The 56845-nt window shown below is 64.7% G+C and carries 48 protein-coding genes and 3 pseudogenes (1 of these 51 running past the window's edge); 34 read left to right on the plus strand and 17 right to left on the minus strand.

Annotated elements, in window-relative coordinates:
- On the minus strand, positions 1-357 hold the 5' portion of the coding sequence (locus ACLFKU_RS08265; RefSeq protein ID WP_410848734.1) for a YceI family protein. 294 nt of this gene lie to the left of the window's left edge; 357 of the gene's 651 nt are visible here — the first part of the coding sequence; the start codon lies at positions 355-357; the stop codon falls past the left edge of the window.
- A gap of 122 nt (positions 358-479) precedes the next feature.
- On the opposite strand from ACLFKU_RS08265, the gene ACLFKU_RS08270 reads away from it, so the two are divergent.
- From ACLFKU_RS08270 to ACLFKU_RS08285, 4 genes and pseudogenes are all read left to right on the plus strand, one after another.
- Positions 480-1151 (plus strand): TetR/AcrR family transcriptional regulator, encoded by a 672-nt coding sequence (locus ACLFKU_RS08270; RefSeq protein ID WP_410848735.1) that lies wholly within the window; start codon positions 480-482, stop codon positions 1149-1151.
- Positions 1152-1160: 9 nt separating this feature from the next.
- Positions 1161-1640, plus strand: a complete 480-nt coding sequence (locus ACLFKU_RS08275; protein ID WP_410848736.1) for a DUF1348 family protein — start codon at positions 1161-1163, stop codon at positions 1638-1640.
- A 247-nt stretch (positions 1641-1887) separates the two neighbouring features.
- The gene (locus tag ACLFKU_RS08280) at positions 1888-2403 is read left to right on the plus strand and encodes a hypothetical protein (protein WP_152852699.1); all 516 of its coding nucleotides are present in this window, start codon (positions 1888-1890) and stop codon (positions 2401-2403) included.
- A 658-nt stretch (positions 2404-3061) separates the two neighbouring features.
- Positions 3062-3586 (plus strand): annotated as a pseudogene (locus ACLFKU_RS08285) (MFS transporter); the annotation flags it as partial.
- Here the strand turns inward: ACLFKU_RS08285 and ACLFKU_RS08290 are convergent.
- Positions 3586-3822 (minus strand): annotated as a pseudogene (locus ACLFKU_RS08290) (response regulator transcription factor); the annotation flags it as partial. The pseudogenes ACLFKU_RS08285 and ACLFKU_RS08290 sit on opposite strands and share 1 nt — an antisense overlap.
- A 150-nt stretch (positions 3823-3972) precedes the next feature.
- On the opposite strand from ACLFKU_RS08290, the gene hpaC reads away from it, so the two are divergent.
- Positions 3973-4509 carry a 4-hydroxyphenylacetate 3-monooxygenase, reductase component gene (gene hpaC / locus ACLFKU_RS08295; protein WP_410848737.1) on the plus strand — a complete coding sequence of 179 codons (537 nt, stop codon included), beginning with the start codon at positions 3973-3975 and terminating at the stop codon, positions 4507-4509.
- 119 nt (positions 4510-4628) lie between these two features.
- Here hpaC and ACLFKU_RS08300 read toward each other — a convergent pair whose 3' ends face one another.
- The 4 genes from ACLFKU_RS08300 to ACLFKU_RS08315 form a co-directional block, all read right to left on the minus strand.
- Positions 4629-6278 carry an NRAMP family divalent metal transporter gene (locus ACLFKU_RS08300; protein WP_410848738.1) on the minus strand — a complete coding sequence of 550 codons (1650 nt, stop codon included), beginning with the start codon at positions 6276-6278 and terminating at the stop codon, positions 4629-4631.
- 875 nt (positions 6279-7153) lie between these two features.
- The gene (locus tag ACLFKU_RS08305) at positions 7154-7534 is read right to left on the minus strand and encodes a BON domain-containing protein (RefSeq protein WP_410848739.1); all 381 of its coding nucleotides are present in this window, start codon (positions 7532-7534) and stop codon (positions 7154-7156) included.
- 910 nt (positions 7535-8444) lie between these two features.
- Positions 8445-9203, minus strand: coding sequence for an SDR family oxidoreductase (locus ACLFKU_RS08310; RefSeq protein WP_410848740.1), 759 nt, complete (start codon positions 9201-9203; stop codon positions 8445-8447).
- A 53-nt stretch (positions 9204-9256) separates the two neighbouring features.
- Positions 9257-10219: a GlxA family transcriptional regulator gene (locus ACLFKU_RS08315; RefSeq protein WP_410848741.1), complete on the minus strand. Its 963-nt coding sequence runs from the start codon at positions 10217-10219 to the stop codon at positions 9257-9259.
- A gap of 255 nt (positions 10220-10474) precedes the next feature.
- Between ACLFKU_RS08315 and ACLFKU_RS08320 the strand changes: the two genes are divergently transcribed.
- The 6 genes from ACLFKU_RS08320 (at position 10475) to ACLFKU_RS08345 (ending at position 16126) form a co-directional block, all read left to right on the plus strand.
- Positions 10475-11116: an HD domain-containing protein gene (locus ACLFKU_RS08320; RefSeq protein WP_410848742.1), complete on the plus strand. Its 642-nt coding sequence runs from the start codon at positions 10475-10477 to the stop codon at positions 11114-11116.
- Between the two features lie 67 nt (positions 11117-11183).
- Positions 11184-11447, plus strand: coding sequence for a YlcI/YnfO family protein (locus ACLFKU_RS08325; RefSeq protein WP_368583478.1), 264 nt, complete (start codon positions 11184-11186; stop codon positions 11445-11447).
- A 21-nt stretch (positions 11448-11468) separates the two neighbouring features.
- On the plus strand, positions 11469-12458 hold the full coding sequence (locus ACLFKU_RS08330) for a LysR family transcriptional regulator (protein ID WP_410848743.1): 990 nt from the start codon (positions 11469-11471) through the stop codon (positions 12456-12458).
- Between the two features lie 104 nt (positions 12459-12562).
- Positions 12563-13756 carry a CaiB/BaiF CoA transferase family protein gene (locus ACLFKU_RS08335; protein ID WP_368583480.1) on the plus strand — a complete coding sequence of 398 codons (1194 nt, stop codon included), beginning with the start codon at positions 12563-12565 and terminating at the stop codon, positions 13754-13756.
- Positions 13753-14718, plus strand: coding sequence for a hydroxymethylglutaryl-CoA lyase (locus tag ACLFKU_RS08340; protein ID WP_368583481.1), 966 nt, complete (start codon positions 13753-13755; stop codon positions 14716-14718). The genes ACLFKU_RS08335 and ACLFKU_RS08340 overlap by 4 nt, the downstream gene beginning before the upstream one ends.
- 76 nt (positions 14719-14794) lie before the next feature.
- Positions 14795-16126, plus strand: a complete 1332-nt coding sequence (locus ACLFKU_RS08345) for an MFS transporter (RefSeq protein ID WP_410848744.1) — start codon at positions 14795-14797, stop codon at positions 16124-16126.
- A gap of 392 nt (positions 16127-16518) precedes the next feature.
- On the opposite strand, the gene ACLFKU_RS08350 is transcribed toward ACLFKU_RS08345, so the two are convergent.
- Positions 16519-17250 (minus strand): GntR family transcriptional regulator, encoded by a 732-nt coding sequence (locus ACLFKU_RS08350; protein ID WP_368583483.1) that lies wholly within the window; start codon positions 17248-17250, stop codon positions 16519-16521.
- A 170-nt stretch (positions 17251-17420) separates the two neighbouring features.
- On the opposite strand from ACLFKU_RS08350, the gene ACLFKU_RS08355 reads away from it, so the two are divergent.
- The 4 genes from ACLFKU_RS08355 to ACLFKU_RS08370 all read left to right on the plus strand — a co-directional run bounded on the left by ACLFKU_RS08355 (position 17421) and on the right by ACLFKU_RS08370 (position 23937).
- Positions 17421-18641: a pyridoxal-phosphate-dependent aminotransferase family protein gene (locus tag ACLFKU_RS08355; protein WP_410848745.1), complete on the plus strand. Its 1221-nt coding sequence runs from the start codon at positions 17421-17423 to the stop codon at positions 18639-18641.
- A 176-nt stretch (positions 18642-18817) separates the two neighbouring features.
- Positions 18818-20104: an MFS transporter gene (locus ACLFKU_RS08360; protein WP_410848746.1), complete on the plus strand. Its 1287-nt coding sequence runs from the start codon at positions 18818-18820 to the stop codon at positions 20102-20104.
- A 3-nt stretch (positions 20105-20107) separates the two neighbouring features.
- On the plus strand, positions 20108-20857 hold the full coding sequence (locus ACLFKU_RS08365) for a 2-keto-4-pentenoate hydratase (protein WP_410848747.1): 750 nt from the start codon (positions 20108-20110) through the stop codon (positions 20855-20857).
- 47 nt (positions 20858-20904) lie between these two features.
- On the plus strand, positions 20905-23937 hold the full coding sequence (locus tag ACLFKU_RS08370) for an FAD-binding and (Fe-S)-binding domain-containing protein (RefSeq protein WP_410848748.1): 3033 nt from the start codon (positions 20905-20907) through the stop codon (positions 23935-23937).
- Between the two features lie 36 nt (positions 23938-23973).
- Here the strand turns inward: ACLFKU_RS08370 and ACLFKU_RS08375 are convergent, their stop codons facing one another.
- Positions 23974-24849 carry a helix-turn-helix domain-containing protein gene (locus tag ACLFKU_RS08375; RefSeq protein WP_410848749.1) on the minus strand — a complete coding sequence of 292 codons (876 nt, stop codon included), beginning with the start codon at positions 24847-24849 and terminating at the stop codon, positions 23974-23976.
- Positions 24850-25084: 235 nt separating this feature from the next.
- On the opposite strand from ACLFKU_RS08375, the gene ACLFKU_RS08380 reads away from it, so the two are divergent.
- From ACLFKU_RS08380 to ACLFKU_RS08395, 4 genes are all read left to right on the plus strand, one after another.
- Positions 25085-25987: a DMT family transporter gene (locus ACLFKU_RS08380; RefSeq protein ID WP_410848750.1), complete on the plus strand. Its 903-nt coding sequence runs from the start codon at positions 25085-25087 to the stop codon at positions 25985-25987.
- Between the two features lie 334 nt (positions 25988-26321).
- On the plus strand, positions 26322-28505 hold the full coding sequence (locus ACLFKU_RS08385; protein ID WP_410848751.1) for a hypothetical protein: 2184 nt from the start codon (positions 26322-26324) through the stop codon (positions 28503-28505).
- A gap of 94 nt (positions 28506-28599) precedes the next feature.
- The gene (locus ACLFKU_RS08390; protein WP_176107130.1) at positions 28600-28857 is read left to right on the plus strand and encodes a hypothetical protein; all 258 of its coding nucleotides are present in this window, start codon (positions 28600-28602) and stop codon (positions 28855-28857) included.
- A 104-nt stretch (positions 28858-28961) separates the two neighbouring features.
- On the plus strand, positions 28962-29561 hold the full coding sequence (locus ACLFKU_RS08395) for a LysE family translocator (protein ID WP_410848752.1): 600 nt from the start codon (positions 28962-28964) through the stop codon (positions 29559-29561).
- A gap of 44 nt (positions 29562-29605) precedes the next feature.
- Here the strand turns inward: ACLFKU_RS08395 and ACLFKU_RS08400 are convergent, their stop codons facing one another.
- The 4 genes from ACLFKU_RS08400 to ACLFKU_RS08415 form a co-directional block, all read right to left on the minus strand.
- On the minus strand, positions 29606-31336 hold the full coding sequence (locus ACLFKU_RS08400; RefSeq protein ID WP_410848753.1) for an FAD-dependent oxidoreductase: 1731 nt from the start codon (positions 31334-31336) through the stop codon (positions 29606-29608).
- 117 nt (positions 31337-31453) lie between these two features.
- The gene (locus ACLFKU_RS08405) at positions 31454-32446 is read right to left on the minus strand and encodes a DedA family protein/thiosulfate sulfurtransferase GlpE (RefSeq protein WP_368583492.1); all 993 of its coding nucleotides are present in this window, start codon (positions 32444-32446) and stop codon (positions 31454-31456) included.
- 407 nt (positions 32447-32853) lie between these two features.
- Positions 32854-33105 (minus strand): hypothetical protein, encoded by a 252-nt coding sequence (locus ACLFKU_RS08410; RefSeq protein ID WP_008921056.1) that lies wholly within the window; start codon positions 33103-33105, stop codon positions 32854-32856.
- A 501-nt stretch (positions 33106-33606) separates the two neighbouring features.
- The gene (locus tag ACLFKU_RS08415; protein WP_368583493.1) at positions 33607-35007 is read right to left on the minus strand and encodes a GntP family permease; all 1401 of its coding nucleotides are present in this window, start codon (positions 35005-35007) and stop codon (positions 33607-33609) included.
- Between the two features lie 329 nt (positions 35008-35336).
- On the opposite strand from ACLFKU_RS08415, the gene ACLFKU_RS08420 reads away from it, so the two are divergent.
- From ACLFKU_RS08420 to ACLFKU_RS08450, 7 genes are all read left to right on the plus strand, one after another.
- Complete coding sequence (locus ACLFKU_RS08420) at positions 35337-36803, plus strand: sigma-54 interaction domain-containing protein (protein WP_410848754.1); 1467 nt, start codon at positions 35337-35339, stop codon at positions 36801-36803.
- A gap of 99 nt (positions 36804-36902) precedes the next feature.
- The gene (locus tag ACLFKU_RS08425; protein ID WP_368583495.1) at positions 36903-37166 is read left to right on the plus strand and encodes a hypothetical protein; all 264 of its coding nucleotides are present in this window, start codon (positions 36903-36905) and stop codon (positions 37164-37166) included.
- Positions 37167-37682: 516 nt separating this feature from the next.
- Positions 37683-37886 (plus strand): hypothetical protein, encoded by a 204-nt coding sequence (locus ACLFKU_RS08430; RefSeq protein WP_018438439.1) that lies wholly within the window; start codon positions 37683-37685, stop codon positions 37884-37886.
- Positions 37887-38029: 143 nt separating this feature from the next.
- Positions 38030-39229 (plus strand): serine hydrolase domain-containing protein, encoded by a 1200-nt coding sequence (locus ACLFKU_RS08435; protein ID WP_410848755.1) that lies wholly within the window; start codon positions 38030-38032, stop codon positions 39227-39229.
- Positions 39230-39354: 125 nt separating this feature from the next.
- Positions 39355-39654 carry an H-NS family nucleoid-associated regulatory protein gene (locus ACLFKU_RS08440; protein WP_410848756.1) on the plus strand — a complete coding sequence of 100 codons (300 nt, stop codon included), beginning with the start codon at positions 39355-39357 and terminating at the stop codon, positions 39652-39654.
- Positions 39655-40364: 710 nt separating this feature from the next.
- Positions 40365-41966 carry a peptide chain release factor 3 gene (locus ACLFKU_RS08445; RefSeq protein ID WP_176107139.1) on the plus strand — a complete coding sequence of 534 codons (1602 nt, stop codon included), beginning with the start codon at positions 40365-40367 and terminating at the stop codon, positions 41964-41966.
- 169 nt (positions 41967-42135) lie between these two features.
- Positions 42136-44571: a GNAT family N-acetyltransferase gene (locus ACLFKU_RS08450; RefSeq protein ID WP_410848757.1), complete on the plus strand. Its 2436-nt coding sequence runs from the start codon at positions 42136-42138 to the stop codon at positions 44569-44571.
- Positions 44572-44613: 42 nt separating this feature from the next.
- Here the strand turns inward: ACLFKU_RS08450 and ACLFKU_RS08455 are convergent, their stop codons facing one another.
- Positions 44614-45159: a hypothetical protein gene (locus ACLFKU_RS08455; RefSeq protein ID WP_410848758.1), complete on the minus strand. Its 546-nt coding sequence runs from the start codon at positions 45157-45159 to the stop codon at positions 44614-44616.
- A gap of 129 nt (positions 45160-45288) precedes the next feature.
- Entirely contained in the window at positions 45289-46074 is a 786-nt protein-coding gene (locus ACLFKU_RS08460) for an IclR family transcriptional regulator (protein WP_176366385.1), read from the minus strand.
- A gap of 250 nt (positions 46075-46324) precedes the next feature.
- Between ACLFKU_RS08460 and ACLFKU_RS08465 the strand changes: the two genes are divergently transcribed.
- The 4 genes from ACLFKU_RS08465 to ACLFKU_RS08480 are packed head-to-tail and all read left to right on the plus strand — an operon-like array spanning position 46325 to position 49881.
- Positions 46325-47365: an aldo/keto reductase gene (locus ACLFKU_RS08465; protein ID WP_410848759.1), complete on the plus strand. Its 1041-nt coding sequence runs from the start codon at positions 46325-46327 to the stop codon at positions 47363-47365.
- A gap of 7 nt (positions 47366-47372) precedes the next feature.
- Positions 47373-48203 (plus strand): amidohydrolase family protein, encoded by an 831-nt coding sequence (locus tag ACLFKU_RS08470; protein WP_368583502.1) that lies wholly within the window; start codon positions 47373-47375, stop codon positions 48201-48203.
- Positions 48204-48236: 33 nt separating this feature from the next.
- Complete coding sequence (locus ACLFKU_RS08475; RefSeq protein WP_176107144.1) at positions 48237-48980, plus strand: SDR family oxidoreductase; 744 nt, start codon at positions 48237-48239, stop codon at positions 48978-48980.
- 52 nt (positions 48981-49032) lie between these two features.
- Entirely contained in the window at positions 49033-49881 is an 849-nt protein-coding gene (locus ACLFKU_RS08480; RefSeq protein WP_368583504.1) for an ureidoglycolate lyase, read from the plus strand.
- A gap of 86 nt (positions 49882-49967) precedes the next feature.
- On the opposite strand, the gene ACLFKU_RS08485 is transcribed toward ACLFKU_RS08480, so the two are convergent.
- Complete coding sequence (locus tag ACLFKU_RS08485) at positions 49968-50402, minus strand: PaaI family thioesterase (RefSeq protein WP_176120798.1); 435 nt, start codon at positions 50400-50402, stop codon at positions 49968-49970.
- Positions 50403-50685: 283 nt separating this feature from the next.
- On the opposite strand from ACLFKU_RS08485, the gene ACLFKU_RS08490 reads away from it, so the two are divergent.
- Positions 50686-52308: a methyl-accepting chemotaxis protein gene (locus tag ACLFKU_RS08490; RefSeq protein WP_410848760.1), complete on the plus strand. Its 1623-nt coding sequence runs from the start codon at positions 50686-50688 to the stop codon at positions 52306-52308.
- A 131-nt stretch (positions 52309-52439) separates the two neighbouring features.
- Here ACLFKU_RS08490 and ACLFKU_RS08495 read toward each other — a convergent pair whose 3' ends face one another.
- Positions 52440-52643, minus strand: a complete 204-nt coding sequence (locus tag ACLFKU_RS08495; RefSeq protein WP_013092907.1) for a cold-shock protein — start codon at positions 52641-52643, stop codon at positions 52440-52442.
- 298 nt (positions 52644-52941) lie between these two features.
- The gene (locus tag ACLFKU_RS08500) at positions 52942-54075 is read right to left on the minus strand and encodes an AGE family epimerase/isomerase (RefSeq protein ID WP_410848761.1); all 1134 of its coding nucleotides are present in this window, start codon (positions 54073-54075) and stop codon (positions 52942-52944) included.
- Positions 54076-54297: 222 nt separating this feature from the next.
- Between ACLFKU_RS08500 and ACLFKU_RS08505 the strand changes: the two are divergent.
- The 3 genes and pseudogenes from ACLFKU_RS08505 to ACLFKU_RS08515 all read left to right on the plus strand — a co-directional run bounded on the left by ACLFKU_RS08505 (position 54298) and on the right by ACLFKU_RS08515 (position 56675).
- A pseudogene (locus tag ACLFKU_RS08505) lies at positions 54298-54831 on the plus strand (MgtC/SapB family protein).
- A 151-nt stretch (positions 54832-54982) separates the two neighbouring features.
- Positions 54983-56353: a hypothetical protein gene (locus ACLFKU_RS08510; protein WP_410848762.1), complete on the plus strand. Its 1371-nt coding sequence runs from the start codon at positions 54983-54985 to the stop codon at positions 56351-56353.
- A gap of 163 nt (positions 56354-56516) precedes the next feature.
- Positions 56517-56675: a hypothetical protein gene (locus ACLFKU_RS08515; RefSeq protein WP_176107149.1), complete on the plus strand. Its 159-nt coding sequence runs from the start codon at positions 56517-56519 to the stop codon at positions 56673-56675.
- Positions 56676-56845 lie beyond the last annotated feature (170 nt).

Consider the following 56845-nt stretch of genomic DNA (forward strand, 5'->3'; position numbering starts at 1 on the left):
GACGTCGAGCATGCTGTCGCTTTTCACCATCTTGTCGAGCAGCGGCACGTTCGTGTCGATGCTCGCGGCGTCGATCGCGACCGACGCCGTACTGCGGTCGAGGCCGCCGTCGTTCCAGTCGAGTTCCCCCTGCTTGCGATTGAAACGCATCGTAAAGCGCGTGTATTTGAAGTGGTCGATATCGAACGTGATGCTCGTATGGTCCTGATCGATGTCGTAGCGCCCTGGCGGCACGCGCGCCTCGTTCTGACTAACCGAATGCGTGAGGACCTGGATCGGCGTGCAGGCCATCGCGCCCAGCAGCGTTGCGCCGAGAAGCGCGCGTAGCCATGCGGTGCGAACGGAGGATGGTTTCATCGAAGCGCTTCCGGTTGAGCAGTGGTCAAGCGATCTCCATCAAGATAGCAGCAAGCGTACCCTTCGCGCGGAAGCGCGAAGAAAAACTTGACGACGGAGAATGATCGTTCTACCTTTTGCCGATGACACACGATACGAATCCGACTGCCCAAAACGACGCGGCCCAGCCCGGCACGGCGCGCGAACGCCTGCTCGATGCGGCCGAGGCGCTCATTTACGCCGGCGGCATCCATGCGACAGGCGTCGATGCGATCGTGCGGCAGTCCGGCACCGCGCGCAAAAGCTTCTACACGCATTTCGAATCGAAAGACGCGCTGATCACGGCCGCGCTCGAACGGCGCGACGAACGCTGGATGAACTGGTTCATCGCCGGCACGCAACAGCGCGGCAAGGGTGCGCGCAAACGCCTGCTCGGCATGTTCGACGTGCTGCGCGAGTGGTTCGCATCGGCTGATTTTCATGGCTGCGCGTTTCTGAACGCGGCCGGCGAAATCGAATCGGCTGACGATCCGATCCGCGTCGTCGCGCGCAAACACAAAGCACGTCTGCTCGATTTCGTGCGCGCCGAATGCGACGAGTTCGCGGCGCAAGCGCAAATCGACGCGCGTCGCGCAGCACCCCTCGCGCGGCAATGGCTCGTGCTGCTCGACGGCGCGATCGCGGTGGCGCTCGTCAGCGGCGAAGCCGCTGCGGCGCTCGACGCGCAGGCGATCGGCAAGACCTTGCTCGACGCGGCAGCCAAATCCGCCGCATTCAAGCGGCCGCCATCCCGGCGCACCGCACAACCTGACTGAGGAACCATCATGGCCGATACGATCGAAACCCGCCCGCCGCTGCCGCCGTTCACGCGCGACACCGCGATCCAGAAAGTGCGCGCCGCGGAAGACGCGTGGAACACGCGCGAACCCGAGCGCGTCTCGCTCGCATACACGACGGATAGCGTGTGGCGTAACCGCGCCGAATTCGTGCATGGCCGCGTGGAGATCGTCGGCTTTCTGCGCCGCAAGTGGGCGAAGGAGCTCGACTATCGGCTGATCAAGGAACTGTGGTCGTTCACCGACAACCGCATCGCGGTGCGCTTCGCGTACGAATGGCATGACGATTCGAACAACTGGTTCCGCTCATACGGCAACGAGAACTGGGAGTTCAACGAGCATGGTCTGATGGCGCGTCGTCACGCAAGCATCAATGACCTGCCGATCCGCGAAGCCGACCGGTTGTATCGCTGGCCGCTCGGCCGGCGGCCCGACGATCACCCCAGCCTGTCCGATCTCGGTCTGTAGAGGTTCCGAGCACGTTCATCGCCGACGGCGCGCGCGCTGCGCGCCGCGAACTTCTTCACCGCGTGTTCATCAGGACGCCATCGGTTCTCCGTTATCGTGGCGGTTCCTGCTGCGGGGCACGTCGCGTGCCCGGCCGGGCCGAGCGAGTCCTAAACATTGGGCGCGCCTTCAGGTACAGTGCGCGTCGGGCGGCACGCGGATCGCCAGAACACGATGACACCGGCGCTCGACCGGTGACGGAGAAGAAATGCACTTCAGGCAGATGAACAAGAATATCCGGCGCGCCGCGGTGGCGCTTTTCGCAAGCTTCGCGGCGGTCTCCACGGCACACGCGAGCTGGTGTGACGGCGGTGTATGGGTCGACGCAATGCTCGGCTCGTATCACATCAATCCCGATCCCGATACGCACTTCGAGCAGTTCAACCCCGGGCTTGGCGTCGAATGCTGGCTGAACAACCAGTGGGCGCTCACGGCCGGGGGCTTTCGCAACTCGCTGCGTCGGCCGTCCTACTATGGCGGCGCCGTGTGGGCGCCGGAGTTCGCGCATTGGGGCATTGTGCGGATCGCGGCGATCGGCGGGATCATCTCCGGCTATAACTACGGCAACTGGGGTCTCGGCAGCAATCACACGATCGGCCCGGTGGTCGCGCCGATCGTGATGCTCGAATACAAGCGCGTCGGTGCAAACTTCATCGTCGTTCCACCGATCCCCTCTGATAATCTGCCCTTTACGATTGGTTTTCAGGTGAAGGTGAAGTTCTGACGGAGTGGTAAGCAATGAGGGCGATGGCTCTAAGGTGAGGTTTTTCGGGAGCCAAACGCTCCCGCTTCATCCGGATCGAGCCACTGCGGCGGGCGCGAGGCCTGGAATGCAGCGACGATCTCCTGGAATTCCTCACCTTTGCGAACCCGCGTCGTTCTCCTGACTCCTGGAAATCCTCACCATCCTGGAAGATCTCACCTTGGCAGGCTCGCTTCGACTTTTTGCCCTGCATTCCAGCCTACATTTCTCGCACTGGACGCTGACGCACTCCGCGCTGGCTGCTCCGAAACGCCGTTATTCGCCACAACGCTGAAGCCAGCGAAGCACGTTGTGCGCGCTTCGACGCCCCTCTTCCCCATCGCCGTTCCGACGCACACCGCGTGAGCTGTCGCACATCCCGCCCGTCGTTCCCGTAAATCCTCACCGTTGTGCGACCTCCTGGAACTCCTCACCGGTCGCGCGACCGCGTTTATCGCCGCTCAAATCGTGCAGCCATGTCGTCCCGACGTGATGCCGGGACACGCCGGGCAAATTAGCTGCACTGATACCTGCCCTGCTTTTCGGCTAATTTGACGCGACCATCTGCCGCCTTGACACTGCATAGCGTGCGAAGCCTTTTCTGAAAGGCCGCAACCCCCCAATTCAGATGCGAGCAGACATGTCTTCCGTTCAATCCCCGATCGCGGCCGGGCGCGCCACGGCAGAGTCGGATCGCGCACTCAGGAAAATCATCATTGCGTCGGTGGCCGGCAACGCGATGGAGTGGTACGACTTTTTCGTGTACGGCACCGCGGCCGCGCTCGTACTTGGGCAACTGTTCTTTCCCGCCCACGCGGACCCGCTGATCGGCACGATCGGGGCGTTTGCCGCATTTGCGATCGGTTTCGTCGCGCGTCCGCTGGGCGGCATCGTGTTTGGGCATATCGGCGATCGCTATGGACGCCGTGCGTCGCTCGTCTGGACGCTGCTGATCATGGGCTTTGCGACCTTCGGCATCGGGCTGTTGCCGACCTATGAGCACATCGGCCTGGCCGCTCCCGCGGCGCTCGCGGGATTGCGCCTGCTGCAAGGCATTGCATCGGGCGGCGAATGGGGCGGTGGCGTGCTGATGATCAGCGAGAACGCTCCGCCCGAAAAACGCGGCTATTTCGCGGCGTGGAGCCAACTCGGCGTGGGCGGCGGCAGTTTTTCCTGCACGTCGAAGCCGCTCACCTCCGGCATGCGGACGTCGAGCACGAGACAGCCGGGCACGTTGACGTCGAAGGCGCGCAGGAAATCCGCCGCGCTGACGAAGCCCTGCGACTGGATGCCGACCGATTCGAGCAGCCACGCGAGCGAGGTGCGCATGCCGTTGTCGTCGTCGACGATATAGACGATGGGGGCGGCATCGGTGACGGGAGGGCGGTCGCTTCGCGGCATTGGAATGGGCAGGCGTGTGCGTGGAAATCGCACGCGGGAATGATCGTCAGAGGGCTTTCATGATAGCGGGCCGACAAGCGGCCGCAAAACCTCGCCAACACTACCGATTCATCCTGCGATGACTGGCAAACGAACACAGGTGACTTCAACATGTCGAGCCAAGCAATACAGGCTGATGCCGGGATCGATCAAAACCGCCAGCAGTTCAGACAGGCGATGGCGCACCTCGGCGCAGCGGTCAACGTGATTACCACGGCGGGTGCTCACGGCTGCTGCGGCATCCCGGCGAGCGCGGTGTGCTCGGTCACCGATACGCCGCCGACGCTGCTGATCTGCCTGAACCGCTCGAGCGCGATGCACGCGGTGTTCGTCGGAAACCCTGATGTGTGTATCAACGTGCTGCCCGCGAGCCTCGAAAGTATCGCGCGTCACTTTGCGGGCGTGACCAGTCTTTCGATGGAGGATCGCTTCAAGCTTCCCGTCTGGGATCAGGGCGAAAACGACGTGCCGGTGCTGCGCGGCGCGCTCGCGAGCTTGCAGGGGAAGATCGTCGAAGCGAAGGAAGTCGGCTCGCACTCGGTGATGTTCGTGGAGACCACGCAGATCCGCGTGAGTGCCGATGGCGACAGTCTGATTTACTTCGACCGGAATTTTCACCGGGTGCCGAGGGCGTGGAAGGGGCAATGATTTTTCCGAAGAGCTGCCGGACCGCTCAGGCTCCGGCAGCTCTTGCGTTGTCGCTCCGGACGTGGCTCCCGTAAAACCTCACCATTGCCCGGACCTCCTGGAACTACTCACCATTCGCACTACTTCAGCAACGCCATCTGCACGACCTTGACGATCACGAGCGCGATCGCGAGCAACAGATAGCCGCGCAGAACGCCCATCCATACGCGTTTGGCGAGCGTCAGACGCGGCGGCGGCAGTTCGTCGAGCGGCGGCATACGCCATGTGTTGCGCGCTTCTTTCGTATAGCCCGGAGTCGGCTCGGCTGCGGCGGATTCGCCGCGGAGTTTGCGAAGCCCGATGCTCGCCGCATACCCGACGACAGCGAGCAACGTGCCGCCCACCAGTACTTCGATGATCGTTTCCGCCGCGATGTCCGGATATATTACCGACGCGGTCAGGATGATCGACAGCATCACGAGCACCCAGATCACCGAGCCGGTAAACAGGTTGAGCTTCTTCGAGTTGGCCCACGGACCGAGCACCGCGCGGTCGTTGCACAGCAGCAGCAGGAACACGGTCGCGCTCGGCAGCAGCACGCCGGCGAGCGTTTGCACCGCTTCGGTCAGGAGACCGAGCGGACTGCCCGGAATCAGCACCAATGCCGCGGCGGCTGCGACGATCGCGAAATACACGACGTAGAAGCCCTTCGCGTCCGACACGCTACGGTGCAGCGAATGGCGGATCTTGAACACGTCGCCGATCGCATAGGCGGTCGATAGCGACACGGCCGCCGCGCCGATCACGCACGCGTCGAACAGCGCGATCGCGAACAGCACCGCCGAGGTCCGTCCCGCGTATCTCTCGAGACCGGCGATCACACCGCCCGCGTCCGTGAAGTTGCCGAACCCGGGGCGGCCTTCGAACAGCGCGGCGCAGAACGAGATCATCGCGACCGCGCCGATCAGCACGAACACGATGCCGATCCACAGGTCGGCTTTCTCATAGTTCATGAAGCGCGGGGTGATGCGCTTGTCGACCACGTAGCTCTGCTGAAAGAACAGCTGCCACGGAGCGACCGTCGTTCCGACGATGCCGATCACGAGCAGCATCACGTCGGACAGCTTCGAATGCGCGGGCCAGTTCGGAATGAAGAAGTCGCGCGCGATCTGGCCGACCGGCGGATGAATCGACACGAGCACCGGCACCAGCAGCAGGCTCAACACGCACAGCGCGACCGCGAAACGTTCGAAGCGGCGGAAGTCGCCGGTGCTGACGGCGGCCATCGTCAGCGCCGCGGCGATGCACACGCCCGCGATCTTCGAGACGCCGAAGAAGTCGAGCACGAACGTGATGCCGATGAATTCCGTCACGATGGTGAGCGCGTTCAGCAGGAACAGATCGACGACGCTGAACGCGCCCCAGAACTTGCCGAAGCGCTCGAAAATAAGCCGCGCGTGGCCCACGCCCGTGACCGCGCCGAGCCGTAGCACCATCTCCTGATTGACGAACAGCACTGGAACCAGCAACAGCATGGTCCACAGCAACGTGGTCCCGTAGTTCTGGCCTGCCTGCGTGTAGATGCCGAATGCGCCCGCGTCGTTGTCGCCGACCATCACGATCAGACCGGGGCCGAGGATCGCGAGCAGCGTGCGCAGGCGCGCCCACCAACTGGTGCGCGGCGCGATGTCATGGTGAGCGATCGTGCCGAGCGCGCCCTTGATATCGCCTACGTGTGCCGAATCGAGCACGGCGCTGCGCGCGGAGGAAAAGTTCGTCGGAGTAGACATGTCGTTCTCTCCTGGTTGTATTTGTCGGAGGCCGGATCGCGAAACGCTATGCCACGCGCGACATCACGCGACGGCAGAAGGCGATAAACGGACGCGATTCGCGCGGGTGCAACACGAGCAGAGCGTCGTAAAACGCGCGCGATTCCTGTACGCGCGGGAACTTCGAAAGAAGCAGGCCGAATTGCATTGGGTATCTCCGTGCGCCGGTTTCGACGCGCTGGTGGAAAGCCAGCAGACACGGAGGCCGCGTATGTCCGGGCGCGGCGGTGGAGGTCTACTTGCTTTCCTCAGTTAATAGAACAGGGAAGCGGCATAAGGGATAACTGTCACTGCCGGGCATGGCGACTCCTTGTTGGTGTGAGGCGTGTATGAGCGATTGATACGTTCGCTACGCACGTTGCACCACACGTGTTTATCCACGCGTTCACGCGCACTGCGTTGACGCGCGCGCAAACGCGACCGCAAGCACGAGGCTCGCGATGCGGCGCCGTACCAACGCAGGGACGCGTTTGAACGCGGCGTTCCTGTCATGCGGATACGACGTTACGTTAGGTGCACGGGAAGAGACTGCGGCGCGCACCGTCTGCCTGCTGGCAAGACGGCGGCTGATGAAGAGAGCGCGGACGTCCTGCCGGTCAGGCAGCGAAACTGTTCGAAAGTCGGCTACTGCAGGTGTCCAAGGCGTGAGCCCCATTGATGATGATTCTTGAATTCTAGGGTTCGCTTTCCGCCGAGGTCAACCTGTTTCTTAAGCAGAGCGGAGAAAATGTGCGGCACGCAACGCCGCGCGCCGTGAACGACGTGCGGGTCGAGGCCGATAGAGGGAAGGTCGAACAGGCGGCATCGATCCATCCGGCCGATGCCGCTACACATGCTTACTGATTGGCGCGCCGTCGCACGGTCAGCCGGTTATGCACGCTTCTGACGCCGCGAACCGATCGCGCCGCGTTGCCGGCTTGCCCGATTTGCGATTGCCGCGGCACGGTGCCGCTCAGCGTGACGATGCCGTGTCGCGATTCGACACGGATGTTCGCCGAATTGAGATTCGTGGTGCGCGTGAACGCGCGGCGGACGTCGCGGACGATCGCGCTGTCGGACCGGTTAGCGTTCCGGTTCGAAGCCGCTGGGGCCGGCTGGCTTTGCATCGACGCATTGTTCGGCATCTCGCGCGTCTGAGCGTTCGCATAAGTCGCGCAAGTCGCGATGGCCACCGCGAACATTGCGCCGAGGATTTTTCTCGCGCCGTTTGTTTTCATCCTTCCTCCTTTGCCGGTTTGTCAGGAACTGCCGTTCGAGCCGCGTGTTGCCAGCGTGGAAGAGGCGACGCAACGCACTGGCGCCTCGCGACGAGTAATCGACCGTCGGCTCCGATTATATTCTGCGGCGCCGCGTCGATATCGATAGGTGAGAAGATTCGGGAGCGGCCGAGGTGAGAATATGCGCACCTGTACGCGCACTTCAAAACTAAAGGTGAGGGTATTCGGGAGTCGCCTCGACGGTCCGGCAAGTTGCGAATGGTTTCTTTGGAAACATGGTTCCCGTCAGACGCGCAATGCGGTGAGGCCGTATCGCAGGAAGCCGGCGAGGGCGCCCGTCGGTTACTGGTTGCGCCTGATCGAATGATGGCGGCGCGTGCGGCACGCGAAAGGTGAGAACTTTCGGGAGTGGCCCGCGGGCGGGTCTTTTGCAACTAACCGGCCGTGCCAGAAGCGAAATAAACCGCGCGGCAAGCGGCGTGCGGCAATGCGCGCGTTTTGCCTGTCAGCGATAGGTGAGGATATTCGGGACCCGTCGATGCCGTATCTGTCGGCCCCATGCCTTATCGGCGTGCAAAACCCGCTTCATGCAGTCGCCAATCATTGCATCCATCGCGTCGACCGCTCGCCGGCTGTGTAACGTAAGTCGTTGAATGTCCAGGCGATCTGCCGCTTACGCGGCCCGCATCGGCGACGCGAACCGGCTGCGTTCGATTAAAGGTGAGGATTTTCGGGAGCGGCGTGCAAGAGCCGCTCCGCGCGCGCTGAAATGCCTCCTCGAGCCCTCTTTTCACCGCGAAGGTGAGGCTTTTCGGGAGCACTGGCGACGCTACCTGACGCCGATTCACCGCCATTTCGTGCCAAAGGTGAGGCTTTTCGGGAGCGGCAGCACTCGCCAGCGATCACCCGTTCAGGCCGATTTCGCGATATCGCGGATGTCCGCGACCGGCGTCTGCCCGAAAGCATCGCTAAGCGCGTAGTCGATCAACCGCGCCGCGGATTGCTCGGGCGTCGACAGTTGGCCGTTGCGCTTCAGGTCTTCGAAGCGCTGGCGCATCGGGAATTGCTCTTCGCCGCTCCCGCGAATTTGCGCCTGCATGTCCGTATCGATCACGCCCGGCGCGAGGCTGCAGATGCGCAGCGCGCGAGTCGCGTCGAGCGCAACGGCGCGCGCGTGATGATCGAGCGCAGCCTTGGTCGCGCAGTAGATGCTCCAGCCCGGATACGCGTTGCGCGCCGCGCCGCTCGAAATGTGCACGATGCGCCGATCTGTTGCGTCGGCGGCCGCGGCGGCGAGCGCGCTCGCGAGCATCAGCGGCGTCGCGACGTTCAGGCTCACCGCGTCCGCGACGTCCGCCGCGTTCTGCCCTTCGATGGGCCCAATCGGTTCCACCGTGCCCGCATTGTTGATCAGCAGCACCGTCTGCGCGCCGCGCACGAAGTTGCTCAGCGCGTCGGTGGCGATCCATTGCGCGACTCGCGCAGGTTCGGCGAGCGGCAGCTCGATCTCTTCGAGCTGCGCGGCAAAGCGCGCCTTTAGCGCCGCATTGCGCGAGCGCGACAGACCCAGCACCGTGACGTCGCGGGCGAGCAGTTGTTCAGCGAGCGCCGCGCCCAGGCCGCGCGTATGGCCAGTGACGATCGCGCGAATTGGAGAAGAGGAGGTCATGTCGTTCCTTGTGAGCGTTGTCTTGCAGAATCGACGATTTTCTCACGCCGTATTCAGGCCGACCGAAAGCGCTCGCGATACTGCATCGGCGTCACGCCAAGCCGCTTCGTAAACACGATGCGCATGCGGTCGGCGGTGCTGAAGCCGCAATCGTAGGCGATCGTCTTCAGCGCCGCGGCGCTGCTTTCGAGCAGCTTGCGCGCCGCATCGACGCGCGCGCGTTCGACGAATTCATGCGGCGTTACGCCGGTTTCCTGCACGAACACGCGCGCGAAGTTACGCGCGCTCATGCCCGCGACGCTGGCGAGTTGCTTGACGGTGAAGCTGTCATGGATTCGCGCCATCACGTGCGCCTGGACTTTCGCGGCGGGCGAGGTGTCGTCGGCGGGCGCGGTCAGATAGGGGCTGAATTGCGACTGGCCGCCTTGCCGCTGCGCGAACACGACGAGCCGTTTGGCGACCGCGAGCGCGGCATGCGGACCATGATCCTCGGCCACTAGCGCGAGCGACAGATCGATGCCGGCCGTCACCCCCGCCGACGTGACCAGCGGCCCGTCGCGCAGATAAATGCGATCGAACTCGACCCGCGCGCGAGGAAACTGCGCGGCGAGTTGCGCCGCGTGCTGCCAGTGCGTGGTCACATGCCGTCCATCGAGCAGGCCCGCGTGACCGAGCGCGAATGCGCCGGTGCAGATCGAGCCGTAGCGGTCGCAACGCGTCGCGACGTCAGCGAGCCAGTCGAGCAGGCGCGCGTCGGGCACTTCGTTGTGCGGCAGAGCGGGGCCGCCGGCGACGAGCGCGAGATCGAACGGTTCGCGCGCCTGCTCGAAGGTCGCGTCCGCCACCAGCGTCATGCCGTTCGACGCGCGCAACGGCGCCGCGTCGGCGGCCAGCAGCTTGACCTCGTAGTGCTGCGCGGGCGCGACGAAGCCGTTCGCTTCGGAGAACACGTCGACGGGACCGGCGACGTCGAGTGCCTGCACACCTGGAAAGATCGCGATCGCGACGGTGGGCATCGAATGACTTCCTTTGACGGGGAATGTGAAGGACATGCCGCGGCAGTCAACGCTGTGCGTTTGGCAGTGTTCAACGGCTCGCGGCGATTGTTCGCGGCGTCGCGCTAGCCAATACTGGGTTGGTCGGACGCGCGGTCTCACACCCAGGCGACAGGCATCCACATCACGGCGCGGACCAGCATACCAAAACGCGCTTTGAAGCCGCGCCGCGTCCCGTTGATCACTTTCACTTTCGCATTCGAAGGAGTACGTCGCATGGCTACGACGATCGCAGGTATCCGGATTCCCGACAGCATGATGGCGCGCGAAGCCACCGAACTCGTGCGCGACACGGAAACGGAGCTTCTCTATCACCATTCGCGGCGCGTGTTTCTATTCGGCGCGCTGGCCGGGCAGCGCAAGCAGTTGAAGTACGACCCCGAGCTGCTGTACATCGGCGCAATGTTTCACGACATGGGGCTCGTCGCGCCGCATAGCAGCAAGCACGAGCGCTTCGAAGTGGACGGCGCGAACGCGGCGCGCGATTTCCTGCGGCGGCATCGGATCGGCGAAGACGATATCGAGCAGGTATGGACCGCGATTGCGCTACACACGACGCCAGGCATCCCGCAGCATATGAAGCCGGTGATCGCGCTCGTCACCGCGGGCGTCGAAATGGATGTGCTTGGCCTCGCCTACGACGAATTCAGCGAGCAGCAGCGCGAGGAAGTCACGCACGCGCATCCTCGCGGCCCGCACTTCAAGGAAGGCATCATCGATGCGTTCACGCACGGCACGATCCACAAGCCGCACACGACGTTCGGCAACGTGAAGGCCGACGTGCTCTCGCTGAAAGACCCGCATTATCATCGCGAGAATTTCTGCACGATGATTCTGGGTTCGGCGTGGAAGTCGTGAACGCCTGCTTGCGGCAGAAATGAGGTAGCGCAATGATGCATCGCAGATGCGATGCATGGAGTGAACGGTGAAAAGCGCTACTTTCCCGTCGGTGCGGGTCGAGCCCGAACTGCGGGCCGCGGCCGAGGACGTGCTGCAGGAAGGCGAAAGCCTGGCCAGTTCGCCTGCTGAAGCGAAGCAAACCGGAGACTACGTGTCGGCCGACGACGTGCTCGCCGGCCTCGAAAGGCGGCTCGGCGAAGCAAAAGCCCAGGTCCCGCGCGAAGGCGACGACAGCCAAACCGTGACCGTGCTGGCGGTGCGCCATCAGCTAGAGGATCATTATCACTGATCGAACTTCCGTCGCCGCCCCATGGTCATCAAAAACCTTCTTCGCAAACTCGACCTCACCACGCTGCAGCTCTTTCTCGCCGTGTTCGAAGAGGGCACGCTAACGCGTGCCGCTGAGCGCGAGGCGATCGCAGTGTCCGCCGCCAGCAAGCGGCTGGTCGAACTCGAACAGGCGGTCGGCGCGTCGCTGTTCCAGCGCAACGCGCGCGGCATGACGCTGACGCCGGCCGGCGAAACGCTGCTGCATCACGCGCGCCGGGTGCTGCGCGACATCGAGAGCATCGGCATCGAACTGGCCGGCCATGCTAGCGGCGTGCTCGGCTATGTGCGGATGATGGCGAACCTGTCGGCGATCGTCGAATTTCTGCCCGAAGATCTGCGCGCGTTCCAGTCGCTGCACGAGCGCGTGAAGGTCGATCTTGAGGAGCGGCCGAGCGGCGGCGTCGTCAAGGCCGTCGACGAAAGCCTCGCCGATCTCGGCATCTGTTCCGGTGACGCCGATACGCGCGAGCTGCACGTCGAACACTACCGGCGCGATTCGCTCGTGATCGTGATGCGCGACGATCATCCGCTCGCGGCACGCGCGAGCATCGCGTTCGCCGAAACGCTCGATGGCGATCACGTCGGCCTGCATTCGGCGAGCTCGATCAACGCGCGTACGCACCTCGCCGCGCGTCAGGCCGGCAAGCCGCTACGGCTGCGCATCCACGTGCCGGGTTTCGATGCGGTCTGTCGGATGGTGCAAGCCGGCATGGGCGTCGGTGTGCTGCCGCAGAAGGTGTATCAGCTGATGGGCCGCCCGCTCGGCCTCGTCGGCACGGCGCTCGACGACGATTGGGCCGAGCGCGGCCTCGTGCTCGTCGTGCGTGACGTCGATGCGTTGTCGCCGGTGAGCCGGCTGCTGTTCGATCATCTGCGCATGGTCGAAGCGCGCGAAACGGCAGCGGACGCTCAACCCGAACCCGCTCCGATCGCCACCGAACCACCGCGCCGCTCCCGCAGCCGCCGCTGAGCGTTCGCCGTTCGCGAACGGTCGTTGGCGAATTGCGGTTGGACGTCGCCACCACGCCGCTTCTAAGCTGTCTCCCAATACGAAACGAGTTCGGAGACAGCAACATGGGTGGACCACTGCAGGGTATTCGCGTCGTCGAGATCGGCACGCTCATTGCCGCGCCGTTCGCCGCGCGACTGATGGCCGAGTTCGGCGCCGACGTGATCAAGATCGAAGCGCCCGAAACCGGCGATCCCCTTCGCAAATGGCGCAAGCTGCATGAAGGCACGTCGCTGTGGTGGTATCTGCAGTCGCGCAACAAGAAGTCCGTCTGCGTGAATCTGAAATCGGCCGATGGCGTCGAGATCGTCAAGCGCCTTGCCGCCGATGCCGACGTCGTCATCGAAAATCTGCGTCCCGGTGCGCTCGAAAAGCTCGGCCTCGGCTGGGACGTGCTGCACGCGCTGAACCCGAAACTGACGATGGTGCGCATTTCCGGCTACGGCCAGTCCGGCCCGTATCGCGACCGGCCAGGCTTCGGTGCGATCGGCGAAGCGATGGGCGGCATCCGTTACACGACCGGTGAAGTGGACGGCGCACCGGCGCGCGTCGGCGTGAGTCTCGGCGATTCACTCGCGTCGCTGCACGGCGTGATCGGCGCGCTGATGTCGCTGCTGCGCGTGAAGACGGGGCAGGGCGAAGGCCAGGTGGTCGACGTGTCGCTGGTCGAGAGCGTGTTCAATCTGATGGAAAGCCTCGTGCCCGAATACGACCTGCTCGGCCATGTGCGCGAGCGCAGCGGCGGCGCGCTGCCGGGCATCGCCCCTTCGAACACCTATCGCACTGAGGACGACGGCTATGTCGTGATCGCGGGCAACAGCGATCCGATCTTCAAGCGGCTGATGCATCTGATCGGCCGCGCCGATCTCGCGGACGATCCCGCGCTCGCGCACAACGACGGCCGCGTGAAGCAGGTCGCGATGCTCGATCAGGCGATCACCGAGTGGACCTCGCATCACGCGACCGAAGACGTGCTGGCCGCGCTCGAACGCGCCGCAGTGCCGGCGGGCCGCATCTATTCGGTGGCCGACATCGTCGCCGATCCGCATTACCAGGCGCGCGACATGTTGCTGCAGGCGCAATTGCCGGGCGGCGCGTCGGTGAAGATGCCGGGCATCGTGCCGAAGCTGTCGGACACGCCGGGCGAAGTGCGCTGGCAAGGACCGACGCTCGGTGAACACACCAGCAGCGTGCTCAGCGAGCTTGGATTCGCGAGCGAAGACATCGAGCGGCTTCGTCGCGAGGGAGCGGTGCAATGAATTCCATGATCTTTTCCACGCGCGAGGGCGCGTCATTCGACCGACTGATCGTGCAGGAAGTCGCCCCGCGCGATGGCCTGCAGATCGAACCCACCTGGGTCGAAACCGCCGACAAGATCGCGCTGATCAACGGGCTATCCACATGCGGATTCACGCGTATCGAAGCGGGCTCGTTCGTGTCGCCGAAGGCGATTCCGGCGTTGCGCGACGGCGAGGCGGTGTTCCAGCAGATCGAGCGGCAACCCGGCGTGATCTACGTCGCGCTGGTGCCGAACCTGAGGGGCGCCGAGCGCGCGTTGTCCGCGCGCGCCGACGAACTGAACCTCGTGATGTCGGCGAGCCAGACGCATAACCGCGCGAACATGCGCATGAGCTGCGAGTCGTCGCTCGCGGCGTTCGACGATATCGTGCGTCGCGCGCTGGCCGCGGGCGTGCGGCTCAATGCGACAGTGGCGACCGCGTTCGGCTGTCCGTTCGAAGGCCGCATCGACGAAGACCGCGTGATCGGCATCGTCGACGCATATCGCGAGATGGGCATCGAAGGCATCACGCTCGCCGATACGACCGGCATGGCGAATCCGCGTCAGGTCGCGCGGCTCGTCGCGCGCGTGCTCGAAACCCTGCCGGCCACGGCGCTCACGCTGCACTTCCATAACACGCGCGGTCTCGGTCTCGCCAACGTGCTTGCCGCGTATGAATCCGGCGCGCGCCGCTTCGATGCGGCGCTCGGCGGCCTCGGCGGCTGCCCGTTCGCGCCGGGCGCCTCAGGCAACATCTGCACCGAAGACCTCGTGAACCTGTGCGACGAAATGGGCATTCCGACCGGGATCGATCTGCCGAAGCTGCTCGCGCTGTCGCGCGGCTTGCCTGCGTTGCTCGGCCACGACGTGCCGGGGCAAGTCGCCAAGGCAGGCCGCAATTGCGATTTGCATCCGGCGCCCGACTACGTTCGGCAGATCTGAACCGAACCCCGACAAACAACCCCTCAACCGATCAAACGACCGGACGGCACCGCCGAATCCGGCATTGGAGACAAGCATGAGTGACCTGGGCGCAGTGGCGGGCAGTACCCGCGAACATGGCGCGGACGATCTCGCGGCGATCGTCCGCAAAGTCGCGTGGCGGCTGATGCCGCTCATCATGATCTGCTATCTGTTCGCGTTCTTCGACCGCATCAATATCAGCTTCGCGAAGTTCCAGTTGCAAAGCGATCTGGGCTTGTCCGATACCGCGTACGGTCTCGGCGCGAGTCTGTTCGTGATCGGCTACGTGCTGTTCGAGGTGCCCAGCAATCTGTTCCTGTACAAGGTCGGCGCGCGACGCTGGATCGCGCGGATCATGATCTCGTGGGGACTCGCGACCGCGGCGATGGTGTTCGTCAACAACGAATGGCAGTTCTACGGGCTGCGCTTCGTGATCGGCGCGATGGAGGCGGGCTTCGCGCCCGGCGTGCTGTACTACCTGACGCTGTGGTTTCCGACCGAATATCGCGGCCGCATCACGTCGATGCTGTTTCTCGCGTCGGCGTTCTCGGGACTGGTCGGTGCGCCGCTCGCTGGGCTCGTGATCGGCCATATGGACGGCGTGCTCGGCATGCCAGGCTGGCACTGGCTGTTCCTGCTCGGCGGCTTGCCGTGTGTGGCGCTCGGCCTGCTGGTGCTGAAGCTGCTGAAGGATCGCATCGACGATGCGGGCTGGCTGTCGTCGGCGGAGAAGAGCTTGCTCGCCGGGCAGATCGCGCAGCAAAGCCGCCCGGCGCCGACCGGCCATTCGCTGCTGGGCGCGCTGAAAACGCCGGGCTTCCTGACCCTCGGGCTCGTGTACTTCCTGATTCAGATCGCGTCGTACGGTCTGAATTTCTGGGCTCCGCATCTGATTCACGTGGCGGGTACGAAGAATCCCACCGTGGTCGGCCTGCTGACGGCGGTGCCTTATGTGTGCGGCGCGATCTGCATGGTGGTGGTCGGGCGCCTGTCGGACGCGACCGGCGAGCGGCGCAAGTTCGTGTTCGGGCTGCTGTTGATGTCGGCGCTCGGCTTCTTCGCCGCGGGCTACTTCGACAAACAGACCGCCTTGCTGGTGGTCGCGCTTGCGGTGATGGGCGCGGGCGTGGTCGCATCGATTCCGGCATTCTGGGCGCTGCCGCCCAAGCTGCTGACGGGCGCGGGCGCCGCGGGCGGTATCGCGTTGATCAACACGCTCGGACAACTCGGCGGGATCGTGAGCCCGGTGATGGTGGGCCGTGTGAAGGATCTGACCGGCAGCACGACGCCGGCGCTGTATGTGATCGGTGCGATGAGCGTGGTGTGCGCGTTGATCGTGCTGTATGGGCTGCCGGAGTCGCTGCGCAGCCGTGAAACGACGCAGTAAATCTATGTGCAGGGCGCGGTCGTTCGCTTGCATCAGGCGACCTGCCGCGCCGCTGCCCGCTCCCGCATCCGCGAACGATAGGCCTGCCGCATCAATCACTTGGCAGGCCTGTGCGCAGGTTGTCCACAAGCTTGTTCCCAAATTATGTGGACAACTGGTCTTCGAGGTTGGTCCGACTGATACGGCATCCTTGCCAAGCGCGCTCGCCGCTATCACGGACTCCGTAGCGACGCTCGCTGCCTACGCGTGCACCGCGCGCGGATAGTTCTCACGCTTCAAGCACTTAGGCTCGCTGTGCGAAGGTTGTCCACAGGCTTGCCAACAATTTAGGTGGACAAGTTTTGTTTGCCGACAGGGTGCCGTGAAGCGTGACTCGGCATCAGTCGTCCGCATCACGCCTTCAACACGGAGGCCGAAGCGACCACTTCATCCTGCACCGGCACCTGCAAAACCGCATCCCGCTTATCGAGCAGATGCTGCCGCAAAATCGCGCTGAGCTTCTTGCCGTCGCGAGCCTCGAGCGCCTTCAGCATTTCATCGTGGTCGTGAATCGCGCGGTCCCACTTCGGCGTCTGATAGTTCGAGCGAAAGCGCAGCGCCTGCAGCCGCCGGTTGATCGACACATACGTCTGCCGCAGCGCTGAATTTCTCGCCGCTTCGTTGATCTTGTCGTGAATCGCCTGGTTGCGGCTGTAGTAGCCCGGCAGATCGTTCTGCGCGCGGCACGCGAGCATCGCGTAATGCAGTGCCTTGATCTCGGCGAGTTCGGCCGCCGTGATGCGCTCCGCTGCGAGTTCGCCCGAGAACGCTTCGAGGCCGCTCATCAATTCGAAGGTTTCGCGCACTTCCGCCTCCGACATTTTCGACACCGACGCGCCCCGGTTCGGCGAAATTTCGATCAAGCCCTCGGCGGCCAGCACCTTCAGCGCTTCGCGCAGCGGCGTGCGGGAAATGCCGAGCGTTTCGCACAACTCGCGCTCGTTCAGTTTCTTGCCGGGCGCCAGCACGCCCTCGACGATAAAGCGGCGGATGTGCTCTACCACCGTGTCATGCAGGCGCTGACGCTCGACCTTCGGCATCAGCGGGGCTGCGGTCACTCCCGCGTCGACATCCGAATTTTGCATACAAAAACCCTCAGCTCACATGATGTGGGATTTTATCGGAACCATATCGATTAGTTAATCGAGCGCAAACGCGGGTAAACACGGGCCTCAACGAGCATATTTCGCCTTGGGAGCGTCACGATTCTTCTGATACAGTTTTTTGAATGCAAAATTCAAATTGGAGGAACCCGATGCTGAAGCTAGATTTTCATCCCGCTGGCCGTCACTTCCTGCAGATTCCGGGGCCGAGTCCGGTGCCCGATCGCATCCTCCGCGCGATGAGCTATCCGACCATCGACCACCGCGGCCCCGAGTTCGGCGAACTGGGTCTGAAGGTGCTCGACGGCATCAAGAAGATCTTCAAGACGCAGCAGCCGGTCGTCATCTATCCGGCGTCCGGCACGGGCGCATGGGAAGCCGCGTTGTCGAATACGCTGAGCCCCGGCGATCACGTGCTGATGTTCGAGACCGGCCACTTCGCGACGCTATGGAAAAAGATGGCCGAGAAGCTCGGCCTGAAGCCCGAGTTCCTGGGTCTGCCAGGCATCGAAGGCTGGCGGCGCGGCGTGCAGCCGCAAATGATCGAAGAACGTCTGCGCGCCGACCCGCAGCATGCGATCAAGGCGGTCTGCGTCGTGCACAACGAAACTTCGACCGGCGTCACGTCCGACATCGCCGCCGTGCGCCGAGCGATCGACGCCGCGGGCCATCCGGCGCTGCTGCTCGTCGATACGATCTCCGGTCTCGCGTGCGCTGACTACCGCCACGACGAATGGGGTATCGACGTGACCGTGTCGGGCTCGCAAAAGGGCTTGATGCTGCCGCCGGGCATCAGCTTCAACGCGATCTCGCCGAAGGCGATGGCCGCCAACCAGCACGCGAAGCTGCCGCGCAGCTTCTGGGACTGGTCGGAAATCGTCGAAATGAACAAGACCGGCTACTGGCCCTACACACCGAACACGAACCTGCTGTATGGCCTGCACGAAGCGATCGAGATGATTCTCGGCGAAGGGCTCGACAACGTGTTCGCGCGTCACGAGCGGCTTGCCGAAGCGACGCGCCGCGCGGTGCGTGCGTGGGGGCTCGAAATCCAGTGCGCCGATCCCGCCGTGTATAGCCCGGTGCTCACGGGCGTGATGATGCCCGACGGCGTCGATGCCGACGCTGTGCGCAAGCTGATCTACGAGCGCTTCGATATGTCGCTCGGCACGGGCCTCGGCAAGATGAAGGGCCGCATGTTCCGTATCGGCCATCTAGGCGATTGCAACGATCTGACGCTGCTCGCGACCCTGGCCGGCTGCGAAATGGGTCTGCGGCTTGCTGGCATACCCCTTAAGGAAAGCGGCATGCCTGCCGCTATGGAGTGGTTGAGCCACGCACCGAAGACGCCGGGGTTGAAGGCCGCGGCATAAGCGCCACCAGCAGGAAACAACCCGCAACACCAGGGAGCGCATTTCTCATCGGGCCGCGCGCAGAACGCTGCCATCACAACATGCAATGCGTCCATAACGGCTGTCGCGGCCGACGGGCGACGACGCAGCGCGCCACTTCAAGCGCGCCGTCGACACATGCCACGGAGAGAGAGAGGATGAAACGGTTTCGTTTGACCAGTGCGACCAGTATCGTTCTAGTGATGCTCTGCATCATGTACTTCATCACGTACCTCGATCGCGTGAACGTCAGCACCGCGGCCGCGGGTTTCGGCAAGGAATTCAATCTCACGCATACGCAGGTCGGCCTCGTGTTCTCGGCTTTCGCGTATCCGTATCTGCTGTTTCAGGTGATCGGCGGCTGGGTCAGCGATCGCTTCGGCGCGCGGCGCACGCTGCTGTTTTGCGGTGCAATCTGGGGTCTCGCGACGGTGTTCACGGGCCTCGCGGGCGGGCTCGCTTCGTTGCTTGCCGCGCGGCTCGTGCTCGGTTTCGGTGAAGGCGCGACGTTCCCGGCGGCAACATCGGCGATGTCGCGCTGGGTCGCGAAAGAAAAACGCGGCTTCGCGCAGGGCATCACGCACGCGGCGTCGCGAGTCGGCAATGCGGTCGCGCCGGCCCTCATCGTGCTGGTAATGACCACCTGGGGCTGGCGCGAATCGTTCTATATCTGCGGCGCGCTGAGCCTGGTGTGGGTCGCCCTGTGGGCGATCACGTTCACCGAGCATCCGAAAGATCATCCGCGCATCACGCCGGAGGAACTCGCGGTGCTGCCCGCGGTGAAGCCGAAAGTCGCAGGCCTGCCGTGGGGCAAGCTGTTTCGCCGCATGGCGCCGGTCACGATCGTCTACTTCTGCTACGGCTGGACGCTGTGGCTGTTCCTGAGCTGGATTCCGCTGTACTTCCTGCACAACCATCATCTGCAATTGCAGAAGTCGGCGATCTTCGCGTCGGTCGTGTTCTTTGCCGGCGTGATCGGCGATACGCTCGGCGGCCTCGTCACCGATGCGATCTTCAAGCGCACCGGCAGCCTCAAGCGCGCGCGCAGCTGGATGGTGTCGGGGTGCATGCTGTTCTGTCTGCTGTCGCTGATTCCGTTGATGTTCACGCATGACCTGACGCTGTCGATCGCCTGTCTCGCGTCGGGCTTCTTCTTCGCCGAGATGACGATCGGCCCGATGTGGGCGATTCCGATGGATATCGCGCCGGAATTCTCCGGCACCGCCAGCGGCATGATGAACACGGGCTCGGCGCTGGCCGCGATCATCTCGCCGGTGATGGGCGGCTTTCTGATCGACCACTTCGGCAACTGGGATCTGCCGTTCGTCGGCAGCATGTTGCTGATGGGCATCGGCGTCGTGCTCGCGTTCCGCATGCAGCCGGAGAGCCGCTTCGAACTCAGCGCGTCGGAGAAGGCGCAGGTTTCCAGCCGGATGGGCGCGTAAAACATGACTTCATCACTCAGCCAGCTTCTTGCCGATGCGCGTCGCAGTCGTACGGTGCTCGACACGTTGCCGCCGGAACAGTTGCCGTCCGATGCCGACGCGGCCTACGCAATCCAGCGCGAAATCCTGAGCGCGTGCGGCGCGCGAATCGGCGGCTGGAAGATCGGCGCGAAGTCGGCGAGCGGGCCGATTCAAGGAGCGCCATTGCCCGACATCGATCTGCATGCCGACGGTGCGCGTCTGTCGCGCGAAGGTTTCGCTCCGCTCGGGCTCGAACTCGAAGTCGCGTTCCGTTTCGGCCGGCGTTTCGAGCCTTCCGCGACGCCGTACGGCGAAGACGAAGTGCTCGCGGGTATCGGCTCGATCGGCGCGACCATCGAGATCGTCGCGAGCCGCTATGCCGCGTGGCCCGCCATCGACAAACTAGCGCAGCTCGCGGACCTGCAGAATCACGGTGCGCTGATCGTCGGCGAATTCACGCGGTATCGCGAGGATTTCCCGTACTTGGCGCCGTCGCTGCAATTTGAGTTCAACGGACGCAATGTCGTCGCAACGACGCCCGCGAATCCAGCCGGCGATCCGCGGCGGCTGTTGACGTGGCTCGTCAATCACGCGAGTGCGCGCGGTATCGCGGTGACTCCGGAGATGGTGATCACCGCCGGTTCGTACACCGGCATGTTCTTTCCGCGCGAGGCGGGCAACGTGAGCGGGCATATCGAAGGGCTCGCGCCGGTGCATCTGACGCTGTACTAGGTAATTCGAGCCGCGCGGCTCACGCGCGCTCCTCACAGGCCGACGAAATGACGAATCCCACTGCGGGCTTGCTCGTCAAGCCGATCCATCTGGTCCCTTCCGCCGCGCGTGCCACGAGTCCGCTCGCGCAGCATCTGCGCAAAGCGCTGCGCGGCGATGTGCTGTTCGATCTCGCGAGCCGCGGCCGCTACGCGACCGATGCGTCGATCTATCAGATCACCCCGGTCGGCGTCGTAGTGCCGCGCGATCAGGACGATCTGCGCATCGCGCTCGAGATCGCGCGCAGCGAGAAAGTACCGGTGCTCGCGCGCGGTGCGGGCACGAGCCAGTGCGGGCAAACGGTCGGCGAAGCGCTGGTGGTCGATACGAGCAAGTGGCTCAACAACATCGTCGCGTTCGATGCCGACGCGCGCACCGTGACGGTCGAGCCCGGCGTCGTGCTCGATCATCTGAACGCGTGGCTAAAGCCGCATGGACTGTGGTTCCCGGTCGATGTATCGACTTCTGCGCAATGCACGATCGGCGGCATGGCCGGCAACAACTCGTGCGGCTCGCGCTCGATCGAGTACGGCAATATGGTGCACAACGTCGACGCGATCGACGCGATTCTCGCCGACGGCAGCGAAGCGCGCTTCGCGTCGCTGCGCGAGGCGCCGCAAGGCGAGCGCTTGCAGCAGATCGTCGCGGGCGTCACGCGGATCGCGCAGCGCGAGCGTGATGAAATCGTTGGGCGCGTGCCGAAGGTGCTACGACGCGTGGCGGGCTACAACATCGATCTGTTCGACTGCCAGAATCCGCGCGCCTATACCGATGACGGCAGCGCGAACCTCGCACATCTGCTGGTCGGCTCCGAGGGCACGCTCGCATTCAGCCGGCAGATCACGCTGAAGCTCGCGCCGCTGCCCGCGCACAAGGCGCTCGGCGTGGTCAACTTTCCGACCTTCCGGCAGTCGATGGCGCTCACGCAGCACATCGTCAAACTTAAGCCGGTCGCGGTCGAACTGGTCGATCGCACGATGATCGATCTCGCGTTGAGCAATCCCGCGTTTCGTCCGGTGATCGAGAAGGCGCTGGTCGGTGAGCCGCAGGCGATTTTGCTCGTCGAGTTCGCGGGCGAGGATCGGGACGCGCAGCTCGCGTCGCTGAAGCAGTTGACCGAGTTGATGGGCGAGCTGGGCTTGCCCGATGCGGTCGTCGAGATGCCGGACGCGAATGCGCAAAAAGCGCTGTGGGAAGTGCGCAAGGCCGGTCTCAACATCATGATGAGCATGAAGGGCGATGGCAAGCCGGTGTCCTTCATCGAGGACTGCGCGGTGCCGCTCGAACATCTGGCCGACTATACGAGCCGCCTCACCGATGTGTTTCATCGCCACGGCACCGAGGGCACCTGGTACGCGCATGCGAGCGTCGGCACGCTGCACGTACGGCCGATTCTCGACATGCGCCGCGACGGCGCAACGAAGATGCGGGCGATCGCCGAGGAAGCGGCGGCGCTGGTGCGCGAGTACAAGGGCGCGTATTCCGGCGAGCATGGCGACGGTCTGTGCCGCGGCGAATGGGTCGCGTGGCAATACGGGCCGCGGCTTAACGAGGCGTTCAGCGAGATCAAGGCGCTGTTCGATCCGGACAATCGCTTCAATCCAGACAAGATCGTGCGTCCGCCGAAGATGGACGACGCGCGCAATTTCCGCTTTGCGCCGGGCTATCGCGAACAGCGTATCGAAACAGTGCTCGACTGGTCGATGTGGAACGTGAAGCGCGATCCGCTGACGGGAGAAGAAAGCGCGCCGGGCAGCGGTGACGACCTGAGCGGCGGTCTCGCGAAAGCGATCGAGATGTGCAACAACAACGGCCACTGTCGCAAGTTCGACGCGGGCACGATGTGCCCGAGTTATCGCGTGACGAAGGACGAGCAGCATCTGACGCGCGGGCGAGCCAACACGTTGCGGCTCGCGATTTCGGGCCAGCTCGGCGAAAGCGGACTCGCGAGCGATGACGTCAAGGAAACGCTCGACCTGTGCGTATCGTGCAAGGGCTGCAAGCGCGATTGCCCGACCGGCGTCGATATGGCGAAGTTCAAGCTCGAGGCGCGGGCGGCGCGGGCGAGGACGCATGGCGTGCGGCTGCGCGATAGGCTCGTCGCGTTCATGCCCCGCTATGCGGGCGCTGCGAGCCGCATGCCGGGACTGGTGGCGCTCGCGGACAACGTGCCGGTGCTGTCGGCGTGGTTCAAGCGCGCGGTCGGGTTCGCTGCCGAGCGGAGTTTGCCGCGGTTCAAGAAGGCGTTTCTGGCCGATGCGGTGTCCGCGAGGCCTGCACGCGAGGCCGCGCAGCCGTCCACGCTGAAAGAAGTGCTGCTGTTCGTCGATACCTTCAACAACCACATTGAGCCCGACAACGCACGTGCCGCGCAACAGGTGCTCGAAGCGGCGGGCTACACGGTTCACTTCAATGCACGCCCGGGCGAGCGTCCTGTGTGTTGCGGCCGCACGTTTCTCGCGGCGGGTCTCGTCGATGAAGCGAAACAGGAAGCGCGGCGCATGCTCGATCTGTTCCGGCCGTACATCGAACGCGGCGTGCCGGTGGTAGGGCTGGAGCCATCGTGTCTGCTGTCGTTGCGCGATGAATTTCTGCAGTACGGTTTCGGCGACGAAGCGCGGCGCCTCGCGCAGCACGCGTTTCTATTCGAGGAATTCCTCGTGCGCGAAGAAAACGCTGGGCGCTTGCAGCTCAAATTGAAACCGCTGCCGATGCAGCAGGCGCTCGTGCACGGCCACTGCCATCAGAAGGCGTTCGACGCGTTCACGCCGGTGCAGACCGTGCTGAAGTGGATTCCCGAATTGAAGGTATCGACGGTCGAATCGTCGTGCTGCGGTATGGCCGGCAGCTTCGGCTATGAAGCCGAGCACTACGCGACTTCGCAGGCGATGGCGGAGCTGTCGCTGCTGCCCGCGGTCCGCAAGCTCGACGCCGCCACGGTGATGGTCGCCGATGGCACCAGCTGCCGGCATCAGATTCACGATGGAGCGGGCGTGGACGCGATTCACGTCGCGCGCATGCTGGCGATGGCGCTGCAATGACGCGGAGCTAACTGGAAAGCGAAACCCGAACGCGACTCAAACGCCGATAGCCTGCCGAAACCCGCTCGGCGTCACACCGACAGCCTCGCGAAACCGGTGGCTAAAGTGACTCGCGTTCGCATAGCCGCATTGCTCGGCGATTTGCGCGAGCGGCAACGTCGTCGTGCGCAGCAGCGTGCGCGCGCGATCGAGCCGTTGCCGCGCGATCCACGCGGCCGGCGGCAACCCAAACGACTCCCGAAACATCCGCGCAAGATGAAACTCCGATAGCGCCGCGACACCCGACAGCTCACCGAGCGTCAACGGCTGCGCGAGACGACTGTCGATATAGTCGCGCAGGCGGCGCCGCGTCGCGGCCGACAGCCCGCCCTTCAGCGCCACGTTCGCGCGCCGCACGCCTTGTCCGCGCAACAGCAGGCTCAGCACTTCGTGCGCGGTTTCGTTGGTGCGCAGCAGACCGTCGGGACTTTCCCACTCCTCGTTGACGAGCGACTGGCACAGACTCGCAATGCGCGGGTCCTCGAAATAGGTCCGATCGGCGAGCGTCAATTCGCGCGGCTCGCGGTCGAGCTCCTGTACCGCGCGTCGCGTGAAGTGCTCGGGCAGGAAGTACAGGTGCATGAAGTGCATATGGCCGCGCACCCACCAGCGCGATTCGTGATCGCCGGGCAGTGCGCACAGCCGCGACGGCGCGCCGTAGTGGCCCGGCATTTTCTGGCGCTCGGTGCGATAGCCGCCGTCCAGATAGCACGACAGCGTGTGATGGCCGGGCCGCTCATAGATGGTCTCGGCTTCCTTCGTGTCGCGGGTCCAGAGTGCGATCGCGAGTCCGTCGCCGAGCCACGCGAAGCGGTCCAGATGCGCGTTCGCACTGGCGAGAGTGTGACAGACCGACTGCAGGCCAAAAGGCATGCCGGCGGTGGATATCACGGGAGCGGACGGGCTGGCGGTCACGGCGGCGAGCGGAGGATTTCCGGTGATGCGTCGGGTTGAGCGGCCAGTATACGGCGCGGCCAGTCTGGCCGCTCATTGCCACGAAAAAGTGCGCAATTTTGGACAATTGCAGGCGGCGGCGCGGCTGCATAGTCGGGGCTATTGTCAATGCTGCGCGTTATGGCAGCTTGTCATTGCAGTCCGAGGCCCGACCATGAATCTTTTGCTTTATGCCGTCACCGTGCTGATCTGGGGCACCACCTGGATCGCGATCAAATGGCAACTCGGCGCGGTGCCGCCGCCGGTATCGATTGCCTGGCGTTTCTGGATCGCCGCGCTGCTGCTGTTCGCGCTGCTGCGCATCATGCGCCGGCCGATCTGGCCGCCGCGCGACGCCTGGCGCTACCTCGCCGCGCAGGGCCTCGCGTTGTTCTGCCTCAATTTCCTGTGCTTCTACTACGCCGAACAGATCGTGCCGAGCGGGCTCGTCGCGGTGGTGTTCTCGACCGCGCCGCTGCTGAACTCGATCAACGGGCGGCTGTTCATGGGCCGGCCGCTGCAGCCGAGCGCGATTGCGGGCGCATTGCTCGGACTCCTCGGCATCGTCTGTTTGTTCGTGCAGCAGATGGCGGGGCATCTCGGCGATCACACCGCGTGGCTCGGGCTCGGCGTCGCGTTTCTCGGCACGCTGTGCTTCTCGGCCGGCAACCTGCTGTCGAGCCGCATGCAGTCGATGGGCCTGCATCCGTTCGCGACCAATAGTTGGGCGATGCTGATCGGCGCGGCCGTCCTGACGCTCGGCAGTCTGTTCGCCGGCTATTCGTTCACGGTGGAACCGTCGGCGCGCTATCTCGGCGCGCTCGCCTATCTCGCGGTGTTCGGCTCGGTGATCGGCTTTACGGCGTACCTGATGCTGGTGGGCCGCATGGGCCCGGAGCGCGCCGCCTACTGCACGGTGCTGTTTCCGATCGTCGCGCTTGCGGCGTCGACGCTGTTCGAGGGTTACCGCTGGTCAGTGCTCGCGGTGGTCGGTCTGCTGCTCGTCCTGGCCGGCAACCTGGTCGCGTTCGATCTGACGCGGCGGATCTTCGTGCGTCGCCGGGCGGCGCGAACATGATGATGTGCATCGCGCTCAAGGTGAGGATTTACAGGAGCAGAACAAGCGCCTGAATTTCTGACCGGTGAGGATTGACGGGAACCGGTTTTTACTGGGTTCGTGAACGAAAGATTTGGTTTGAATCGTAAATCGATGCAAATGGAATGAATTGGATGGGGCGGCATTCAATTATCATTTTTTTATTAATAAGCTTGCTATTTTTATATGAGAGGATAAAACGCCAACTCTGATGTGCGCGCATCGTAACGCTACCAGCAATGATGCGCGTACAGGCGAAGCACCCCGGTCAGCCTCCCTGCCGTGCATGCTTCGCGCCTAGCAAGGATCGACCACCGTGAAGCTTTTCCCCCGCCTTGGCCTGGCCGTGGTTCTAATCCATAGCCTGATCTCGCCGAATGTCTTCGCGCAATCCCAATTGAATTACACGACCTCATGGGTCGGTAATAGTTTCGGATTTGGCGACGGCAAATGGATGCAGCAGGATATTCAGGCCATTAGCGTCGACGCCAATGGCACCGTTTATACGAATGCGCCGTGGGACGAAAGCGGCAGCGAAATTGCCGCCTATCGCGCGGGGGACAAGCTCGCGGTCGCCGGTTCGACGCACGGCTGGGGCGCGGCCGGCGGCGACGCGGTGGCGGTGAATCACACGTACCTGTACGCGGCGATGTCGATCGGCAACGAGAACAATGCGCTGGTCGGCGCCGACTATCCGCCGGCCAATCAGACCTGGTACGGCATCACGCGGCGCACGCTCGCGAATCTCGCGGCCGGCGCGCCGTTTTCCGGCGGCATCGGCAATAGCGCGAACGCGACGAAGAACAGTTTCGTCGCGGTACAAACGGTGCAGACCGGCATCGACGCGGGCATTCGCGGCCTCGCCGCGAACGACAGCGAACTCTATGCGGCCGACACGTACGGCAACCGGATCGTCGTGTACGACGCGCAATCGATGCAGCCGCTGCGTTCGTGGAGCGTCGCATCGCCCGCGCGCATCGCGATCGACACCGACTCGACGCTGTGGATCATCAGCGGCTTCGGCACCGGCAGCCTGAGCGTCCTGCACTACCGCGCCGACGGCACCGCGCTCGCCGGTCCATTGGCGCTGCCCGCTGGCAGCGTGCCAACCGACCTCACGGTCACGCCATCCGGCCAGCTGCTGGTCGCCGACAACGGCGCTTCGCAGCAGATTCTCGTATTCAACAAAGGCGCGGGCGGCCAAATGCAGGCCGGCGCGTCGATTGGCACGCGCAACGGCATCTTCCATCCGGCGCGCGGCGTGCCGGGTGATACGCGCTTCAACGGCATCACCGGCATCGGCGTCGACGCGGCGGGCAATCTGTACGTCGCGCAAAACGGCGAAGGACCGCGCGCGCTGGGCTCGGCATCGGTAGGGCAAGGCGCGGTGCTGGAGAGCTACGTGTACGGCACGCGCGTGCTCAACTGGCGGCTCTACGGCCTGACTTTCGTCGATAGCGGCGCGTTCGATCCGGCCACGCCCGCTTCGATCTACACGGGCTCGAAGCGCTTCACGCTCGATTACCGGCAGCCGGCCGGCCACGAATGGTCATACGCGGCGTTCACGCTCGATCGCTTCGATTACCCCGACGACCCCGCGTTTCACCAGCCGCGCGGCGTGCGCGGCGAACCGATGGTGCGCAGATTCAATGGCCAGTGTTTTCTCTATACGCTCGATCCCGGCGCGCACTATCTGAACGTCTATCGCTTCGATGCCGCGCATGGCGAGATTGCGATTCCGTCAGGGATGCTCGCGCAGAATCCGCTGCCGGGCAGCTGGCCCGCCGCGCAACCAACTTACGGCGAATGGTTGTGGCGCGATAGCAATGGCAATGGCACCGTCGACGCGAGCGAGATCAGCGGCAATCCGTCGACCGGCAGCACGGTCGGCAACGGCTTCTGGTGGGTCGACGATTCCGGCAACGTGTGGCTCGCCACGCCATTGAGCGGCGTGCGCGAGATGCCGCTGCAAGGTCTCGACTCCACGGGCAATCCGATCTACACGTACGCAAGTGCGAAGATGTTCGCGATGCCCGCGCCGTTCACGCGGCTCGCGCGGCTCGTCTATGTCGCAGCGACCGACACGATGTATCTGTCCGGCTTCACGAGCGCGATTCCGTGGGACCCGACGCACTGGAAGGAAGCGGGCCCGGTGCTTGCGCGCTACGACAACTGGAGCAGCGGCACGCCGGCCCTGACTTACACGGTCTCGCTGCCGTGGAACACGCAAAGCGATCCGCAGACCACCACGGTCGGCGTTGCGGTGGCGGGCAACTATATCTTCGTCGCGGAGTTGTACACCGATCGCATCGACGTCTACGACGCGCGCAATGGCACGGCGGTCGGTTATATGACGCCGGGCGCGAATGTCGGCGGTACGAGCGGCTGGGTCGACGTGTATCTCGGCATCAGCGCGGTGCAGCGCGATAACGGCGAGTACGTGGTGCTGGTCGAAGACGACGCGCGCGCGAAGCTGCTGATGTATCGCTGGACGCCTTGACGTGGGTCGCCGTCGCGCCGAACACGAATAGACGGCGGCGCACGATCGGTATATAACAACTTTACCGATGCACTTAAAGGAGTGGTGTTCGATCATGACGCAAGACGTTCCTCCCAAGCCGCCCTCCGACGATCGTCCGGAGATCGAGCAGCTCGACGCGGCGCTCAGTCACGTCGATCAGCAGATGTCGTCAGGTGGCATTGCGTCGGGCGCGGCGAAAGGCATTGTGTACAGTCTGATCGAAACGCTCGGCGCGCTGGTCGGCGATCCCGATTTGCCGGAGCACGCGCGTTCGGGGTATGAAGGGCTGCTGGAGGCCGCGCGCGAGTTGCGCGCGAAGCTGGAGCGCTGAGCGATGAGCCGAGTGGACCGCTGAACCGGCGGGTTCGCTTCGGCGCAGCCATCGTGCTGTCTGTGCTACAACAGCGCACTGTGTAACTCACCGTGCGCTTTTTTATGCTCTCTGCAACCGAGATCGCGTTGCTGGCCACCGGCATCATCGTGGTACTGGTGACGCCCGGCCCCACCAACACGCTACTGGCGGCGGCCGGTTTGCGCGCCGGTTTGCGCCGCGCGCTGCCGCTGATCGCCGCCGAACTGGCGGGCTATCTGGTGTCGATCTCCGCGTGGGGGCGCTTCTTCGCGCACGCGGCGCAAGCGTGGCCGTGGCTGCCATCGCTGCTGCGCGTGGCCGCGAGCGTGTATATCGCGTGGCTTGCGCTCGATATGTGGCGCGCGGCGGTGGCACTGCCGGGCTCGACGCAACGCGCTGGCAACGTGCGCGCGCTGTTCGTCGCGACCTTGCTCAATCCGAAAGGGCTGCTGTTCGGCGGCACGATCTTTCCGGCCGCCGCGTTCATGCATCTGCCCGCTTATCTGCTCGCGATGGGGATGTTCGCGTGCCTTGCCGCGCCGATCGCGCTCGCGTGGATCGCGTTCGGCGCCGCACTCGGTAGCGGCCGGCTCCGCTGGCTCGAACCGGCGAAGGTGCAGCGCGGCGCGTCGATCGTGCTCGGCGTGTTTTCAGTGTCGCTCGCGTGGGCCGCGTTGCACTGAAAACGGATGCGGCAAAGACGATGCGCTAAAGACCGCATCGAGACTCACGCACCGAGCGCCATCTCTTCCCCGCTCATCTGCGCCAGCAGCTGGTGAATCTGCGCGACAACGGCCGCGCCTTCGCCGACCGCCGCGGCCACGCGTTTCGTCGACCCGGCGCGCGCATCGCCGATCGCATAGACCCCTTCGACCGTAGTCCCGAGATCGCACGCGGTGGCCGAGCCGTCCGCGCTGATGCCCGTCAGCACGAAGCCTTTCGCGTCGAGCTGCACGCCGCAGGTGCGCAGCCATTCGGTGTTCGGGTCCGCGCCGGTGAAGAGAAACAGATGCCGCGTGTCGAAGTGATCGACGCCGTCGGGCAGCGGCCGCTTCAGCGTGACCGACACGAGCCCGTCCTCATCGCCTTCGAGTCGGCCGACTTCCGAACCCGGATGCACGAACACGTTCGGCAGCGAGCGGATGCGGTCGATCAGATACCGTGACATCGTCGCCTCGAAACCGCTGCGGCGGATCAGCACGTGAACCTTGGCCGCGTGCGTCGCCAGATAGACGATCGCCTGGCCGGCCGAATTGCCGCCGCCCACCAGCACGACCTCCTGGCGCTTGCACAGCTTCGCCTCGACCGGCGACGCCCAGTAGTAGACGCCGCGTCCGTCGAAGCGCTCGAGCCCGTCGAGCGCCGGGCGCCGGTACACGGCGCCGCTCGCGATCACGATCGTCCGCGCGCTGATGTGGCCGCCGCATTTCGTTTCGAGCCGATAAGGCGACTGCCCGCAATGCAGCGCCTGCACGCTGACCGGAATTGCAACGTGCGCGCCGAACTTCTGCGCCTGCACGAACGCGCGGCCGGCAAGCGCCTGGCCCGAGATGCCGGTCGGAAAGCCGAGGTAGTTTTCGATGCGCGAGCTCGCGCCCGCCTGGCCGCCCGGCGCGCGGCTGTCGAGCACGATCACCGACAGCCCTTCGGAGGCTGCGTACACCGCTGCGGCAAGTCCCGCCGGTCCCGCGCCGACGATCGCGACGTCGTACACGTAGGTGTCGTCGAGATCGGGCAGCAGACCTAAGCGAGTGGCAAGCTCCGGCATGCTCGGATGACGCAGCACCGTGCCGTCCGGGCAGATCACGAGCGGCAGGTCCTCGCGCTGCGCGGCGAACTGCTCGATCAGCCGCAGCGCGTCTTCGTCGCGTTCGTCGATCACCGAATGCGGATGGCCGTTGCGCGACAGAAAGCCTTGCAACATCACGAGCCGCGGGTCATTGCTGTTGCCGACGAGGATCGGCCCGCCCGCGCCCTTTTCGATCAGCGACACGCGCCGCAGAATCAGCGCGCGCATGATGCGCTCGCCGAGTTCCGCTTCGGCGACGATCAGCGCGCGCAGCCGGTCGGGCGGAATCAGCAGCGCTTCGACGGCGCTGGTCGCGAGGCCGTTCACCAGCGAGGGCTTGCCCGACAGCTGCCCGACCTCGGCCAGGAAATGCCCGGCGCCGCGCTCGCTGATCACGTGCTCGCGGCCGATGCCGTCACGCTGATAGACCTTCACGCGTCCTTCGAGCACCACGAACATGCCGGGGCCGGTGCGGCCGGTCTCGAACAGCAACTCGCCGGACTTCCAGCGACCGATCTCGCCGAAGCGGCGCAGCCTGTCGATCTCGGCGCAAGTGAGCTCCGGAAACATCTGATGCAAACGCGTCGACAGCGACGAAAACGGCGCGTCGGCGACGACTCCCTGCTGTCCTTCCACCTCTTGAGTCGAAACGTCCTGAGTCGAAAGCATTGAACCGCTCCTTCGATGTTCATCGCACGATTGAACGCAAGGCAACGCAATGCGCGCTCGCATGGCCGGACGAGCCGTGCCGCGCGCGCAGACGGACGATGCCGTCGCGAATTCCAGCTAGACGGCTTTGGGCGCGATATCGTCGACCGTGACTTCGGGCGGCGGCATTTCGGGCAGCGAGTCCACCGGCTTGCCCGAGTCGCGCCAGGCTTCCATGCCGCCGCGCAGCGGCAGCACGTCGGAGAAACCGGCTTCGGTGAGCTGCTTGGCCATCCATGCCGCGGAAATCTCGTTCGGGCAGGAGCAGTAGATCACGAGCTTCTGATCGCGTGGATAGCTGGCGACGATGCCGTCGAGTTGCCGTTCGTCGGCGAATTGCGCGCCTGGAATCACGAACGGATCGAGCTTGCGCTTCTCCTGCGAACGGATGTCGAACACGACCGGCGCCTGATTAGCCTTGTACAGCTTCGCGAGTTCGTCGACCTCGATGCGCGCGGACGCGAGCTTCGCGATCAACTGACGGCGGCGGATCCACCGGTACGCCGCGTACAGCGCCAGCAACGCGACGACGACCACCGCCGCCGTGCGCCCAAGCCGCCCGGCGATCGCGAACAGCATATCGATCTGCCGCGCGAACAACGCACCGAGGATCAGCCCGGTGCCGGACCACAGCGCGGCGCCGACGCCGTCGTAGGTGAGGAAGGTGCGGTAGCGCGTGCCCATCGCGCCGGCCATCGGGATCGATACGATCGACAGCCCCGGCACGAATTTCGCGACCGCGAGCACGCGCACGCCCCAGCGGCCGAAGAAGCGCTCGGTCTTTTTCACGCAGGTGTCGCGCGACAGCGACAGCCGGCAGATCGTCTTCAGCGTATTACCGCCGTAGATGCGGCCCGCGACGTACCACACGCTGTCGCCGATCAGCGTCGCGAAGATCGACAGCACGAGGACCGGCAGCAACTGCGAGCCGACGGAGCCGGGGTGCATCGCGGCCATCGCGCCGAACAGCACGAGCGACGGCATGGCGGGCACCGGCAGCCCGAGCGCGGCGGCCAGCACATTTGCGAAGACGAGCGCAGGTCCATATTGCGCGACGAGGTCATGTAGCATCGGTTTAACATCCGCGGCCCTTGCGGGCGCAGCGCGGTAAGGAACGCAAAGGGGAATGCAAGGATTATGGACGTATTTTCAAGACGTGCAACCGACCTGGAAATCGGCCCGTGTTCTGGCTGCGATCAGGCCTGCATATATGGTCGCATGTCCCGCTACACAAGCGTGGCGACCGCTTGTGACAAGTGATTGAAGGCCGGGTAAGCATGCTCAACGAGACGCGCGAAAGCGCTTGCAAAAACCCGTAGGAAAGCGGGGATTGGCGGTTCGAGCGAAACAAACGGAAGCAAGGCGGCGCGCGCGGGCGCGCCCAATGCGAACAATTCTGCGCTGACGCGTCGAAGCGCGACGCCATCGGCGCAAGGAGACTGACGAGTCACGCGACAGTAATTCGCCGCGCGCCTGCTTCACTGACGATGGTTGTGCTGTTCGCCCGGCAACTCGGCGCCATGCGCGCGGATCGCGGCGATCAGTTCCGCGGGCGTGATTTCGTAGCGCACTTCACGATGTATGCCCGGCTTGCGCTCATCGACCTCGATCAGCAGGATGCCTTTGCCGTCTTCGGTCGATTCGAGGCGCAGCGAGCGGAGTTCGCGCGCCGTTGCGTCGTCGTATTCGGTGAGCAGGGCCATTGACCCGGAGGACCCGGTAATGCGCATCGAAGTTGTCCTTGTTGCGTTGGTGATGGAACCATTGTACGGGGCGGATGGCGTGCCGTCTGCCGCCTCGTCGTGCCGTGTTGCGTCTGCCTTTGTCTCTATCTCGCCCCGGTTTTAGCGCATTCGCGATTGCGGAGCGAGCAACCAGTTTAACGCGACTCCTCGTTGCGACGGCTGCATTTTTCATGCCCCTCGGCGGCGCGGCTTGGGTTCGGCTCTTGTCATGCGGGTGACGCGGGCGCGGGCTAGGCGGCGTCCGGCGACACTCTCGCTGTGGTTGGCGTCGCTCCCGGATTTCCTCACCTTTCGCGCACGAATCGCGCGCTGAAAAAAATAGCCCGTCCGGATAGGGACGGGCCGTTAAACGCCGTTGTTACTCGGGTCAGCCTGCCCTTGCAACATTGGGCGCTGACGACTCCATCCTCGTGCTTCGTCGGCGGGCTGTCGAGGTGGGACTAATGCGGATCTATCAGATCAAAGTGCTGGTTTCCGATTCGACGTTCACACGAGGCCGGTCGTGTAATACACCAGGATTACGAAGAACACCGCGAGAGTCTTGATCACCGTGACCGCGAAGATGTCGCGATACGACTGCCGGTGCGTGAGACCCGTCACCGCGAGCAGCGTAATCACCGCGCCGTTGTGCGGCAGCGTATCCATGCCGCCGCTCGCCATCGCGACCACCCGATGCAGCACTTCGAGCGGAATATTCGCGGCCTGCGCGCCCTTGATGAACGTATCGGACATCGCGGCGAGCGCAATGCTCATACCGCCCGATGCCGAACCCGTGATACCCGCCAGCGTGCTGACCGACACCGCCGCGTTGACGAGCGGATTCGGAATGCTTTTCAGCGCATTGCTGACGACGAGAAAGCCCGGCAGCGCCGCGATCACACCGCCGAAGCCGTATTCCGACGCGGTATTGAGCGACGCCAGCAGCGCGCCCGCCACCGCTGCCTTGGTGCCGACCGCAAAGCGGTGGCTCACCCGGCCGAACGCCGTCACGATGACCATGATGATGCCGAGCAGCAGCGCGCCCAGCACGGCCCAAATCCCCACCAGAGCCTTGACGCTCGTTTCGACCGGTGCATGCAGGCCCGGCAGGATCTCCGGCGTGACCGTGAAGGACGGGCCGTACCAGGTCGGAATCCAGCGCGTCAGGAAGAAGTTCGCGACGCCGACCACGATGAGCGGCGCGATCGCCAGCAGCGGATGCGGCAGCTCTTTCGATTCGACGCGCTCCGGCTCGTTGACGAGTTCGGTGCCGTAACCCTCGCCGGTCGCCATCGCGCTGCGGCGGCGCCATTCCAGATACGTCAGACCGACCACGATGATGAACAGCGAGCCGATCACGCCGAGCGTCGGCGCGGCCCACGAGGTGGTCTTGAAGAACGTCGTCGGGATGATGTTCTGGATCTGCGGCGTACCCGGAAGCGAGTCCATCGTGAATGAGAACGCGCCGAGCGCGATCGCACCGGGCATCAGCCGCTTCGGAATATTGCTCTGGCGATACAGCTCGGCCGCGAACGGATAGACCGCGAACACGACGACGAACAGCGATACGCCGCCGTAGGTGAGCAGCGCGCACACCGCGACGATCACCGCGTTCGCGCGCGAGCGGCCGATATAGCGGATTGCGGCCGCGACGATCGACTCGGAGAAGCCTGACAGCTCGATCACCTTGCCGAACACGGCGCCGAGCAGAAACACCGGGAAATACAGCTTCACGAAGCCGACCATCTTGTCCATGAAGATGCTTGTGAAGACCGGCGCGACGGCGGCGGGCTCGGTGAGCAGGACGGCGGCGAGCGCCGCGATCGGCGCGAACAGGATTACGCTGTAGCCGCGATACGCGGCCAACATCAGAAACGCCAGCGCGGCGATAACGATGAGAAAGGTCATTGAGTCTCCATAGCCTGGTTGTTCTACCTTTTTTGCCGTCCTGATCGAGCGACGGCGCGGCGCGGTCGAAATGCAGATTCCATGCCATGCCCGGCGTTTGTCCGCTGAAGCGCTGTGGCGCCTGGCGCGGGCGTGCAGCGGTGGCCCAAAGCATCGTGGGCGGATTGTACCCGGGTGTCTCCGTAACGGGACTCCAATCCGATCAAGATCACCGGAAACCAGGGTAAGTCATGATGCATAAGGCCTGTCGCCTGTCTCTATCTGGAGATAAATTTGTCTAGCAATTGAGATCGATTGCAAGCAAAACGATAAGCGGAGACAACGACAGCATGATGACCGACTGGACGGGCCTGCCCGCCACCTACGACGACGTGCTTCGTCGGGCGATGGAATCGCTGTTTCGCACGTTCGAAAACTTCAGTGAAGGCACTTTCATCGTAGACGGGCAAGCGCGCGTTGTCTGGATCAATAAACGGTATGCGGCGCGCTTCGGCTTTTCGGACCCGCAACAGGCGATCGGCCGCGATTGCGAAGCGGTGATCCCGAACAGTCTGATGCGCGAGGTCGTCAACACCGGCAAGCCGATCCTGCTCGACATCATGGAGACGGATCGCGAGCCGCTCGTCGTCACGCGTCTGCCGCTGAAGGACGATGCCGGCGCGACGATCGGCGCGGTCGGCTTCGCGCTGTTCGATGAGCTGAAAGCGCTGTCGCCGCTGTTTTCACAGTACTCGCGGCTGCAGCAGGAGCTGATCGCGACCCGCGAGTCGCTCGCGCAGGCGCGCCGCGCGCGCTATACGTTCGGCAGCTTCGTCGGCACGAGCCCGGCGTCGCTCGAAGTGAAGCGCCAGGCGCGGCGCGCGGCGCAACTCGAAGCGCCGGTGCTGCTGCTCGGCGAAACCGGCACCGGCAAGGAACTGCTCGCGCATGCGATCCACGGCGGCTCGGCGCGCGCGCATAAGCCGCTCGTCAGCGTCAACGTCGCTGCGATTCCCGACACGCTGCTCGAAGTCGAATTCTTCGGCGCCGCGCCCGGCGCATATACCGGTGCGGATCGCAAGGGGCGGGTCGGCAAGTTCGAGCTCGCCAACGGCGGCACGCTGTTTCTCGACGAAATCGGCGACATGCCGCTGCCATTGCAGGGCAAGCTGCTGCGCGTGCTGCAGGACAAGGAGTTCGAGCCGCTCGGCTCGAACCGCGTCGTGAGCGCGGATGTGCGGATCATCGCGGCGACCTCGGCCGATCTGCCCGCGCTCGTCGCGGCCGGACGTTTTCGCGCGGACCTTTACTACCGGCTCAACGTGCTGACGATCCTTGCGCCCGCGCTGCGCGAGCGTCCGTCCGACATCGAGGCGCTCGCCTACGCGATGCTCGAGGATCTGGCCGCGCAGGCGGGCGGCGGCAGCCACTTCGAATTGCACGACGACGCATTGCGTCTGCTGTGCGCGTACGACTGGCCCGGCAACGTGCGCGAGCTGCGCAACACGTTGGAGCGCGCGGTGATGCTGTCCGACAGCGAACGCATCGATGCGCGCGTGCTTGCGCCGTTCATCGGCTCGGGGCAGGGCGGCGCAGCGGCGCCGGCGCGGACCCCGTCTGTCGCGGCCGCCGGCGTGGAAGTTGCGGCCACCGCCGAACCCACTTCGTGGAGCGACGCGATGGCCGCGTTCGAAAAGCGCTTTCTGTGCGACGCGTTGCGCGCGAACGGCGGCCGCGTCATCGACACTGCGAAACAGATCGGCATGGGCCGCGCGACGCTGTACAAAAAGATCGCCGCGCACGGCATCGACGTTTGACGCGCCGCACCTGCCAGGCCGCGCGGCACGAACTGACGCAGCACGAAGGCAGCGTGGCACAATCGCGAGATCGAAAAACAAGACGTGACCGGGGTCTCCATGAAACGCCTTTTCTTCTTCGCGCGCCGCTCGAGCGTCATGCTGGCCGTGGGCGCGATCGTCGCGCTTGGCGGGTGTAGCAGCAGCGCGCCGCTGTTCCTCCCGGACGGCCGCTCAACCACGCTGGTGCAATGCCCGGTGGGTTCCGACTCGTGCTCGCAACAGGCGGCCGCCAGTTGCAATGGCGCGTTCGACGTCGTGCGGCAGTCGAGCCAGAGCGGCACGTTGAGCCTGATCTACGCGTGCCGCGCGTCCGCGAAGTAAGCACCGGAAGCCGTGCCGGTACAACACCGGCGAGCGCGGCAGTTCGATTCGGAGGTGGCATTGGTTTTTTCACCCGTTGCCGGTAATTTCCTGCCAAGTCCCGATACGCTCGCGGTTACCACATGGTTGTCATAAATTGATGCGCCTAATGTGCGTCCGATCCACGATTGGATGCGAATTGGGTTAAGTAAGCCGCGCGCGGCATTTTTACAACGTCGAGTCGCCGCACACCGATTATCCTTTGCGGCCCGATCACCATTTATCTTTAGCTTCGGGGTGTCCAACGAAGTTCAGTGCGGCAGGCAACGGAACGTGAAATTTGGCAGCAGTATTCTTTTTAAACCGTTGGGAATTTAACCCCGGCGAGAAGAAACTGCCGGTTTTTTCCGGCGCAGAAAACGAAAAGGAAGATTTTCCCGCTACTGGCGGGCATTAGTTCGGGTCGCGCGGGCCAACGCGACTTATGCTTTCGATTTTTTTGCTTCAACACTAATTCAATAGAATCCGGGGAAAGCAATGAATCATCAGCAACTCGAAAAAGATATCGAGCATCTCGAACAGATCATTTCCCATATTTCCGCAGAAGACCGCATTCCGTTGTCTTATTGGCGAAACCGCCTCCAGCACGTTTCCGGCGCGGTTATCGTGCCGGCGCAGGCAACCCGCGTCAAACGCCTCGATGCCGCGCTTTGCGCATTGGAAAAACGGCAGAAAGCCTGAGTGTCGTCACTGAGTCCGCCAATCGGAATCGGCAATCAGGAAAGCCGTCGTGTGCGTTTTCACCGGACCAGCTATATCTTTCGGTTGATCGCCAAAGTGATATGGGCGCATGCACGCTTTCTTATTACCGACACAGGACGAACATGCAGATAGCAGGGCTTGCCGCGACCCGGCTCGCGAAGTTGACCACCACGCTGCAGGGCTACGTGGAGCGCGGCGAAGTGGCGGGGGTGGTGTCGCTCGTATGGCGGCGCGGCGAAATTGGCTACTTCGAACCGATAGGCCTACGCGACGAAGCCGCGCAATTGCCGATGGAGCGCGACACGCTGTTTCGCATCGCGTCGATGACCAAGCCGGTGACGAGTGCCGCGATCATGATGCTGATCGAGGAAGACCGCCTCGCGCTCGATGCGCCCGTTTCGCAGTGGCTGCCCGAGCTTGCGGCGCCGCGCGTGCTGCGTGATCCGACCGGACCGCTCGACCAGGCCGATCCGATTCGCGCGCCGATTACGGTGCTCGACCTGCTCACGCATCGCGCGGGCTTCGCGTATCACTTCACGGCGACGGGGCACCTCGCCGAAGCCTATGCTGCCGCGTTCAACGGCTTCGAGGCGAGCGGCGGCAACAGCGCGTGGCTCGCGCGCATCGCCGCACTGCCGCTGATGTTCCAGCCGGGCTCGCGCTGGCACTACGGTGTGGCGACCGACGTGCTCGGCGTGCTGATCGAACGCGTGAGCGGCATGCCGCTCGGCGAGTTTTTCCGCACGCGCATTTTCGAGCCGCTCGGCATGCGCGACACCGCGTTCTGGGTGCCCGACACGCAGCTTGCACGCCTCGCCACCGCGTACAACATCGATCCCGGCACGCGGCGTCGCGTGGTCGAGGATCATGCGGCCGCGAGCCGCTGGGCCAATCCGCGGCGCTTTCAGAGCGGTGGCGGCGGGTTGGTCTCGACCGCCCTGGACTATCTGCAATTCGCGCAACTGCTGCTCGGGCGCGGCCGCGTCGGCGATACGCGGCTGCTGTCGCATCGCTCGGTCGATCTGATGCGCAGCAATTTCCTGAGCCGCGATCAGCGCCGCCTGCCTGCCTTCGGTCACGTGATCTGGGCGGGGCAGGGTTTCGGCCTCGGCCTGTCGATCGTCGATGATCCGGCGCAGCAATTGCCGCTCGGCTATCGCTCGCTCGGCTCGTTCGGTTGGCCCGGCGCGTACGGCACGAGCTGGTTCGCCGATCCGGTCGAAAACATGATCGGCCTGATGCTGATCCAGCGCCGCTCGATCGACCCGTTCCCGATGGCCATCGACTTCGAACGCCGCGTCTACGATGCGATCGACGATTGAGCGCGGCCGCCGCGCCTGCGCTCGGCCGCGTGATTCACTATCCTGTGATTTATTCGTCTGATAGTGTCCGCCAACCATTCATCGCAATTCATCGCAGTGCGTCTAACCGAGGGGGGAACACCGGCATGGCCTCTTACAAACAGTTGACTGCGCAACTCGAAAAACTCCACAAGGAAGTCGCAGCCGCGCGCGACAAAGAAGTCGCGCAAGCTATCGCCGATATCAAGCAGAAGATTGCCGAATACGACCTGACTGCCGAAGAACTCGGCTTCACGAGCGCCGCAGCGAAGCCGCGCCGCAAGTCGTCGGCGACGGCGGTCGCCAAGTACCGCAATCCGAGGACCGGCGAAACCTGGAGCGGCCGTGGACGCTCGCCGGGCTGGCTCGTCGGCAAGAATCGCGAGCGGTTTCTGATCGAAGGTTGAACTCCGCCTTGGATGCCGATGCGTCCGTGTTCTCTGAAGTGATGCGTCGCTTGATTGTTTCCGCACCGCTGCGGAGGTCCCGAAAACGCTCACCTTTGCGTGACGCCTGAACGTGTACAGCGAAATTCACCGATGCGTTCGGAGCTAGCGGGATGCTTCGGTGAGCCAGGCTTTGACGCGCAACGCACCGCCGCGGGTGCGAATCGCCGTGGTGTCGCGCCGCCGCGCATCGCTTGTCGCAAACCCGCGCCAGCCTTTGCTGGCGGGCGTTTCCAGGCGTCGAGCCGGAGCCTGTTCGTAGCGTTGCGACGCTTTACCGCGGTTTTTCCGCACATCGCGGTCGTGGTGCGTGCGCCGTGGCAGGTGCGCGCATGCGCTTCGCGATCCTCACCTTTGACCGCGAATCGATATTCGCCGCCGCAAGTCCCGAAAACGCTCACCTTTGGCCGCGAGCATGCGCGGCGCGCGGACGCTCGCGCCGTCGCCCGTCCGGCGCCGCAGCCCTTTCCCCCGGCCGTCGCGCCAGACGTGTATCATTCGCACCTTGCGCCGTTTTTGCGCCAGCGATTCCCGCATTGTCGAACCAGCGCCGGCCGATTCCGGCCCGCGCCCGACTCCCGCAGCTCGACGCCGCCGCGCCACGCGCGGCATACCGGCCGCCCAAAGCCGCCGGGAACCGCCCGAACCCCTTTCCGTGACCGCCAGACCCGATGTCAGTCTCCGAACTCAAACGCCGCCGCACGTTCGCGGTCATTTCCCACCCGGACGCGGGTAAAACCACGCTCACCGAAAAGCTGCTGCTGTTCTCGGGCGCGATCCAGATCGCCGGTACGGTGAAGGGCCGCAAGAGCAACCGCTATGCGACGTCCGACTGGATGGAAATCGAAAAGCAACGCGGCATTTCGGTCGCGAGCTCGGTGATGCAGTTCGAGTACGGCGATTGCGTGATCAACCTGCTCGACACCCCGGGCCACGAGGACTTTTCCGAGGACACCTACCGCGTGCTGACCGCGGTCGACGCCGCCGTGATGGTGATCGATGGCGCGAACGGCGTCGAAGCGCAGACGCTGAAGCTGCTCGAAGTCTGCCGCAGCCGGAAGACGCCGATCGTCACGTTCATCAACAAGCTCGACCGCGAAGTGCGCGAGCCGCTCGAACTACTCGACGAAATCGAGCAGCACCTCGGCGTGGCGGCGGTGCCGTTCACATGGCCGATCGGCATGGGCAAGGATTTTCAGGGCGTCTACGACGTCCAGCGCGATCAGGTGCGGGTGTTCCGCGCCGGTCAGGATACGGCCGGCGGCGCGGTCGAAACGCTGCAGGCACTGAGCGACGAGGAAGGCGAGCGCCGTTTCGGCCACGCGTGGGTGCGTGCGAAGGAAGAGATCGATCTGATCAGCGGCGCGACGCCCGAATTCGACCGTGAGCAATTCCTCGCCGGCCAGCAGTCGCCGGTGCTGTTCGGCTCGGCGATCAACAACTTCGGCGTGAAGGAGATTCTCGACGCGCTGGTCGACCTCGCGCCGCCGCCGTCGATGCGCATGACCGTGCAGCGTCCGGTGCAGCCGGAAGAGTCGAAGTTCACCGGCGTCGTGTTCAAGGTGCAGGCGAACATGGACCTCGCGCACCGCGACCGCGTCGCGTTCATCCGCGTGTGCTCGGGGCGTTTCGAGCGCGGCATGGCGGTGAAGGTCACGCGCTCGAACAAGACGTTCCGCGCGAACAACGTGGTCACGTTCCTGTCGCAGCGTCGCGAGACGGTGAGCGAGGCGTATCCGGGCGACATCATCGGTATTCCGAATCACGGTACGCTGAGTCTCGGCGATACGCTGACCGAAGGCGAGCAACTGCAGTTCGTCGGCCTGCCGTTCTTCGCACCGGAAATTTTCCAGACCGTCGAAGTGGTCGATCCGATGCGCGCGAAGCAGCTCGGCGAAGCGCTGAAGCAGCTCGGCGAGGAAGGCGCGATCCAGGTGTTCCGTCCCGAAGCGGGCGGCCTGATGATTCTCGGCGCGGTCGGGCAGCTGCAGTTCGAAGTGGTGTCGCACCGTCTGTCGACTGAATACAAGGTCGACGTGCGGATGGCGCCGGCGCGCTACCGGCTGTCGCGCTGGGTGACCTGCGACGATCCGGCCGAGCTGCGCCGCTTCACCGATTCGTACTCGGCGCGCATCGCGCTCGATGCGTCCGATGCGCCGACCTATCTGGCCTCGCACGTATCGGAGATCGAAGTCGCGCAGAAGGCGTGGCCCAAGATCGTGTTCAACGAGTTGCGCGAGCACTCGGGCGCGCCGTTCCGGAAGGCGATGTAAAGCCGCGAGTCCGCTGGTTTCGAAACTGAAAAGCCGCGTCGTTCGACGCGGCTTTTTCTTTTCCGCCGCAACAACGCCCCGCGCCGGCGCGCGACTTCGCCTATGCTGACGGAACCACCCACCCGCCGCGAAGCCGGCTCCAATTCCTGTCCAACCGCATGGAGCGCCCGTGACCGTTCGCAACCTTGACGCATTGTTTCGCCCGAAATCCGTCGCCGTGATCGGCGCGTCCGAGCGACCGGGCAGCATCGGCGCGATGGTCTGGGCGCGCGTGCTCGAAGGCGGCTTCGACGGTCCGCTTTGGCCCGTCAATCCGAAGCACGCGACGCTCGGCGTCCACCCGGTGATCCACGACGTCAGCGATTTGCCGCAGGCGCCCACCGTCGCGGTGATCTGCACGCCGCCCCCGACGTGGCCCTCGTTGATTCACAAGCTCGGCGGCATGGGCACGCGCGCCGTGATCATCGTCGGCGAGGTGCGCAGCGATGAAGACCGGCTCGAGCTGCGGCACGCGCTGTCGGCGGCGCGGCCGCATCTGTTGCGCATCGTCGGGCCGGGTAGTCTCGGTGTGGTGTCGCCGGCGCTGGGCGCGCATCTGGGCGCGCCGTCCTGCACGGTCAAGGCGGGCGGCGTCGCGTGGGTGTCGCAGTCGAACGCGCTGACCAACGCGGTGCTCGGCTGGGCGCGCGCGCGCGGGCTCGGTTTTTCGCATGCGGTGGCGCTCGGGGCGGAGGCCGACGTCGATGCCGGCGACGTGCTGGATTACCTTGCGAGCGACCCCGGCACCCGCGCGATCCTGATCGAACTAGACAGCGTGCGGGAGGCGCGTAAGTTCATGTCGGCCGCGCGCGCGGCGGCGCGCAACAAGCCGGTGCTCGCGCTGCGCTCGGGGCGCGACGATCCCGCCGACGGTCTCTATACAGCGGCGTTCCGGCGCGCGGGCCTCGTGCGCGTCGACGCGCTCGACGATCTACTCGACGAAATCGAAACGCTCGGCGTCGGCCGCGTGGCGGCGGGCGCCACCGCAACGCTGATCACCAGTGACCGCGGTCTCGCGACGCTCGCGCGCGACGCGTTCAGCGCCGCCGGCGGCCTGCTCGCGCCGTGGCCGGCCGCGGCGTCGGACGCGCTGCGCGAGGCGCTGCCGCTCGCGGTCGGCGGCAATCCGCTGCTGCTCGGCGACGGCGCGCGTCCTGAGCACTTCGGCACCGCGCTGAAGCTGCTGGGCGAGCATCGCGAGACCGGCACCGCCGTCGTGGTGCACGCATCGACGCATGGCGCACCCGTCGACGATGTCGCGCAGGCGCTGATCGAGCATCAGCGCTTTGCGTATCGCGGGCTGCTCGCTTGCTTCTTCGGCGGCGTCGATGCGGCGAGGCGCGACGCGCTGCATGCGCAGGGCATCCCGGTGCACACGACGCCGCAGCGGCTCGCGCGCGCGTTCGCCCGTCTGGTCGATTACCGGCTGGGGCGCGAATTGCTGATGCAAACGCCGGAAGGCCTGCCCGCGCAGATTCCCGAGTCGATCGACGCCGCTCAGGCGCAGGCTCGAGAAGCGTTGGCGGCGGGCAAAAGCGAACTCGCCGGGGACGCGGCGGCGCGGTTTCTGACGCGATTCGGGTTGCAGGTGGAGGGTGTGGAAGAAGGGAACGCCGCTGCGCCGGACGCCGATGCCGACAGCGCGACAAAACCCATCGTCGACGTCGCCGTCGAACTGCACGACGACGACAACTTCGGCCCCGTATTCCGCTTCGCCGCGCCGCCGATCGACGGCGTCTCCAGTGGACTGCACGTGTACGGCCTGCCGCCGCTCAATCCGATGCTCGCGCGCGATATCGTCACGCGTTCGCACTACGCGAGGCTGGTCGCGCCGGAGCCGACGCTCGCCGCGTTGACGGCATTGTCGCAAGCGGTTTGCGACGTGCGCGAGATCGTCGGCCTGTCGTTGAAGCTGAGGGTCTACCGGGACCGCGTGACGGTGGTCGATCCCGTGTTGCGGGTCGGCGGAAAGCGCAGCCGCCTCGCGATCGTGCCGTATCCGCGCCGCTTCGAGGAAACGATCGACTGGCAGGGGATGCGTATAACGGTGCGGCCGATTCGCCCGGAAGACGAAAACGCGCATCGCGAGTTCGTGAACGCGATGACGCCGGAAGACCTGCGGCTGCGTTTTTTTGGCGCGGTCGGCAGTTTCGAGCACTCGCAACTCGCGCGCATGACGCAGATCGATTACGACCGGGAAATGGCGCTGATCGCGACGGTCGACAACGAAGACGGCGTCGCGCAGACGCTCGGCGTGGTGCGCGCGGTGGCCGATCCCGACAACGAGACGGCCGAATTCGCGGTGACCGTGCGCTCGGACCAGAAGGGGCGGCGCCTCGGCCAGTTGCTGATGCAGCGGATCATCGCGTACGCGCGGGCGCGCGATACGCACTGGCTGATCGGTGAAGCGCTGCGCGAGAACACCGCGATGATCGCGCTGGCGAAGGCCAGCGGCTTCACGATCACGCGAACCGAGGACCCCGGCGTGGTCGGCTTCCGGATGGCGCTCGACGAAACCGCGGGGGCGGACCCGAAGTCCGCCGCGCAGAACCAGCCGGGGCGTTGAGCGGCTTACGTTGCGACCCGCTCAACGCACGGTTTCATCGCCTTAAGCCGCCAGCTTCTGCGCCGCCTCATCGACCTGCGCGCGCGTCACCGACAGCTCGTCGAGCCACGCCTGCGCATACACCGCGCCGGTTTCGCGCTCGAGCCGCGCGATCGTCGCCGCGCAGCGGTTCGCGTCCTTCAGCGTGGAAATGAACGATTTCACCGACTCGCCGCCCTTGAACGCGTCGAACAGCGGCACGCGAATTTCATCGGGCAGCGGGCGGGTGGTCCATTGGTACGGCTTGCCGTTGAACGTCAGCGACGGCGGCAGCACGCGCTCCTTGCGCGCGGCCGGAATCAGGCCGTAGGTGCGCGCCGCTTCGCCGATCTGTTCGGGCGAAAACAACTCGTCGGGCGTGATGTCGAATTGCTGGATGAAGGTCTCGATGCTTTGCATCGCGGCGGCGCGGTCGTCGCGGCGCCTCTGCGCGTGAGCGACGATGTCGCGCAGTTCGTCGGCTTCTGCCGCGGTGATCGTGAAGCTCGACTGCTTCTGCTGGAGTTCGGAAAAACGCTGGAATTCGGAATCGGTCAGAAGTTTGGCCATTGCTCAATCGATGCGCGCGCATGAGCCGGTCATGCGGCGTTATTTTGGAAGGGCCGCCATTCTAAACCAAGTGCGCGTGTGCGCCGCCGTGCGAACCGTCGCCGCGCAACTTACCGCGCACCTTGCCAGTCACGCGGCCTGCTCGCGGAACATCGACAGCGCCTGCACCGTGTCGCGCAGCAGGGTGGTGGCCGCTTCGAGCGTCGGCGCGACGTATTCGTCGATCCGCCGCAGATACGGACAGGTGAGCACCGCGATCGCCTGTCCCGACGGCGCGAGGATCGGGAAGGTCACGTCGGTGACGCCGAAGGTCTGCTGGCTGTCCTTCTGCCAGAAGCCCGCCGCGCGGATGCGCTCGCAGGCCTCCTCCAGCGCGTCGCGATCGAGCGTCACTTCACCCTTCACCTTGGTGTGCTCGGCAAGCATCTGCTGACGCTGCTCGACGCTCTGGAATGCGAGCATCACGCGCCCCGAGCCGGTGTCGATCAGTCCGACCCGCGAGCCGAGCCGCACCGACATGCCCCACGTGCCCGGCCCGTCGACCTGGGCGATCACCAGCAGGTTGCCGCGGTCGTAGACCACCAGGTGGCACGACTGCTCCGCCGCGTCGGCGAAGCGCTGCATTAGCGGCAGCGCTTCGGCGATCAGCCGGTTCATCGGCGGATGACGGTGCGCGAGCGCGAACAGCTTCAGGCTCAGCGAGTAGCGGTCGCCGGCCGCCGAGCGCACCACGTATTGGCGCGCGACGAGGCGTTCGAGCATCCGGTACATCTCGCTCGCATTGCGGCCCAGCTGCCGCGTGATTTCGGCGCGCGTGAGTCCTTCCTTCTGCTCGGACAGCAGCTCGAGGATGTCGAGGCCTTTGTCCAGCGCGGGGGCGCGGTAGCGGTCGTCGTCTTTGTCTTCGGCGTCCATCGTGAGGGTCGGGGATCTCGTCCGGAGTTCTTATTATCTGGCGCGCGCACAGCGTTTCGCGAACTGAATGTCTGCTGTCCAGGGAAAACCCCGGGCATCGCGTCGCGCAGTTTTCTTGACTTGGAAAAATTCGGATATGAATAATACGTTCATTGGTGAACAAATGCACCCGTGAGCGGGGCGCGCCTTTTCTGGCTGCGCATTGGGCCCGTCGCATGGTAAAAAACACCACAAATAGGGAGACACGCTCATGTCGGCATCGATCCTATCGAAGATCGGGCAACGGCGCAGGATCGGCCGCAGCTCGTTGCAGGTGAGCGGACTAGGGCTCGGCACGGCGCCGCTCGGCGGCCTGTATCGCGACCTGTCCGACGAGGAGGCCCATGCGACCATCGCCGCCGCCTGGGACGCGGGCGTGCGCTACTTCGACACCGCGCCGCACTACGGCAACACCAAGGCCGAGCATCGGCTTGGCGCGGCGCTGCGCCACTATCCGCGCGGCGAATATGTGCTGTCGACCAAGGTTGGCCGCCGCTTCGTGCCGCGCACGTCGCCATTCGACGACCGCGAAGGCTGGCAGAATCCGCTGCCGTTCGAAGCGATCTACGACTACACGCACGACGGCATTCTGCGTTCGTTCGAGGACAGCCAGCAGCGGCTCGGCATCGTCGATATCGACATCCTGCTCGTGCATGACATCGGCCGCGTCACGCATGGCGACCAGCATCCGCACTACTGGCGGCAACTGACCGAAGGCGGCGGCGTCCGCGCGCTGGAGCGCCTGCGCTCGACCGGCGCGATCAAGGCGATCGGCCTCGGCGTCAACGAAGGCGCGGTGATTCTCGACGCGATGGCCGAATGCGATATCGATTGCGCGTTGCTCGCGGGGCGTTATACGCTGCTCGAGCAGACCACCCTCGACGACCTGCTGCCCGCCTGCGAGGCGCGCGGCGTCAGCATCCTGCTCGGCGGCGCGTTCAATTCGGGCATTCTGGCGCGCGGCGTCGAAGGCGATCTGAAGTTCAATTACGGCGCGGCGCCGCCCGAGGTGATCGAGCGCGTCGCGCGTCTGGAGGCGGTGTGCCGCGCGCACAATGTGCCGCTCGCCGCCGCCGCGTTGCAGTTTCCGTATGCGCATCCGGCGGTCGCCACCGTGCTGACCGGCGCGCGCAGTGCCGACGAACTGCGCGAGAACGTCGCGTCGTTCGAGCAGCCGATCCCCGCGGCCTTGTGGTCCGCATTGCGCGACGCGGGCCTGCTCGACCCGCGCGCGCCCGCGCCCGAGGACTGAATCGACCATGCCGATCGACGCTCACCAGCACTACTGGGACCCCGCGCGGGGCGACTACGAGTGGCTGACGCCGGAGCTGAAAATCCTCTACCGGCCGTTCGGGCCTGATGATCTGAAGCCGTTGCGCGAACAGGCCGGCATCGAGCGGACCGTGGTCGTGCAGGCCGCACCGACGCTGGACGAAACCCGCTACCTGCTCGACATCGCGCGGCACGAGCCGTCGATCGCGGGCGTGGTCGGCTGGGTGCCGCTGCTGTTGCCGAACGCGCCCGATCTGATCGAGGCGCTCGCGCGCGAGCCGAAGTTCAAGGGCGTGCGGCCGATGCTGCAGGACCTGCCCGACGACGGCTGGATCGCGAACCCCGACCTCACGCCGGCGATCGACGCGCTGATCGCGCACGACCTCGCGTTCGATGCGCTGATCTACGCGCGCCACGTGCAGTACTTCGAGATATTCGCGCAGCGTTTTCCGGCGTTGCGCATGGTGGTCGATCATGGCGCGAAGCCGCCGATCCGCTTCGGCCAGGCGGGCTACGAGGTGTGGCGCGATGCGATTGCCCGGCTCGCCGCATTCCCGCAAGTGCACTGCAAGCTGTCGGGTCTCGCGACCGAGGCGTCGCCCGGCTGGACCGAGGACACGCTGCGGCCCTACGTCGAGCATCTGCTGAACACGTTCGGCCCCGCGCGGCTGATGTGGGGCAGCGACTGGCCCGTGCTCGAACTGAACGGCGACTATCTGCTGTGGCATTCGGTGGCGACCACGCTGCTCGCGTCGTTGAGCGACGCCGAGCGCGACGCCGTGTTCGGCGAGAATGCCGCCGCGTTTTACCGGCTTTGATTTCGTTAGCAGCCCATTCAACTGGAGTCGTAGATGACACAAAGACTGGCCGGCAAAACGGCCCTGATCACCGCGGCAGGACAAGGTATCGGTCTCGCCACCGCCGAACTTTTCGCGCGCGAAGGCGCCCGCGTGATCGCCACCGATATCCGCATCGACGGACTCGCCGGCAAGCCGGTCGAGGCGCGCAAGCTCGACGTGCTCGACGGCGCGGCCATCAAGGCGCTTGCCGCGGAAGTCGGCACGATCGACGTGCTGTTCAACTGCGCGGGCTACGTGCATGCGGGCAATATCCTCGAGTGCAGCGAGGAGGACTGGGATTTCGCGTTCGACCTCAACGCGAAGGCGATGTACCGTATGATTCGCGCGTTTTTGCCGGCCATGCTGGAGAAGGGCGGCGGCTCGATCATCAACATGTCGTCGGCGGCGTCGAGCGTGAAGGGCGTGCCGAACCGCTTCGCGTACGGTGCGTCGAAAGCCGCGGTGGTCGGGCTGACGAAGTCCGTCGCCGCGGATTTCGTCACGCGTGGTGTACGCTGTAACGCGATTTGCCCGGGCACGGTGTCCTCGCCGTCGCTCGAACAGCGGATCGCCGCGCAGGCGCAGGCGCAGGGCGCGTCCGTCGACGCGGTGCAGGCCGCGTTCGTCGCGCGTCAGCCGATGGGCCGCATCGGCAAGCCGGAGGAGATCGCCGCGCTCGCGCTGTATCTCGCATCCGATGAGTCGTCGTTCACGACGGGCCAGCTCCATGTGATCGACGGCGGATGGTCGAACTGATTCTGATTGATTGACGAACCGAACACTACTGAACGTAAAGGAAAGTGCAACGATGAAACTGCTTCGTTATGGGCCGAAGGGCCAGGAAAAGCCGGGCCTGCTGGACGCGCAAGGCAAGATTCGCGATCTGTCGAAGGTGGTGGGCGATATCGACGGCGCTGTGCTCGGCGACGAAAGCCTCGCGAAACTGCGCGCACTCGACCCGGCAACGCTGCCGGTCGTCGAAGGCAATCCGCGCGTGGGCCCGTGCGTCGGCAAGATCGGCAAGTTCATCTGCATCGGCCTGAACTACGCGGATCACGCGGCGGAATCGAATCTGCCGGTGCCGGCCGAACCGGTCATCTTCAACAAGTGGACGAGCGCGATCAGCGGCCCGAACGACGACATCGAAATCCCGCGCGGCTCGAAGAAGACCGACTGGGAAGTCGAACTCGGCGTCGTGATCGGCAAGGCGGCGAAGTACGTCGACGAAGCGAACGCGCTCGAGCACGTGGCCGGCTACTGCGTGATCAACGACGTGTCGGAGCGCGAATGGCAGATCGAGCGCGGCGGCACTTGGGACAAGGGCAAGGGCTTCGACACGTTCGGCCCGATCGGCCCGTGGGTCGTCACGCGCGATGAAGTCGCCGATCCGCAGAACCTGAGCATGTGGCTCGAAGTGGACGGCCATCGCTACCAGAACGGCAGCACGAAGACGATGATCTTCAGTGTCGCAAAGCTGGTGTCGTATGTGTCGCAGTGCATGAGCCTGCAGCCGGGCGACGTGATCTCGACCGGCACGCCGCCGGGCGTCGGCATGGGCGTAAAGCCGAATCCGGTATTCCTGAAGCCGGGGCAGACGGTGCGTCTGGGTATCGAAGGGCTGGGCGAGCAGACGCAGAAGACTTACGCGGCGGAGTAACGCGCTCTCTCTTCCTGTGTTGTCGCTGTGAAATGCAAGGCCGTTCCTGTTACGCGCAGGAGCGGCCTTTTCCATGCCGCGCGGCTTTAACTCCCCGCCTCCTGCTCGCCATTCTCCCCAATCCGATTCACGGTCCCCTGCGCAACCGCGACCAGCTTCTCGCGGTTCCCTTCCATCACGAACACGCTGCACTGGCAGGTCGCCTGATGCCTGCCCGCATAGACGACGCTAGCGCGCGCGATCAGCGTGCCCTTCACGGCCGGGCGCAGGTAGTTGATCTTGTATTCACCGGTCACGACTCTCGGACCCAGCGACAGCGCGCCCGCGAACGTCAACGCATTGTCGGCGAGATAGCTGATGACGCCGCCATGCACGAAACCATGCTGCTGCCGCAGTTCATCGCGAATCGGCAGACACAGGGTGAGCTCTTCGCTGCTGGCGTGCATCAACTCCGCGCCTAGCAGCATGCTGAACGGCTGGGCGTGCAGTGCGCCGCGCGCCCGGTCGAGTAGGTCGGTCATCGTGGTTCCTTCGTGCAGGGTCGGGGTGGTGCATCGGTGCAACGGAGCATCCGCGCGGCGAGCACCACGCGGTCCCTACCCACTCTAGGAAGTGCCGCTGCGCTGCGCAAGGTGAATCCTCGCGATGAGTAGCGCATTGTTGCGCAAAACAACCTCAATCGCGACGATCGACGATGAAACCGGCACGTAGAGCGCTTTTTGCGGGAATTGGCCTCAAGCCGCCAATCGGCCTGCCGTTAACCCTGGTGTAGCCTCCGTCATCCTTTGTTCCCAGGTGTCCCCGATGTTCAGCAAGATCAAGGTCGCATCCGGCCTGCTATGTGTTCTGGCCGCGTTCTGCGTCTTCCAACTCGTCACGGTAGGGTTGGGCTTCTGGTCGCTGACGCGCACGCACGACGACGTCGGCGATCTGGCGAGCATCGCGCTGAAGCAGGTCGACGCGGTCAACCAGACGACGCAGCGCCTGATGGACGCGCGCATCAACCTGTCGCGCGCCGGCACGCGCATGGTGCGCGGCGGCGCCGAGCCGACGGACATCGTGCAGCACGCTCGCGAACAGCTCGCCGCCGCCGATCAGTCTTTCGCGGGCTTCATGAGCGCCCAGAAGACCAGCGACGAAGACAGCGCGCGCGCCACCGCGCTCGCCGAACGCTACAAGGCGCTGCACGGCGCGCTCGCGGAGCTCGTGCAGTATCTCGACTCGAACAACATTCAGGCCTTCCTCGATCAACCCACGCAATCGTTTCAGGACGCCTATCTGGCGGAAGTGCACAACTTCGAGCAATTCGGCGACGCCGCGAGCCGCGCGTCGCTCGCTTCGATCGATGCGCGCGTGGCGGCGTTTCGCATCGTCAGCGTGGTGATTCTGCTCGTGCTGGTCGCCGGCACGCTCGCCGTCTATATGGCGCTGCGCCGCGGCGTCGTGGCACCGCTCGAGGAGGCGGGCCGCCACTTCGAGCGCATCGCGCAAGGCCGTCTCGATCAACCGATTGCCGCGCGCGGCAGCAACGAAATCGGCCGGCTGTTCTCGGGCCTTGCCACCATGCAGGCGAGCGTCGCACGCACCGTCAGGAGCGTGCGCGAATCGGCCGACTCGATCCATCTCGGCGCCAACGAAATCGCGACCGGCAACGCCGATCTGTCCGCGCGCACCGAAGACCAGGCGGCATCGCTCGAGGAAACGGCGTCGAGCATGGAGGAACTGACGGCGACCGTGCGCCAGAACGCCGATCACGCGCGCGAAGCCAACGCGCTCGCCGAGACCGCGCTCGATGCAACGTCGCGCGGCAGCGAAGTCGTCAGCCAGGTGGTCGACAAGATGCGCGGCATCGCGCAGAGCTCGGATAAGATCGCCGAGATCATTTCGGTGATCGACGGTATCGCGTTCCAGACCAACATCCTCGCGCTCAATGCCGCCGTCGAGGCGGCGCGTGCCGGCGAGCAGGGCCGCGGCTTCGCGGTCGTGGCCGGCGAAGTGCGCGGTCTCGCGCAACGCAGCGCGCAATCGGCGAAGGAAATCAAGACGCTGATCAGCGAATCGGTCGCGGAGATTCAGGGCGGCTCGGCGCTGGTCGAGCGCGCCGGCGAAGCGATGAGCCATGTGTCGGCGTCGATCTCGCGCGTCACGCAGATGATGGCCGAAATCAGCGCGTCGTCGCTCGAGCAGAGCACAGGTATCGAGCAGGTGAACCAGGCGGTCGTGCAGATGGACGAGATGACGCAGCAGAACGCGGCGCTCGTCGAGCAGGCTGCGGCGGCGGCGGCTTCGCTGCATCAGCAAACCGAGCAGTTGAAACAGGCCGTTTCGGTATTCGAAATTTCTGAAAGTGTGTTGCGCACGCAACAGCGCGGAGCAATCTCCGCCGCCAATGCTGAATACGCATTAACCGCGACGCATGCCCTTTAAAGCGGCGACGCTTGAAAACGACGCAGAAATAGAAAATGGCTCGCATATTGCGAGCCATTTGCATTAGACGCAAGGGCCTATGGAGGCGCCTATCGTGACGTCCAAGTCTGCCTCAAAGTACCTGAAGGTACTTAGATCGACTGGATGTTTGCAGCCTGCTTGCCCTTCGGGCCTTGCTTGACTTCGAACGACACCTTCTGGTTTTCCTGCAGGGACTTGAAGCCCGATGCCTGGATTTCCGAGAAGTGTGCAAACAGGTCTTCGCCGCCGTCGTCCGGGGTGATGAAGCCAAAGCCCTTTGCATCGTTAAACCACTTAACAGTACCTGTTGCCATTTTTAATCCAAATAAATGTTGTGTATTGCATCGCGACCGCATTGCTCGAATGCAAAGCGAGCGCGAGGGGAGAGTTGTATCACGTCTTTATGACAGACGCCAATCAACATGCATCCGGGTATTCCCGGTTTTGATGTTTTTTCGCGCCTTGAGAACGTCTGGCGAGAACTTTTTTGCGCCAGGGTTTACCAGCGGCATCAAATTTTCCTTGCGAAGCGGCAGCGGATCTCCGTCCGGGCATGCGCTCTTTATTGAGACGATCAAGCGTCCAATTTCATCTATCGATGTCCAAATTCGCCTAAGTTCCCGCTCCCGATTCGTCACCCGCGGGCAGTGCTGCATAGGCGGTGGCCAGGTGATAGGGCGTGGTTGACGGCATGTCGTCGCGCGCAACTTCCCCGCTCGACGTCTTGCATTCGAACCAGCCATGGTCATGCAAAAAGCATCGCTGAAAACGTGCGATCTGTTGCGGCAGCGCCGCACGCACGGCCGGATCGTCGTGACAGGCGAGCGCGCGCAGGTATTCAGTCTGCGCCCAGATCCGCTGCGTCGCGTCGTTGACGTTGCCAGCCTCGTCGAGCGATGCGCACACCCCGCCGTTGTTCGCGTCCACGCCATGCTGCTGCGCGAAAGCGAAGGCGCGCGCCAGCGCTTCGATTAGCCCGGTACCGTCGAACAGCGCGCCCCCCTGCCTGACCAGCCAATACCACTCGAACTGATGTCCCGGCTCAAGACGGTTGTCGCTCGCACCGATCGGCAATTCCGCGATGCAGCCGCTCGGCGCATGCACGAAGTGTCGCGCGACCGCGCCGGCGAGCCGGCGCACCGCGGCGCCGAAGACGTTGTCGCGCGTCGCCTGGCAGGCGGCGAGCCACGCTTCGGTCAGGTGCATCAGCGGATTCTGCAGCGGCGTGGCGGTGACCTTCGAAAAGTCGGCGTTCAGCGCGGCGTTGAACAGATCGCCGTCGGCCGCGAAGTTCGACTGGATCAGCGCGGTCGTGCTGTGCACGAGCTTCAGCGCGTCGAGGTTGGCGGAGCGCCGCGCGTATTCCGCGCAAGCGAACACGACGAACGCGTGCGTGTAGAGGTCCTTGGTCGTGTCGAGCGGTACGCCGAGCGCGTCGACGCTGTAAAACCATCCGCCGTGGTCGGCGTCCCGAAAGGTGCGCGTCAGCGAATCGAACAGCACGCGCGCGTGTTCCATATCGCCCGCTTGCGCAAACGTGAACAACTGCCGCGCGCACGCCATCGCCCGATAGCGTTGCGCGGGCAGCGGCTCGCCTCCGGTGGCGTCGAGCGCTTCGTAGGGCAGCTGCAGCGCGTGGTTGAAGCCGGGCCCGCGCCACATCGGCAGCACCACGTTCGCGAAGTGCTCGCGCAGCGCGTTCGCGGTGGTGGTCGTCGAAGCAGGGGGAGGGGTCGTGCTTGGCATGGTCGGTTGGTTCGGGCGCGTAACGTGCGCAGTGTATCGAGGCGGCGCTCAGGGTGGCGGCTCAGGGTTCCGCTCGGCCAGGTCGCTATGGTCTGCGGCCTAGCATAAAGCAAACGCCTCGCGCTGACACCTCGAGTCAAGCGTCCGGAATGCTCGACGACTACGAGGCGTGACGTGCGCTGTGCCCTCGCTGCAGCTCATTTCACATAAGGAGGAACAACGATACTCAGTGATCTCGAACTGATCTCCCGTCTGGTGCTGGCCGCGGTGCTCGGCAGCGTGATCGGCTACGAGCGGGAGCGGCTGTCGTGGGCGGCGGGCTTGCGCACGCGCATGCTGGTCTGCGTGGGCTCGGCGCTCGTCATGATCGTGTCCGCGTATGGCTTCGCCGCGGTGCTTGGCGAGCACGTGATCCTCGATCCGTCGCGGATGGCCGCCCTGGTCGTGTCGGGCATCGGCTTTCTTGGGGGCGGGCTCGATCCTGCTGCGCGGCGAAATCGTGCGCGGGCTCACGACCGCCGCGAGCGGGTGGTCGAGCGCGGCGCGCTGACGTTCCATTCGCTGCACGACGAACTCGGCGCCGCGAGTCCCCGCGTCAAGCAATTCGTGATGCAGCAAAGTGACGAGGCGAACGAGTGCGACGAAGTGATCATCACGCTGCACCGTGTGTCGAACGCGGAATACGAGTCGATCTGCGCGCGCCTTCGGCAATTGCCTGGCGTGCGGGAATTCCGCGGCGACGACGCGAGGTCGTGACACGCGCGAGGGGCTCGCAAGCGCGCAAATCGTCGGGGAAAGGCTTCGGCGCGGGCGGAGCGCCATGCGACAATGCTGGCTCTAAAATATTCCAACGGCAATGACGAGCGGCATCCGGCGCCCGTTCCTGGCGACGACCGCTTTTTCCTCTATGGCAGATTCCGCAGCATCCCCGCAGTCCAGGCCCCGGCGCGTCGCTTCGAAGAAGCAGCGGCAGGGCGCCGTCTCCACTGAAACCGAAAACAAACTGGCGCGCGCGGCGCGCTCGGCGCAACGCCTCGCGCAATTGAGCGGCGTCGCCCGCGACGACAGCACGCTCGACCTGTTCCCTGACGATCCAACCCGCGCGACGCTCGAGGCGATGAACATCGACGTCCGTCAGGGCACGCTGCACGGCTTCGAATTGCCGGACGTGGTGCTGCAGGCGGTCGGCGCATTCGATGAACACATTGCGCTCGACAAGACAACGCGCCGCGCACCGCGTGCGGCGAAGCTGGATGTACCGATGCCGGTGAACGAGCAGTTGAGCGGGTTTGACGTCGAGCCGTCGATGGCGGCTGCGGATGCGCCCGCCAGCAAGCTCGCGAACGGCGGCCCGGATGTAGCAACGCCGAACGCCGAAGCCAACACCGACGACAAACCCACCCCGCTTTCGCGTGAGTCATCCGCGCCGCTGAGTTCGGCGATGGCCGCCGCGACCGTCGCGCGCAGCGTGACCGCATTGCGTCAGGCGGCTGAAGCGGAGTCGGCAGCGACGGCGGGCGCGGGCAAGCCGCAGCAGCGTTTCGCCGCGACCTTTGCGAGAGCCGCGACGGCATCGCGCGATGCGACTGCGGCTGCGATTCCAGCGTCGTTCGCAACGTCCGCCACGACCGACGACAGTAGCGCGAGCCAGTCCACCATCGAGTCCGCGACGCGCACGCAGTCCGCCTCGCCAGAGGCTGTAACGGCGAAGCCGGACCACAAGCCCTCGACCAACGCGCCGTTGACGACACCGCGGCCCGCGTCCGCAGATAACCACACCGGATTCGCCACGTCATGGCGTGACGCGCGCCGCACCGACGCGGCCGCCGCCGCGCTACGCTCGGAACCGGAACTCGACCACGCGCGTGCCACCGCATTCGCCGATACGGTCGATGCGCTCTATGGCGTGATCGCCGATCAGCGCCGCGCCGCGACCGATCATTCGCGGCGCGTGAAATGGATGCTGTCGGTCGTGGTCGGTGCGCTGCTGGTGACGGTGGCGATCGGCATCGCGCAGACGCTGCTGCTGATGCGCCTCACGCACGAAACGACGGCCCAGCAACAGCGCATCGAACAGATGATGCAGAACCAGCAAGCGGCGATGGTTAGCCTGCTCGACGCGCATACGGCGATGGCCGCGACGGCGAATTCGGCGTCCGCGCCCGCCGCCGTCACGACGCCCACCGCGGCGCCCCCAAACGCGCCCGTACAGTCCAGCGCTACGCCGACGCACGCGAGACGCACTCGTGCTCAGCACGGCCACCCGCCCGGGCGATGAATCGGGGATGTTGTCGCGATGCAACACCTCCCGGCCCAATGGCATCGCGACAACCCACCCCACCGAAATTTTGCTGCATTGCACTAGCTTTTTCCTAGGGGAAACCCCTATAATCATGGCTAAGGGAAAACCCTAGCAATGCAGTCACTAACCGGGAGTCGCCATGAGCTTCATCTTTGCACTGTTCCAAAAGATCAGCGACCTCTTTGCGTCGCCTCATCTGCCGCTGGATTCGGACTATTCGTATGCGGCGCGTGCCCGCGAAGCGGAGCGTCTGCGCCGCGCGCAGTCCACGCTGTTCGGCATCAAGCTGACGGACTAGGTCCAGCCGTAACCGTCCTGAGCGCGACACGACGCGCTGGGGCGCGCACTTCGGGTGCATTATTCATCGAGCCACTATTCGCGAAATGCGGATCGTGGCTCTTTGTCTTTGGGGATTCTGTTACCGCGATGCACCATTGCGCGACGAGGCTGGCCTTGCCCGCACCAGGC

It is taken from the genome of Paraburkholderia sp. EG304, from assembly GCF_046543485.1.
Taxonomy (GTDB): domain Bacteria; phylum Pseudomonadota; class Gammaproteobacteria; order Burkholderiales; family Burkholderiaceae; genus Paraburkholderia; species Paraburkholderia youngii.

What these genes read in the sequence shown, in the direction of transcription:
- hpaC (WP_410848737.1), top strand. Translation starts at nt 3,973, where the DNA reads ATGTCGAGCCAAGCAATACAGGCTGATGCCGGGATCGATCAAAACCGC.
- ACLFKU_RS08350 (WP_368583483.1), bottom strand. Translation starts at nt 17,250, where the DNA reads ATGCAAAATTCGGATGTCGACGCGGGAGTGACCGCAGCCCCGCTGATG.
- ACLFKU_RS08270 (WP_410848735.1), top strand. Translation starts at nt 480, where the DNA reads ATGACACACGATACGAATCCGACTGCCCAAAACGACGCGGCCCAGCCC.
- ACLFKU_RS08445 (WP_176107139.1), top strand. Translation starts at nt 40,365, where the DNA reads ATGTCAGTCTCCGAACTCAAACGCCGCCGCACGTTCGCGGTCATTTCC.
- ACLFKU_RS08405 (WP_368583492.1), bottom strand. Translation starts at nt 32,446, where the DNA reads ATGCTACATGACCTCGTCGCGCAATATGGACCTGCGCTCGTCTTCGCA.
- ACLFKU_RS08410 (WP_008921056.1), bottom strand. Translation starts at nt 33,105, where the DNA reads ATGCGCATTACCGGGTCCTCCGGGTCAATGGCCCTGCTCACCGAATAC.
- ACLFKU_RS08495 (WP_013092907.1), bottom strand. Translation starts at nt 52,643, where the DNA reads ATGGCAACAGGTACTGTTAAGTGGTTTAACGATGCAAAGGGCTTTGGC.
- ACLFKU_RS08395 (WP_410848752.1), top strand. Translation starts at nt 28,962, where the DNA reads ATGCTCTCTGCAACCGAGATCGCGTTGCTGGCCACCGGCATCATCGTG.
- ACLFKU_RS08465 (WP_410848759.1), top strand. Translation starts at nt 46,325, where the DNA reads ATGTCGGCATCGATCCTATCGAAGATCGGGCAACGGCGCAGGATCGGC.
- ACLFKU_RS08415 (WP_368583493.1), bottom strand. Translation starts at nt 35,007, where the DNA reads ATGACCTTTCTCATCGTTATCGCCGCGCTGGCGTTTCTGATGTTGGCC.
- ACLFKU_RS08485 (WP_176120798.1), bottom strand. Translation starts at nt 50,402, where the DNA reads ATGACCGACCTACTCGACCGGGCGCGCGGCGCACTGCACGCCCAGCCG.
- ACLFKU_RS08470 (WP_368583502.1), top strand. Translation starts at nt 47,373, where the DNA reads ATGCCGATCGACGCTCACCAGCACTACTGGGACCCCGCGCGGGGCGAC.
- ACLFKU_RS08275 (WP_410848736.1), top strand. Translation starts at nt 1,161, where the DNA reads ATGGCCGATACGATCGAAACCCGCCCGCCGCTGCCGCCGTTCACGCGC.
- ACLFKU_RS08390 (WP_176107130.1), top strand. Translation starts at nt 28,600, where the DNA reads ATGACGCAAGACGTTCCTCCCAAGCCGCCCTCCGACGATCGTCCGGAG.
- ACLFKU_RS08425 (WP_368583495.1), top strand. Translation starts at nt 36,903, where the DNA reads ATGAAACGCCTTTTCTTCTTCGCGCGCCGCTCGAGCGTCATGCTGGCC.
- ACLFKU_RS08320 (WP_410848742.1), top strand. Translation starts at nt 10,475, where the DNA reads ATGGCTACGACGATCGCAGGTATCCGGATTCCCGACAGCATGATGGCG.
- ACLFKU_RS08335 (WP_368583480.1), top strand. Translation starts at nt 12,563, where the DNA reads ATGGGTGGACCACTGCAGGGTATTCGCGTCGTCGAGATCGGCACGCTC.
- ACLFKU_RS08455 (WP_410848758.1), bottom strand. Translation starts at nt 45,159, where the DNA reads ATGGCCAAACTTCTGACCGATTCCGAATTCCAGCGTTTTTCCGAACTC.
- ACLFKU_RS08480 (WP_368583504.1), top strand. Translation starts at nt 49,033, where the DNA reads ATGAAACTGCTTCGTTATGGGCCGAAGGGCCAGGAAAAGCCGGGCCTG.
- ACLFKU_RS08300 (WP_410848738.1), bottom strand. Translation starts at nt 6,278, where the DNA reads ATGTCTACTCCGACGAACTTTTCCTCCGCGCGCAGCGCCGTGCTCGAT.
- ACLFKU_RS08365 (WP_410848747.1), top strand. Translation starts at nt 20,108, where the DNA reads ATGACTTCATCACTCAGCCAGCTTCTTGCCGATGCGCGTCGCAGTCGT.
- ACLFKU_RS08475 (WP_176107144.1), top strand. Translation starts at nt 48,237, where the DNA reads ATGACACAAAGACTGGCCGGCAAAACGGCCCTGATCACCGCGGCAGGA.
- ACLFKU_RS08280 (WP_152852699.1), top strand. Translation starts at nt 1,888, where the DNA reads ATGCACTTCAGGCAGATGAACAAGAATATCCGGCGCGCCGCGGTGGCG.
- ACLFKU_RS08460 (WP_176366385.1), bottom strand. Translation starts at nt 46,074, where the DNA reads ATGGACGCCGAAGACAAAGACGACGACCGCTACCGCGCCCCCGCGCTG.
- ACLFKU_RS08420 (WP_410848754.1), top strand. Translation starts at nt 35,337, where the DNA reads ATGATGACCGACTGGACGGGCCTGCCCGCCACCTACGACGACGTGCTT.
- ACLFKU_RS08310 (WP_410848740.1), bottom strand. Translation starts at nt 9,203, where the DNA reads ATGACCTCCTCTTCTCCAATTCGCGCGATCGTCACTGGCCATACGCGC.
- ACLFKU_RS08345 (WP_410848744.1), top strand. Translation starts at nt 14,795, where the DNA reads ATGAGTGACCTGGGCGCAGTGGCGGGCAGTACCCGCGAACATGGCGCG.
- ACLFKU_RS08380 (WP_410848750.1), top strand. Translation starts at nt 25,085, where the DNA reads ATGAATCTTTTGCTTTATGCCGTCACCGTGCTGATCTGGGGCACCACC.
- ACLFKU_RS08370 (WP_410848748.1), top strand. Translation starts at nt 20,905, where the DNA reads ATGACGAATCCCACTGCGGGCTTGCTCGTCAAGCCGATCCATCTGGTC.
- ACLFKU_RS08515 (WP_176107149.1), top strand. Translation starts at nt 56,517, where the DNA reads ATGAGCTTCATCTTTGCACTGTTCCAAAAGATCAGCGACCTCTTTGCG.
- ACLFKU_RS08430 (WP_018438439.1), top strand. Translation starts at nt 37,683, where the DNA reads ATGAATCATCAGCAACTCGAAAAAGATATCGAGCATCTCGAACAGATC.
- ACLFKU_RS08305 (WP_410848739.1), bottom strand. Translation starts at nt 7,534, where the DNA reads ATGAAAACAAACGGCGCGAGAAAAATCCTCGGCGCAATGTTCGCGGTG.
- ACLFKU_RS08440 (WP_410848756.1), top strand. Translation starts at nt 39,355, where the DNA reads ATGGCCTCTTACAAACAGTTGACTGCGCAACTCGAAAAACTCCACAAG.
- ACLFKU_RS08355 (WP_410848745.1), top strand. Translation starts at nt 17,421, where the DNA reads ATGCTGAAGCTAGATTTTCATCCCGCTGGCCGTCACTTCCTGCAGATT.
- ACLFKU_RS08500 (WP_410848761.1), bottom strand. Translation starts at nt 54,075, where the DNA reads ATGCCAAGCACGACCCCTCCCCCTGCTTCGACGACCACCACCGCGAAC.
- ACLFKU_RS08490 (WP_410848760.1), top strand. Translation starts at nt 50,686, where the DNA reads ATGTTCAGCAAGATCAAGGTCGCATCCGGCCTGCTATGTGTTCTGGCC.
- ACLFKU_RS08510 (WP_410848762.1), top strand. Translation starts at nt 54,983, where the DNA reads ATGGCAGATTCCGCAGCATCCCCGCAGTCCAGGCCCCGGCGCGTCGCT.
- ACLFKU_RS08435 (WP_410848755.1), top strand. Translation starts at nt 38,030, where the DNA reads ATGCAGATAGCAGGGCTTGCCGCGACCCGGCTCGCGAAGTTGACCACC.
- ACLFKU_RS08375 (WP_410848749.1), bottom strand. Translation starts at nt 24,849, where the DNA reads ATGCCTTTTGGCCTGCAGTCGGTCTGTCACACTCTCGCCAGTGCGAAC.
- ACLFKU_RS08330 (WP_410848743.1), top strand. Translation starts at nt 11,469, where the DNA reads ATGGTCATCAAAAACCTTCTTCGCAAACTCGACCTCACCACGCTGCAG.
- ACLFKU_RS08315 (WP_410848741.1), bottom strand. Translation starts at nt 10,219, where the DNA reads ATGCCCACCGTCGCGATCGCGATCTTTCCAGGTGTGCAGGCACTCGAC.
- ACLFKU_RS08400 (WP_410848753.1), bottom strand. Translation starts at nt 31,336, where the DNA reads ATGCTTTCGACTCAGGACGTTTCGACTCAAGAGGTGGAAGGACAGCAG.
- ACLFKU_RS08360 (WP_410848746.1), top strand. Translation starts at nt 18,818, where the DNA reads ATGAAACGGTTTCGTTTGACCAGTGCGACCAGTATCGTTCTAGTGATG.
- ACLFKU_RS08340 (WP_368583481.1), top strand. Translation starts at nt 13,753, where the DNA reads ATGAATTCCATGATCTTTTCCACGCGCGAGGGCGCGTCATTCGACCGA.